General features: G+C 63.7%; 66 protein-coding genes (1 of these 66 cut by a window edge). 34 read left to right on the forward strand and 32 right to left on the reverse strand.

Features of this window, described 5'->3' with window-relative positions:
* Positions 1–272 carry the 3' portion of a thioredoxin family protein gene (locus EN861_RS06910; RefSeq protein WP_127278669.1) on the forward strand. Its footprint begins 466 nt before the window's first position, so only the last 272 of its 738 coding nucleotides appear in the window; the start codon falls outside the window, past its left edge; it ends in the stop codon at positions 270–272.
* Positions 273–409: 137 nt separating this feature from the next.
* Positions 410–1,123 carry an SGNH/GDSL hydrolase family protein gene (locus EN861_RS06915; protein ID WP_127278670.1) on the forward strand — a complete coding sequence of 238 codons (714 nt, stop codon included), beginning with the start codon at positions 410–412 and terminating at the stop codon, positions 1,121–1,123.
* 27 nt (positions 1,124–1,150) lie between these two features.
* Here the strand turns inward: EN861_RS06915 and EN861_RS06920 are convergent, their stop codons facing one another.
* Together EN861_RS06920 and EN861_RS06925 are read right to left on the reverse strand one after the other, a co-directional pair.
* On the reverse strand, positions 1,151–1,312 hold the full coding sequence (locus EN861_RS06920; protein ID WP_015315363.1) for a hypothetical protein: 162 nt from the start codon (positions 1,310–1,312) through the stop codon (positions 1,151–1,153).
* Positions 1,313–1,429: 117 nt separating this feature from the next.
* Complete coding sequence (locus EN861_RS06925) at positions 1,430–2,383, reverse strand: ring-cleaving dioxygenase (protein WP_127278671.1); 954 nt, start codon at positions 2,381–2,383, stop codon at positions 1,430–1,432.
* Positions 2,384–2,646: 263 nt separating this feature from the next.
* Here EN861_RS06925 and EN861_RS06930 point away from each other — a divergent pair, with 263 nt between their 5' ends.
* The 4 genes from EN861_RS06930 (at position 2,647) to EN861_RS06945 (ending at position 4,751) form a co-directional block, all read left to right on the forward strand.
* Entirely contained in the window at positions 2,647–2,814 is a 168-nt protein-coding gene (locus tag EN861_RS06930; RefSeq protein WP_015315361.1) for a hypothetical protein, read from the forward strand.
* 81 nt (positions 2,815–2,895) lie between these two features.
* Positions 2,896–3,486, forward strand: a complete 591-nt coding sequence (locus tag EN861_RS06935) for a DJ-1/PfpI family protein (protein WP_127278672.1) — start codon at positions 2,896–2,898, stop codon at positions 3,484–3,486.
* Between the two features lie 65 nt (positions 3,487–3,551).
* The gene (locus tag EN861_RS06940; protein ID WP_127278673.1) at positions 3,552–3,959 is read left to right on the forward strand and encodes a hypothetical protein; all 408 of its coding nucleotides are present in this window, start codon (positions 3,552–3,554) and stop codon (positions 3,957–3,959) included.
* A 72-nt stretch (positions 3,960–4,031) separates the two neighbouring features.
* On the forward strand, positions 4,032–4,751 hold the full coding sequence (locus tag EN861_RS06945; RefSeq protein ID WP_013529238.1) for a YafY family protein: 720 nt from the start codon (positions 4,032–4,034) through the stop codon (positions 4,749–4,751).
* 64 nt (positions 4,752–4,815) lie between these two features.
* Here the strand turns inward: EN861_RS06945 and EN861_RS06950 are convergent, their stop codons facing one another.
* From EN861_RS06950 to EN861_RS06965, 4 genes are all read right to left on the reverse strand, one after another.
* The gene (locus EN861_RS06950; RefSeq protein ID WP_127278222.1) at positions 4,816–5,511 is read right to left on the reverse strand and encodes a DUF1013 domain-containing protein; all 696 of its coding nucleotides are present in this window, start codon (positions 5,509–5,511) and stop codon (positions 4,816–4,818) included.
* 145 nt (positions 5,512–5,656) lie between these two features.
* On the reverse strand, positions 5,657–6,739 hold the full coding sequence (locus tag EN861_RS06955; protein ID WP_127278221.1) for a helix-turn-helix transcriptional regulator: 1,083 nt from the start codon (positions 6,737–6,739) through the stop codon (positions 5,657–5,659).
* 262 nt (positions 6,740–7,001) lie between these two features.
* Positions 7,002–7,142 (reverse strand): DUF1127 domain-containing protein, encoded by a 141-nt coding sequence (locus tag EN861_RS06960; RefSeq protein ID WP_064987068.1) that lies wholly within the window; start codon positions 7,140–7,142, stop codon positions 7,002–7,004.
* A gap of 180 nt (positions 7,143–7,322) precedes the next feature.
* Positions 7,323–8,333 (reverse strand): NAD(P)H-quinone oxidoreductase, encoded by a 1,011-nt coding sequence (locus EN861_RS06965; RefSeq protein WP_135863127.1) that lies wholly within the window; start codon positions 8,331–8,333, stop codon positions 7,323–7,325.
* A 121-nt stretch (positions 8,334–8,454) separates the two neighbouring features.
* Here EN861_RS06965 and EN861_RS06970 point away from each other — a divergent pair, with 121 nt between their 5' ends.
* From EN861_RS06970 to EN861_RS06980, 3 genes are all read left to right on the forward strand, one after another.
* On the forward strand, positions 8,455–8,649 hold the full coding sequence (locus EN861_RS06970; RefSeq protein ID WP_027141877.1) for a DUF1192 domain-containing protein: 195 nt from the start codon (positions 8,455–8,457) through the stop codon (positions 8,647–8,649).
* 88 nt (positions 8,650–8,737) lie between these two features.
* Complete coding sequence (locus tag EN861_RS06975) at positions 8,738–9,985, forward strand: MFS transporter (protein WP_127278219.1); 1,248 nt, start codon at positions 8,738–8,740, stop codon at positions 9,983–9,985.
* Between the two features lie 31 nt (positions 9,986–10,016).
* Positions 10,017–10,280 carry a metalloregulator ArsR/SmtB family transcription factor gene (locus tag EN861_RS06980; RefSeq protein ID WP_019861642.1) on the forward strand — a complete coding sequence of 88 codons (264 nt, stop codon included), beginning with the start codon at positions 10,017–10,019 and terminating at the stop codon, positions 10,278–10,280.
* A 32-nt stretch (positions 10,281–10,312) separates the two neighbouring features.
* Here the strand turns inward: EN861_RS06980 and EN861_RS06985 are convergent, their stop codons facing one another.
* The 4 genes from EN861_RS06985 to EN861_RS07005 form a co-directional block, all read right to left on the reverse strand.
* Entirely contained in the window at positions 10,313–10,723 is a 411-nt protein-coding gene (locus tag EN861_RS06985) for an SRPBCC family protein (protein ID WP_245464356.1), read from the reverse strand.
* 219 nt (positions 10,724–10,942) lie between these two features.
* A complete protein-coding gene (locus EN861_RS06995; protein WP_127278217.1) occupies positions 10,943–11,266 on the reverse strand; it encodes a metalloregulator ArsR/SmtB family transcription factor in 324 nt (107 codons plus the stop codon).
* A 5-nt stretch (positions 11,267–11,271) separates the two neighbouring features.
* On the reverse strand, positions 11,272–11,928 hold the full coding sequence (locus tag EN861_RS07000; protein WP_127278216.1) for a glutathione S-transferase family protein: 657 nt from the start codon (positions 11,926–11,928) through the stop codon (positions 11,272–11,274).
* 89 nt (positions 11,929–12,017) lie between these two features.
* On the reverse strand, positions 12,018–12,854 hold the full coding sequence (locus EN861_RS07005) for an alpha/beta hydrolase (protein WP_135863131.1): 837 nt from the start codon (positions 12,852–12,854) through the stop codon (positions 12,018–12,020).
* Positions 12,855–12,949: 95 nt separating this feature from the next.
* Between EN861_RS07005 and EN861_RS07010 the strand changes: the two genes are divergently transcribed.
* The 3 genes from EN861_RS07010 to EN861_RS07020 all read left to right on the forward strand — a co-directional run bounded on the left by EN861_RS07010 (position 12,950) and on the right by EN861_RS07020 (position 14,374).
* Positions 12,950–13,471, forward strand: coding sequence for a helix-turn-helix domain-containing protein (locus tag EN861_RS07010; RefSeq protein WP_027141872.1), 522 nt, complete (start codon positions 12,950–12,952; stop codon positions 13,469–13,471).
* A gap of 76 nt (positions 13,472–13,547) precedes the next feature.
* Positions 13,548–13,781 carry a hypothetical protein gene (locus EN861_RS07015; protein WP_135863133.1) on the forward strand — a complete coding sequence of 78 codons (234 nt, stop codon included), beginning with the start codon at positions 13,548–13,550 and terminating at the stop codon, positions 13,779–13,781.
* A gap of 161 nt (positions 13,782–13,942) precedes the next feature.
* Positions 13,943–14,374: a heme-binding protein gene (locus EN861_RS07020; protein ID WP_127278212.1), complete on the forward strand. Its 432-nt coding sequence runs from the start codon at positions 13,943–13,945 to the stop codon at positions 14,372–14,374.
* A 3-nt stretch (positions 14,375–14,377) separates the two neighbouring features.
* On the opposite strand, the gene EN861_RS07025 is transcribed toward EN861_RS07020, so the two are convergent.
* From EN861_RS07025 to EN861_RS07060, 8 genes are all read right to left on the reverse strand, one after another.
* The gene (locus EN861_RS07025; RefSeq protein WP_127278211.1) at positions 14,378–14,779 is read right to left on the reverse strand and encodes a hypothetical protein; all 402 of its coding nucleotides are present in this window, start codon (positions 14,777–14,779) and stop codon (positions 14,378–14,380) included.
* 154 nt (positions 14,780–14,933) lie between these two features.
* Complete coding sequence (locus EN861_RS07030; RefSeq protein WP_135863136.1) at positions 14,934–15,887, reverse strand: agmatinase; 954 nt, start codon at positions 15,885–15,887, stop codon at positions 14,934–14,936.
* 32 nt (positions 15,888–15,919) lie between these two features.
* A complete protein-coding gene (locus EN861_RS07035) occupies positions 15,920–16,594 on the reverse strand; it encodes an amino acid ABC transporter permease (RefSeq protein ID WP_135863138.1) in 675 nt (224 codons plus the stop codon).
* Positions 16,591–17,250 (reverse strand): amino acid ABC transporter permease, encoded by a 660-nt coding sequence (locus EN861_RS07040; protein WP_135863140.1) that lies wholly within the window; start codon positions 17,248–17,250, stop codon positions 16,591–16,593. Before EN861_RS07040 ends, EN861_RS07035 begins: the two co-directional genes overlap by 4 nt.
* Positions 17,251–17,343: 93 nt before the next feature.
* Entirely contained in the window at positions 17,344–18,201 is an 858-nt protein-coding gene (locus tag EN861_RS07045) for a transporter substrate-binding domain-containing protein (protein WP_135863142.1), read from the reverse strand.
* Positions 18,202–18,206: 5 nt separating this feature from the next.
* The gene (locus EN861_RS07050) at positions 18,207–18,698 is read right to left on the reverse strand and encodes an Lrp/AsnC family transcriptional regulator (protein ID WP_189343579.1); all 492 of its coding nucleotides are present in this window, start codon (positions 18,696–18,698) and stop codon (positions 18,207–18,209) included.
* A 367-nt stretch (positions 18,699–19,065) separates the two neighbouring features.
* Positions 19,066–19,248 carry a 50S ribosomal protein L32 gene (rpmF, locus tag EN861_RS07055; protein ID WP_008834724.1) on the reverse strand — a complete coding sequence of 61 codons (183 nt, stop codon included), beginning with the start codon at positions 19,246–19,248 and terminating at the stop codon, positions 19,066–19,068.
* A gap of 141 nt (positions 19,249–19,389) precedes the next feature.
* Complete coding sequence (locus EN861_RS07060; RefSeq protein WP_135863146.1) at positions 19,390–20,151, reverse strand: transglycosylase domain-containing protein; 762 nt, start codon at positions 20,149–20,151, stop codon at positions 19,390–19,392.
* A gap of 222 nt (positions 20,152–20,373) precedes the next feature.
* Here EN861_RS07060 and EN861_RS07065 point away from each other — a divergent pair, with 222 nt between their 5' ends.
* The gene (locus tag EN861_RS07065) at positions 20,374–21,291 is read left to right on the forward strand and encodes a polyprenyl synthetase family protein (protein WP_135863148.1); all 918 of its coding nucleotides are present in this window, start codon (positions 20,374–20,376) and stop codon (positions 21,289–21,291) included.
* A gap of 172 nt (positions 21,292–21,463) precedes the next feature.
* The gene (locus tag EN861_RS07070) at positions 21,464–23,797 is read left to right on the forward strand and encodes a response regulator (protein ID WP_135863150.1); all 2,334 of its coding nucleotides are present in this window, start codon (positions 21,464–21,466) and stop codon (positions 23,795–23,797) included.
* A 14-nt stretch (positions 23,798–23,811) separates the two neighbouring features.
* On the opposite strand, the gene EN861_RS07075 is transcribed toward EN861_RS07070, so the two are convergent.
* The 5 genes from EN861_RS07075 to EN861_RS07095 all read right to left on the reverse strand — a co-directional run bounded on the left by EN861_RS07075 (position 23,812) and on the right by EN861_RS07095 (position 27,415).
* Positions 23,812–24,576 carry a Stf0 family sulfotransferase gene (locus EN861_RS07075; RefSeq protein ID WP_135863152.1) on the reverse strand — a complete coding sequence of 255 codons (765 nt, stop codon included), beginning with the start codon at positions 24,574–24,576 and terminating at the stop codon, positions 23,812–23,814.
* A 37-nt stretch (positions 24,577–24,613) separates the two neighbouring features.
* Entirely contained in the window at positions 24,614–24,715 is a 102-nt protein-coding gene (locus EN861_RS36080; protein ID WP_245491608.1) for a hypothetical protein, read from the reverse strand.
* A gap of 57 nt (positions 24,716–24,772) precedes the next feature.
* A complete protein-coding gene (locus tag EN861_RS07085) occupies positions 24,773–25,627 on the reverse strand; it encodes a lytic transglycosylase domain-containing protein (protein ID WP_127872089.1) in 855 nt (284 codons plus the stop codon).
* Between the two features lie 5 nt (positions 25,628–25,632).
* Complete coding sequence (gene ispG / locus EN861_RS07090; RefSeq protein WP_127872170.1) at positions 25,633–26,886, reverse strand: flavodoxin-dependent (E)-4-hydroxy-3-methylbut-2-enyl-diphosphate synthase; 1,254 nt, start codon at positions 26,884–26,886, stop codon at positions 25,633–25,635.
* 349 nt (positions 26,887–27,235) lie between these two features.
* Entirely contained in the window at positions 27,236–27,415 is a 180-nt protein-coding gene (locus EN861_RS07095) for a YdcH family protein (RefSeq protein WP_127278461.1), read from the reverse strand.
* A 238-nt stretch (positions 27,416–27,653) separates the two neighbouring features.
* Between EN861_RS07095 and EN861_RS07100 the strand changes: the two genes are divergently transcribed.
* Positions 27,654–27,857 carry a YdcH family protein gene (locus EN861_RS07100; RefSeq protein ID WP_127278462.1) on the forward strand — a complete coding sequence of 68 codons (204 nt, stop codon included), beginning with the start codon at positions 27,654–27,656 and terminating at the stop codon, positions 27,855–27,857.
* A 19-nt stretch (positions 27,858–27,876) separates the two neighbouring features.
* Here EN861_RS07100 and EN861_RS07105 read toward each other — a convergent pair whose 3' ends face one another.
* A complete protein-coding gene (locus tag EN861_RS07105) occupies positions 27,877–28,665 on the reverse strand; it encodes an IclR family transcriptional regulator (protein ID WP_127278463.1) in 789 nt (262 codons plus the stop codon).
* Between the two features lie 169 nt (positions 28,666–28,834).
* Between EN861_RS07105 and EN861_RS07110 the strand changes: the two genes are divergently transcribed.
* The 11 genes from EN861_RS07110 to EN861_RS07160 all read left to right on the forward strand — a co-directional run bounded on the left by EN861_RS07110 (position 28,835) and on the right by EN861_RS07160 (position 37,089).
* Positions 28,835–29,665 carry a transporter substrate-binding domain-containing protein gene (locus tag EN861_RS07110; protein ID WP_171892286.1) on the forward strand — a complete coding sequence of 277 codons (831 nt, stop codon included), beginning with the start codon at positions 28,835–28,837 and terminating at the stop codon, positions 29,663–29,665.
* Between the two features lie 73 nt (positions 29,666–29,738).
* Positions 29,739–30,404 (forward strand): amino acid ABC transporter permease, encoded by a 666-nt coding sequence (locus tag EN861_RS07115; protein WP_135863155.1) that lies wholly within the window; start codon positions 29,739–29,741, stop codon positions 30,402–30,404.
* A gap of 1 nt (position 30,405) precedes the next feature.
* The gene (locus EN861_RS07120; RefSeq protein WP_127278465.1) at positions 30,406–31,056 is read left to right on the forward strand and encodes an amino acid ABC transporter permease; all 651 of its coding nucleotides are present in this window, start codon (positions 30,406–30,408) and stop codon (positions 31,054–31,056) included.
* A gap of 4 nt (positions 31,057–31,060) precedes the next feature.
* On the forward strand, positions 31,061–31,855 hold the full coding sequence (locus EN861_RS07125; RefSeq protein WP_127278466.1) for an amino acid ABC transporter ATP-binding protein: 795 nt from the start codon (positions 31,061–31,063) through the stop codon (positions 31,853–31,855).
* 38 nt (positions 31,856–31,893) lie between these two features.
* The gene (locus tag EN861_RS07130; protein WP_127278467.1) at positions 31,894–32,355 is read left to right on the forward strand and encodes a RidA family protein; all 462 of its coding nucleotides are present in this window, start codon (positions 31,894–31,896) and stop codon (positions 32,353–32,355) included.
* A gap of 25 nt (positions 32,356–32,380) precedes the next feature.
* Positions 32,381–33,586, forward strand: coding sequence for an aminotransferase class V-fold PLP-dependent enzyme (locus tag EN861_RS07135; protein ID WP_127278468.1), 1,206 nt, complete (start codon positions 32,381–32,383; stop codon positions 33,584–33,586).
* A 19-nt stretch (positions 33,587–33,605) separates the two neighbouring features.
* Positions 33,606–33,929 (forward strand): hypothetical protein, encoded by a 324-nt coding sequence (locus EN861_RS07140; RefSeq protein ID WP_127278469.1) that lies wholly within the window; start codon positions 33,606–33,608, stop codon positions 33,927–33,929.
* Positions 33,930–33,975: 46 nt separating this feature from the next.
* Positions 33,976–34,515, forward strand: coding sequence for a sigma-70 family RNA polymerase sigma factor (locus tag EN861_RS07145; RefSeq protein WP_127278470.1), 540 nt, complete (start codon positions 33,976–33,978; stop codon positions 34,513–34,515).
* Complete coding sequence (locus EN861_RS07150; RefSeq protein ID WP_127278471.1) at positions 34,512–35,420, forward strand: anti-sigma factor; 909 nt, start codon at positions 34,512–34,514, stop codon at positions 35,418–35,420. Before EN861_RS07145 ends, EN861_RS07150 begins: the two co-directional genes overlap by 4 nt.
* A gap of 98 nt (positions 35,421–35,518) precedes the next feature.
* Positions 35,519–36,016, forward strand: a complete 498-nt coding sequence (gene purE / locus EN861_RS07155) for a 5-(carboxyamino)imidazole ribonucleotide mutase (protein WP_135863157.1) — start codon at positions 35,519–35,521, stop codon at positions 36,014–36,016.
* Positions 36,013–37,089 (forward strand): 5-(carboxyamino)imidazole ribonucleotide synthase, encoded by a 1,077-nt coding sequence (locus EN861_RS07160; protein ID WP_135863159.1) that lies wholly within the window; start codon positions 36,013–36,015, stop codon positions 37,087–37,089. The genes purE and EN861_RS07160 overlap by 4 nt, the downstream gene beginning before the upstream one ends.
* Before the next feature lie 16 nt (positions 37,090–37,105).
* On the opposite strand, the gene EN861_RS07165 is transcribed toward EN861_RS07160, so the two are convergent.
* A complete protein-coding gene (locus EN861_RS07165; protein ID WP_127281106.1) occupies positions 37,106–37,525 on the reverse strand; it encodes a lysozyme inhibitor LprI family protein in 420 nt (139 codons plus the stop codon).
* Between the two features lie 243 nt (positions 37,526–37,768).
* Between EN861_RS07165 and ykgO the strand changes: the two genes are divergently transcribed.
* From ykgO to EN861_RS07185, 4 genes are all read left to right on the forward strand, one after another.
* Complete coding sequence (gene ykgO / locus EN861_RS07170; RefSeq protein WP_006203764.1) at positions 37,769–37,894, forward strand: type B 50S ribosomal protein L36; 126 nt, start codon at positions 37,769–37,771, stop codon at positions 37,892–37,894.
* 109 nt (positions 37,895–38,003) lie between these two features.
* Positions 38,004–38,612: a hypothetical protein gene (locus tag EN861_RS07175; RefSeq protein ID WP_135863162.1), complete on the forward strand. Its 609-nt coding sequence runs from the start codon at positions 38,004–38,006 to the stop codon at positions 38,610–38,612.
* Between the two features lie 83 nt (positions 38,613–38,695).
* Positions 38,696–39,763, forward strand: a complete 1,068-nt coding sequence (locus EN861_RS07180; RefSeq protein WP_135863164.1) for an alpha/beta hydrolase — start codon at positions 38,696–38,698, stop codon at positions 39,761–39,763.
* Positions 39,764–39,805: 42 nt separating this feature from the next.
* Positions 39,806–40,270 carry a hypothetical protein gene (locus tag EN861_RS07185; RefSeq protein WP_127278619.1) on the forward strand — a complete coding sequence of 155 codons (465 nt, stop codon included), beginning with the start codon at positions 39,806–39,808 and terminating at the stop codon, positions 40,268–40,270.
* Positions 40,271–40,303: 33 nt separating this feature from the next.
* On the opposite strand, the gene EN861_RS07190 is transcribed toward EN861_RS07185, so the two are convergent.
* From EN861_RS07190 to EN861_RS07200, 3 genes are all read right to left on the reverse strand, one after another.
* Positions 40,304–40,936, reverse strand: a complete 633-nt coding sequence (locus EN861_RS07190) for a L,D-transpeptidase (RefSeq protein ID WP_335930841.1) — start codon at positions 40,934–40,936, stop codon at positions 40,304–40,306.
* Between the two features lie 320 nt (positions 40,937–41,256).
* A complete protein-coding gene (gene pyk, locus EN861_RS07195) occupies positions 41,257–42,690 on the reverse strand; it encodes a pyruvate kinase (RefSeq protein ID WP_127278621.1) in 1,434 nt (477 codons plus the stop codon).
* Entirely contained in the window at positions 42,687–43,133 is a 447-nt protein-coding gene (locus tag EN861_RS07200) for a DUF1036 domain-containing protein (RefSeq protein WP_245464385.1), read from the reverse strand. Before EN861_RS07200 ends, pyk begins: the two co-directional genes overlap by 4 nt.
* A gap of 287 nt (positions 43,134–43,420) precedes the next feature.
* On the opposite strand from EN861_RS07200, the gene EN861_RS07205 reads away from it, so the two are divergent.
* The 3 genes from EN861_RS07205 (at position 43,421) to EN861_RS07215 (ending at position 45,817) form a co-directional block, all read left to right on the forward strand.
* Positions 43,421–44,218, forward strand: coding sequence for an N-formylglutamate amidohydrolase (locus EN861_RS07205; protein ID WP_127278623.1), 798 nt, complete (start codon positions 43,421–43,423; stop codon positions 44,216–44,218).
* 11 nt (positions 44,219–44,229) lie between these two features.
* On the forward strand, positions 44,230–44,538 hold the full coding sequence (locus tag EN861_RS07210; RefSeq protein WP_127278624.1) for a DUF1244 domain-containing protein: 309 nt from the start codon (positions 44,230–44,232) through the stop codon (positions 44,536–44,538).
* Positions 44,539–44,635: 97 nt separating this feature from the next.
* Positions 44,636–45,817 (forward strand): MFS transporter, encoded by a 1,182-nt coding sequence (locus EN861_RS07215; protein ID WP_127278625.1) that lies wholly within the window; start codon positions 44,636–44,638, stop codon positions 45,815–45,817.
* Here EN861_RS07215 and EN861_RS07220 read toward each other — a convergent pair.
* Complete coding sequence (locus tag EN861_RS07220) at positions 45,775–46,689, reverse strand: LysR family transcriptional regulator (RefSeq protein WP_127278626.1); 915 nt, start codon at positions 46,687–46,689, stop codon at positions 45,775–45,777. The genes EN861_RS07215 and EN861_RS07220 overlap by 43 nt on opposite strands.
* A gap of 95 nt (positions 46,690–46,784) precedes the next feature.
* Here EN861_RS07220 and EN861_RS07225 point away from each other — a divergent pair, with 95 nt between their 5' ends.
* On the forward strand, positions 46,785–47,744 hold the full coding sequence (locus tag EN861_RS07225) for an SDR family oxidoreductase (protein WP_135863166.1): 960 nt from the start codon (positions 46,785–46,787) through the stop codon (positions 47,742–47,744).
* A gap of 50 nt (positions 47,745–47,794) precedes the next feature.
* Here the strand turns inward: EN861_RS07225 and EN861_RS07230 are convergent, their stop codons facing one another.
* The 3 genes from EN861_RS07230 to EN861_RS07240 all read right to left on the reverse strand — a co-directional run bounded on the left by EN861_RS07230 (position 47,795) and on the right by EN861_RS07240 (position 52,494).
* Positions 47,795–47,953: a DUF3309 family protein gene (locus EN861_RS07230; RefSeq protein ID WP_127278628.1), complete on the reverse strand. Its 159-nt coding sequence runs from the start codon at positions 47,951–47,953 to the stop codon at positions 47,795–47,797.
* Positions 47,954–48,072: 119 nt separating this feature from the next.
* Positions 48,073–51,243 (reverse strand): efflux RND transporter permease subunit, encoded by a 3,171-nt coding sequence (locus EN861_RS07235; protein WP_135863168.1) that lies wholly within the window; start codon positions 51,241–51,243, stop codon positions 48,073–48,075.
* Between the two features lie 78 nt (positions 51,244–51,321).
* Positions 51,322–52,494 carry an efflux RND transporter periplasmic adaptor subunit gene (locus tag EN861_RS07240; protein ID WP_127277267.1) on the reverse strand — a complete coding sequence of 391 codons (1,173 nt, stop codon included), beginning with the start codon at positions 52,492–52,494 and terminating at the stop codon, positions 51,322–51,324.
* Positions 52,495–53,254: the final 760 nt, after the last annotated feature.

Genomic DNA, 53,254 nt, shown 5'->3' on the forward strand with positions numbered 1-53,254 from the left:
CCGGCGAAGCCGTCTATAATTTCGAGACACCGGTATCGACGTCGAAGGACCTGCCTGGCACCACTGTCTTCTACAGGGAGGAAGCCGGTGACATCTTCCTGACCTTCATGTCGCGCGCCCGTGGCAGCGAGCAGTTCATCGGCGCCTATCAATATCTCGACATGGCGCCGAAAGGCCGTGGCGAGACCGGCCCCTATGGCACTTCGATGGACTGGGTGCGGTTGCACGACGACTATGGAAACAGGTCGCGGCAGGACGACGCTTGCCCCTAGGGCAATTTCAGAAAAAGCGTGAAACGGTTTCCCGTCCGGAATTGCGCCAAAACAAAGGGCATGGGTCGATGAGGCGGGATCCGTTCACGCCGATCAAAACATGCGCTAAGGCTGCCTCGTCATTTCACGGTATTGCCATGCGTTTCCCGACCATCCTCACCTGGCTCGCCTTCCCGGTCTATGTCTGGCAGGGGTTGGGCGTGCGCCGCCGCACCTCGCGCATGCTGCCGGCGCAAGGCCCGGTCATGCACGAGATCTCGGGCCAGGCCCCGGTGATGTCGCTGCTGGTCCTGGGCGATTCCTCCGCCGCGTCGGTCGGCATCGGCAATTCCGAAAACGGCCTTGCCGCGCAGCTCGCCGTGCTGATTGCGCAGCGCACGGGCAGCGCTGTGCGCTGGCGTGCCGCCGGCTTCAATTCGGCGACATCTGGCCAGATCCGCGACCATGTCCTGCCCAATTTGTCGGCCGATCCGTGGACGCATATCATGCTCGCCATCGGCACCAACGACACCAAGAATTTTCATTCCGTGCCGCGCTTCAAGAAGGAGTTCGGCGGCCTGCTCTACGCGCTGCGCGCCAAATGGCCGGAGGCGCGCGTGGTATGGTCGCCGGTGCTGGAGTTCACGCGCGCGCCGGCCATGCCGTCGCTGCTCGGCAAGATCCTCGAGGTCCGCGCCACCGCGATGAACCGGATGGGCGAACGCCTCTGCCTGGAACGCGGCGCGGTGCCAGCGCCGCGCCTGCCGATCACCAACCCTGAAGCCGGTTTTGCCTCCGACGGGTTCCATGCCTCGGAGGCCGGCTACCGGGCCTGGGCGGAACATCTCGTCGGCCCTGTGCTTGGCGACTGAATATCTATGGCCAGGCGGCGCGACAGCTTAGGTCAAATGCCCGAGCACGGCCGCCAGCGAAATCGCCGCCATGGCAAGAAGCGCCAATTTCCAGAAATCGCCGCGTCGCCTGAGCCCGGGCCAACCGAGCGGCTTGATGAGCTGGATCACCATGAACCCGACGATGACAAGGGCGAGGAGTTTCGTCATGCCGCCTTTGACCAGCAACGCCGTCACCTGTCAAAGCGGTTTCGCTCGGTCTCCGGGAAAGAAAGACGCCGCGATCCAGAACCGGAACGCGGCGCCCGCACCTAACCGCGCAACGATCTACTTCAGCGGCTTGAGGCCAGCCTCGATCGAAGCGCGTTTTGCCTCCAGGAACGGCGGCAGGGCAAGGCTTTCGCCGAGCGTTTCCAGCGGCTCGTCGGCGGTGAACCCCGGCCCGTCGGTGGCGATCTCGAACAGGATGCCGTTCGACTCACGGAAATAGAGCGAGCGGAAGTAGTAACGCTCGACCTCGCCGCTCGACGGCAGACGGAATTCGGCAAGACGCGCCGTCCATTGATGGAGCGTCTCCTGGTCGGGCGCCCTGAAGGCGACGTGGTGAACCGCACCGGCGCCTTGCCTTGCGGGCGCCAGCCCGGGCTGCACGGCGACATGAAGCTCCGCCGCCGGCCCGCCCGCGCCCATTTCGAAGACGCGGACCTGGCCCTCGCCGTCCGGCGAGGCATAGTCGCGTACCTTGCGCATGTTCATCACCCTGGTCAGCACCGCCTCGGTGTTGGTGATATCGGGAACACTGATGACGATTGGCCCGAGCCCGCGGATCTGATGTCCGGCCGGCACCGTGCTTTGCGCCCAGGGATGGCTGCCGCCCTTTCCGTCATCGCTGACGAGCCGCAGGCGCTGGCCTTCGGGGTCTTCGAAATCCAGCGACTTGTAGCCACCGATATCAGCGATCTCTCCTGTCACGATACCTTCGCTGGCAAGGTGCTGCTTCCACCAGGCAAGGCTCTCCTGGCTGCCGACCCTGAGGCTGGTCCGCGCGATGCTGTGCGTGCCACGCCGTTCGCGGCCGACCGGCCAGTCGAAGAAGGTCAGGTCCGTACCCGGTGTTGCCTCGCCGTCGGCATAAAAGAGATGGTAAGCCGAGGTATCGTCCTGGTTCACCGTTTTCTTGACGAGCCGCAGGCCCAGCACCTTTGTGTAAAAGTGCAGATTGCCGGGCGCATTGGCGGTGATGGCGGTCAGATGGTGAATTCCTGTCAGTTGCATGCTCATGGTCGTCTCCCTGTTTTTGGGGAAGAATTTTCTCCTTTCATATCAGAACTCCGGTCGTCCCGCTTAAGGCCGCCTGTCCCGACAGTTTGTCGCCAGGCGATGAACAATACGGCCAGATTGGCTGATCTTGGTGAACGACCCGCACCCGCAGGACCTGCCATGACGAGAACGGAACTGTCGCGATACGACCTGCCATCCTCCTGACAGACTGCTGTCAGGAGGGGTATGCGATACTGCCTCCAGTTAGAGAGAGGAGATTGGTCATGAACGGTTTTACCATTCTGCGTGGCATGCAGCACTATGTCGGCAAGATCCGCACGATGCGCAACGAGATCCGCACGCAGCGGTTCATGAACGCGCTGCCCGCCGACATTCGCAAGGATATCGGCTGGCCCGACATGTATGCCGAGCGTCGCCATCACGGCAATTGAGCAGAATTTTCAAGCCAGCGGTTGGAGGCTGACACGTCAGCACCCAGATATCAGGTCCGGCGCGAGGGATGGAGCGAGCTCATGCCCGAGAACAAGACAATCGGCTTCCTTTTCATCGAGGGCTTTGCCGACTGGGAATATGGGTTGCTGGCGGCCTCGGCGGTCGAGTGGTTCGGCGCTCGCGCCGTGTCGCTGACGCCGGGAGGCAAGCCGGTGACCGGAATCAGCGGTTTTCGCCTGACACCGGACCGTTCGGCGGACGCCGATGACAATATCGATCTCGATGCCGTGGCCGTCATCGGTTCCGACCAGTGGGCGGGCAAGGCGCCGCCGGATGCTTCCGAACTGCTGACGGCCGTCGCGGCGCGCGGCGGTGTCGTTGGCGGCATTTGCGCCGGGACGCTGGCGCTGGCCCGAGCCGGCATGTTCGAGAAGGCCAGGCATACCAGCAATGGCCGTGACTGGATCAACCGCCACGAAGCCGGCTATGCCGGCGACGGCAATTATCAGGACGTGCCGCACGCCGTGGCCGACGGCAGGATCGTCTCCGCGCCGGGCTCGGCGCCCGGCACCTTCGCTCTCGCCTTTCTGCGGACGCTCTATCCCGAAAAAGGCAGCGATCTCGCGCAGATGCGGACGCTGTTCGCCAAGGAGTATGCTGAAGCCTCCTGACAGTATGCTGTCAGGAGGCGCGTGCGATGGTGACTGATGCGCATGGCCGGCCGAGAGGACGATCGATGAAAAGCTGGAACGACAGGCTGAACACGCCTGGCATCAACGGCGTGAAACCAACGCCGCGCACGATGGGAGACGTCGTCGAGGGCCAGCCCATGCTGGTGCCAACCGCGCGCCAGGTCCATGATTTCATCCGCTCGATTCCTGAAGGTGTCGAGATGGACGTTCGCGCGTTGCGCACCGCGCTCGCCATTGAGCACGGCGCCGAAGTGACATGCCCGGTCACCATAGGCTATCATCTGCGCACGGTCGCCGAGGCAGCTAAGGAGGATTTCGAGCGCGGCATGACGCTCCGCGACATCGCTCCCTTCTGGCGCGTGCTTGATTCGAGGACGCCGACAACGAGGAAACTGTCCTTCGGCGCGGAATTCGTTGCCGCGCAGCGTAAGCGCGAAGGGCTGAAACCGTAATGCATGTCATGTGGAAGTGGACCCGGTCCGGGAGCCACGGCATGCATGGGAAAGACACTGGGGAAGCAAACGATGCGCCGCGCCGACAGGCTCTTTCAGATCGTGCAGCATCTGCGTGGCGGCCGCCTGGTCACCGCACAGAAGCTCGGCACATGGCTCGAGGTTTCCGAGCGAACCATCTATCGCGACATAGCCGACCTGCAGTCGACTGGGGTGCCGATCGACGGCGAGGCTGGCGTTGGCTACATGATGAGGGAGGGTTTCGACCTTCCGCCGCTGATGTTCACGCGTGACGAGATCGTGGCGCTGGTTGCCGGCGCCCGCATGGTGCGCGCCTTTGGCGGCGCTGCCATGGCGCGCGCCGCCGACGAGGCGCTGGTCAAGATCGGTGCCGTACTGCCCGATGCCGAAAAGGATCGCATCGCCCGCACCGAGATCCACACGCCGATGTGGGTGGTCAGCGACGCCGCCCGCGAGGCGATCGACCTGATCGAGCGCGCGGTCGAAAAACGCCAGGTGCTGACCATCGACTACTCGGACGAAGCCGGTCGCGGTACCGCGCGCGATATCAGGCCGCTCGGCCTATGGTTCTGGGGCAAGGTTTGGACGCTGGTCGCCTGGTGCGAGATGCGTGATGATTTTCGCGCTTTCCGCATCGACCGCATCGCCTCGGTGGTCATCGCCGGCCGCATCTTCAAGCCGGAACGCGGCAAGCAGCTCGCCGATTTCTACCGGGCGGTGGAGCGCAGCGAGGACTATGGCATGGCGCCCGACCGCGCGGCGCGAAGCTGAGATTTGCCCGACCGCACAAAAAAGCCCGCTCGAAGCGGGCTTTTTTGTCGAATTGGCGAAAAGCCTATTCCTCGTCGTCCTTATCGGTGTCCTTCGACTTCAGCGCTGACAGCTTGGCGAAGACGGCGTTGGCGTCGAGCTCCGCGTCCTCGTCCTTCGGCTTCTCCGGCGCCGGCACCAGCCGCTCGGTCAATGCCGCCGGCAACAGCGTGTCGCCGACCGGCTGCGCCTGTTCGCGGCCACGCGAGGCGCGGTTGACCTCCATGTCGAGGTCGATCTGCGAGGCGAGACCCAGCGTCACCGGGTCCATTGGCTGCAGATTGGCCGAGTTCCAGTGCTTGCGTTCGCGGATCTGCTCGATCGTCGACTTGGTGGTGCCGACAAGGCGCGAAATCTGCGCGTCCTTGAGTTCGGGATGGTTGCGCACCAGCCACAGAATGGCGTTCGGCCGATCCTGGCGCTTCGACAGCGGCGTGTAGCGCGGACCCTTGCGCTTGGATTCCGGCACCCGCACCTTGGGGTCGGAAAGTTTCAGGCGCTGGTTCGGGTCCTTCTCGGCGCGCGCGATCTCGTCGCGGGTCAGCTGGCCGGTCATGATCGGATCCATGCCCTTGATGCCTTGCGCCGATTCGCCGTCGGCGATCGCCTTGACCTCGAGCGGATGCAGCCCGCAGAACTGCGCGATCTGCTCGAAGGAAAGCGCGGTGTTGTCGACCAGCCAGACGGCGGTCGCCTTGGGCATCAGCAGCGTATTGGCCATCGCAAAAATCCTTCTCGTTCGCCCGCGTTCCCGCGCGGGCGGTGGTTTAGAGCCACCAAAATGGGAAATTCGGGGCCTGTATAGCCGTTCCCTGCCCGCTTCGCAATGTTTTTGGAAAAGCCCGCAGAAAACCGCGAACCGGCGGTTACCGGAACGGCTCCGTGCCCTTGAGCAGAGCGACAAGCTGGCTCTGTTGGCGTGTTCCTGTCTTGGCGAATATCCGTTCGAGGTAGGTTCGCCCGGTCTTCACGGTGATGTTGGCACTTGCCGCCGCCTCCGCCAGTGTTCGCCCTTGCGAAAGTGCCGAGGCCAGGCGCGCCTCGGCTGGCGTCAGGTCGAACAGTCCGGCAAGCAGCGTTGGCGATGGCACCATGGAACTGGCGTTCACCGCCGTCGCCGCGACCAGGATGTCGGCGCCCGAGAATATCTCGTGGGCGGAACGGCGCAGCGGCAGGACATGAAGGATCAGTGGCGACCTGTCGGCGGCGGCCGAAACCGGGATGGACCGGACCGAGGGTTCGGCGGCCCCGCGTGCGGCGACGACGGCCTGCTGAAACAGGCGATTGGCATCCGCATCGACGATTGCCATGCCGCCAAAGGCGACCGGCAGGAAGATCGAGCCCATGCTCTCGAACAGCAGATTGGCGGCGAGCACATGCCCCCTCGATGAGAGGATGGCCGCCGGCAGCCCCATGGCCGTCATGGCGGCAACGGTTCCCTTGGCCCGCTCCAGGCCAAGCCGCGCGGCGATCAAGCTGGCGCGCGCCATGGCCGGCCGCAAACCGTCGAGAATGTCGAAGCTGCCGGCGTCGTAGCGGCCCTCGCCAAGCCTTCGCTGGAAGACGAAGATGGCCAGTTCGCCGCTCGGCATCGGGATGGCGGTGCAGGTATGCGCGCCAATCCCAAGCGCGCGCAGGCGGACCCGGATGGGATCGTTCTCGATTTCCTCGGCTGTCAGGAAACTCTCGACATCGACGAAACTGGCCGGCTGCACCGCGCACATGCGCGAGACCGCCGTGGAGAACTGCAGCGTATCGCCCAGGAGGAATTCATTCAGCAAGTCCTGCAGCAGCGGGACCGTCCTTCCGCGCACCGGCTGCTCATCGGCAAACAGGAACACGGCGCCGCCCACTGAGGCGGAGGCTCTATTTATGCCATCCAGCACCTCCGGCCACAGGTCCGGAACGAAAGCAGCCTCGTAGATCTTGTCGGTAAGATCATCCAACATGGGCGTGGAAGCCTTCGTCGATGCCTGCCCTGCCAGCCACGCGCTCACGCGGCAACCGGTCCCCATCCGTCAAGATGCCATGCTGAAAACAGAGGTCAAGCCGCCTGGTGCTTGACACGGGTGACGGCGGCTCACGCCGACTGGCACCCCAAAAGACAAAACCCGCCGGACAGGGTCCAGCGGGTTCGGAACCGGCGACGAACAAGGCGTCTGCGTCGGCTCTACATTGCGACCCTGCCTTCCGGCGAGGTCGCGCTTGCAATCAGATCGCCTGACGGGCGATCCTTTCGATGTCGGCGCGGTTGATGCCGAGGTCGCTGAGCTGACGTGCGTTGAGGCGGTTCAATTCGCGAACGGTCTCGTTGTACATGCGCCAGTTACGGAAAGCGCGGATCGGGTTCATGGTAGTCCTCCTGAATTGGGTTCGTTTCGATGATGCTCAAATAGTGATCATCGATGAGGACTTGAACGGCTGATTTTGCATAGCAATGATGCAAATGCTGCATTGCACCATTAAGATTCTGTTCATCTTGCAGGCAAGGCGGGCGCCCGGGGACGGTGTCGAGATTTAGGGGATACGGGCCTAGCCTACGTCGAGCACGATCTTGCCGATATGATCCCCTTCCTCCATCCGCTCATGCGCGCGCCAGGCATCGGTGAGCGGGTAGATCATGTCCATGACCGGCGCCACCTTGCGCGTGCCCAGCAGCGGCCACACCTGCGCCTCCAACGCGGCCGCGATCGCTGCCTTGAATTCCACGGTGCGGGGCCTCAGCGTCGAACCCGTATGGGTCAGCCGCTTGACCATGATCTTGGAAAAGTCGGCGCTCGCCACAGCACCTGCCTGGACGGCGATCTGCACGATGCGGCCCTCGATCGCGGCGGCCTCGTAGTTGCGCTGGACATAGTCGCCGCCGACCATGTCGAGGATGACGTTGGCGCCTCGGCCTTCGGTCGCCTCCTTGACCGCGGCGACGAAATCCTGCTCGCGGTAATTGATCGCGCGGTCGGCGCCAATCTTCAGGCACGCGTCGCATTTCTCCTTCGATCCAGCGGTGGTGATGACATAGGCGCCGAAGGCCGAGGCGAGTTGGATCGCCGTGGTGCCGATGCCGGACGAGCCGCCATGGACGAGCAGCGTCTCACCCTTCTTCAGTCCGCCGCGCTCGAAGACATTGTGCCAGACGGTGAAGTAGTTCTCCGGCACCGCCGCCGCTTCGGTATGGGTGAAGCCCGCCGGCAGCGGCAAAACGCTGCCTGCGTGAACCCTTACATATTCGGCGTAGGCGCCGCCGGGCGTGAGTGCGCAGACCCGGTCGCCGATGCGCCAGCGCGATATCTCGTCGCCAAGGGCCGCCACCTCACCCGATGCTTCGAGGCCGGGGAGGTCCGATGCGCCGGGGGGTGGCGGATAGGCACCCTTGCGTTGCTGGACGTCGGGCCGGTTGACGCCTGCGGCATGGACCTTGATCAGGATTTCTTCGGGGCCGGGCAGCGGCACGTCGCGCGTTTCCGGCTTCAGCACCCGGGGACCGCCCGGCTCCGAAATCGCGATCGCCGTCATCCGTGCCGGAATTTTCTGTCCGCTCGCCATGAAGTTTCCCGTCTTTCCTAGCCGGCTTTTACCGGCTGTTTGCATCGATGCCCCTGCCCTATGTATGCTGATTGCCAAATCAGGCAAATGGCCAATCTGGTCTGGCGTAGGAGGAGCGACGATGGCGATCTTCGACGACGAACCCAAGAAGAAGGCACGCCCGCACGAGATCGGGCAAGACCTGTCGCTGCTTTCCGTCGGTGAACTGTCCGAGCGCATCGGCATCCTGCGCGACGAGATCGCCCGGCTGGAGGCCGAACTCAAGACCAAGGACAACACCAAGTCGGCGGCCGAGGCGCTGTTCCGCCGCGGATAATTCGCTGAGGTAACCGTTCGCCGCCGAAAAGCCCGAATGCGACTGTCTTCAAACCTGCGCCCCTCCCAGCCCTCAGCCGGATCAAAAAATGCTCGCAGCCTACAGACCGATCCTTTCCCTGCTCCGCGGCACCGCCTTCCTTCTGGCGGCATCGGGACTGCACGGGCTGCTGTTGCCCCTGCGCGGCCAGTTGGAAGGGTTCTCGACCGCTTCGCTCGGCCTGATGGGCACGGCCTGGGCCGGCGGCTTCGTCACCGGCTGCTTCTTTGCGCCGCGCATCGTGCGCCGTGCCGGGCATGTGCGCGCCTTCGGCGCCTTTGCCGCGTCCGGCGCCATCGTGGCGCTGCTGACGGGCCTGGTCATCGACGAATATGTCTGGATCCTGCTGCGTGCCTTCACCGGTTTCACCATGGCCGGCGCCTTCATGGTCATCGAGAGCTGGCTGAACGAGAAGGCGACCAACGAGAACCGTGGCACCGTCTTCGGCCTCTATATGATGGTCACCTATGCCTCGATCATGGGCGGACAGATGATCGTCGCCGGCGGCGACGTGAAATCGGCGTCGCTGTTCATGATCACCGGCATCCTGTTCTGCTTGTCGCTTCTGCCGACAGCGGTTTCGAGCGCTTCCCTCCCGAAGCCGCTGCAGGACGTCAAGCTCGACGTCAGGGGGCTCTACGCCAACTCGCCGGTGTCGGCGATCGCCTGCCTCTTGATCGGCATCGCCAACGGCGCCTGGGGCACGCTCGGCGCGGTCTACGGTGCCCGCGTCGGCATCTCCACCGCCGAGATCGCCTTGATGATGAGCCTGGTGGTCGTCGCCGGTGCCGCCATGCAGCTTCCGGCCGGGCGTCTCTCCGACAAGACCGACCGCCGTTTCGTGCTGGCCGGTGCTGCCTTCGGCGCGGCGCTGTTTGCGCTTCTCATCTTCCTGTTCGAGCCGCGCTCAGCAGTCTTCGTCCTCGTCTTCACCGCCGCCTACGGCGCTTTCGCCTACACGCTCTATTCGATTGCCGTGGCGCATGCCAACGACCACGCCCGCTCCGAGGATTTCGTCAAGGTATCGGGTGGCCTGCTGCTGCTTTACGGCTTCGGCACCATGATCGGGCCGTTGCTGGCCGCCGCCCTGATGGGCTGGATGCGCCCGGAGGGCCTGTTCCTGGCGACCGCATTGGCGCATCTGTCCCTGGCGGGTTACACGCTGCTGCGCATCAGCCGCCGCGCTCCGGTGCCGATCGAGGATCGCGACGCCTTCAAGACGCAGCCGGCTGACCGTTCGGTGACCCCCGAAGCATTGCGGCTCGATCCGAGAAGAAAAGCAGAAGCAAACAGTTGAGATTTGAAAAACTTTGCCTCACAAATGAGGCATGATGTTTTCCGACGCCTTCATGGCGATCGCCGACCCCAATCGGCGCCATCTTCTGGAAGAACTTCGACGCGGTCCGAAGACCGTCAACGAATTGGCGTCCGGACTGCCAGTCTCCCGCCCGGCCGTATCACAGCATCTGAAAGTGTTGCTCGACGCCGGGCTGGTCAACGCCAAGGCTGAAGGCACGCGGCGTGTCTATACGGTGAGCAATGCCGGCTTCCTGAGACTCAACATCTGGCTCGATCAATTCTGGGAAGCCTGATCGTTTCTGCCTGCGGCACTTGAGCTACCCGGTCAGGATTGCGAACTCACGAAGGCGCCGAGCGCGTCGAGCAGTTCGCCCGTTCCATGCTCGCGCGTGGCTGAGGTGTCGTGGCCGTCGAAGAATGCGCCCTGCTCCGTCATCACAAGCCGCGTGCCGCCGCTTTCCGCCACAAATTCGATCGTCGCCAGCGACACCGAAACGCGGGTTTCGCCGAACAGCAGCTCATAGCTGTAAACGATGCGCTCGTCCGGCACGATGTCCTGATAGACCGCGTTGAAGAAATGCATTTGCCCGTCGTTCGGGCAGCCGGCATTGACCTCCTTGCCGCCGACGCGGAAGTCCATTTCGTGCCGGGTGGGCACCGGGTCATGGGGATCGACGAACCAGCGCCGCTTGGCATCCGGGCTGCTGAATGCGGAGAAGACTTTCGCCGGTGCCACCGGATAGCTCCGCTCGACGACAAAGGTGGAATGGACAACGGATCGCTCAGTCATGAAACCTTCCTTGGTGGATTGAATTGCCCGGAACGTGACCCTGAAAACCGGAGGCCGGTCTTCGGGAGCATGCTTGAACCCATCACGGCGCGGTCTCCGGCCTGAAAGGCGGCGAAATAGCCGCGCACCAGTTCGGATTTGGTCTTCGACATGACATTTTCCTCTCTAGCTTTCGGCCAGGAAATCGCCGAGCCGATCCAGCCGGCGCTCCCACGAGAGGCGCCGCTCATTGATCCAGTGCTCGGCCGCTCGCAACGCCCTTGGATCGATCTGGCAAGTGCGCACCCGCCCGACCTTCTGCGTGCGCACGAGGCCGCTCGCTTCCAGCAGATTGAGGTGCTGGACGACCGCCGACAGCGACATCGCCAACGGCTCGGCCAGCTGGCTCACCGAGGCGGGGCCGCGTGACAGCCGGTCGACCATCTGCCGCCGCGCCGGATCGGCGAGCGCCTGGAACATCAGGTCGAGTTGGGCGGGATCGTGCAGCATCGCGATCAGCCGTTGTTGTAGGGGAAGAACTTGAAGTAGGGCTGCGCCTCCTCGATCACCCTGATGAAGGCGGCGCGTTGCAGCAAGCGGTCGTGATAGCGCTGCACGGCGGGATATTTGTCGCCGAACGGCTCGACCTTGTTGGCGTAGAAGAGCGCCGGAGACGCCGCGCAATCGGCCATGGTGAAGGCATCGCCTACAGCCCATTCCCTGGACTGCATTTCCTGTTCGATGATGGCATAGGAATTGCGCAACTGGCCGCGCGCCTGTTCGACACCGAATGGATCGGTCTTGTCGAGCGGCCGCAACCTGTCGCCGACGATCTTCTGCATCGGCTCCTGCACATAGAAATCATAGAAGCGGTCGGCCTGACGGACCGCCAGCGCCAGGTCGATGTCGGCGGGAACGAGTTCGACCGGTCCCGGATAGTGCGCGGCCAGATATTCCACGACAATGGTCGATTCCAGCACAGTGCGGTCTCGCGCGTCGTCGCGCAGCGCCGGCATCTTGCCGGTCGGCGAAATCTTCAGGAAGGCCGCGCGTGATTGCTCGTCGCCGAGATCGACAATGACCGGCGCAAAAGGCGTGGCGTTCTCGTAAAGCGCGATCAGCGGCTTCCAGCAGAAGGAAGCCAGCGGATGGAAATGCAGCGTCAGGGACATTCTTGTGCTCGTCTGTTTCTGTGGCAACACTGAAGCATTTGCTTAACTATTGCGGTGAACCTCGCTCGTCAAGGCCCACCCGCGAAGTCTCAGCTGGATCGGACGTGCGCGACGATGGCGGCCTCTATGTCAGGCCAGTCATCCGGATGCAGTTCGTGACCGCCGCCTTCGATGCGAAGCAGTTTCGCGCCGGCAACAGCTTGGGCCAGGGCCTCGCCATGCTCGACCGGAAAGATCGGATCCGACGTGCCGTGGATGACCAGAAGCGGCGCCGCTATTTCGGGCAGGCGGCCCTTCCACTGGTTACCGCCCTTGAGCATGAAATGATTGGTGGCGCTCAGGAAGCCGCCGGACCTGCTGTAATCCCGTTCGATGAACGCTCTCATCCCCGCCTCGTCGAACGGATGGGCGGTGCTGGCGATCGCCCGCGCATCCCTGACCATGAAGTCGATGACCTGGCGGCGATCCGTCCAGTCGACTTTGGCTCCATCGGCCGAATGCTCCAGATAGGCGTCGGTCGTTTTCGGCAGATGCGAAGTGTCGGTCCCCACGGGCGAACTGCTGATCACGGTCAGCGAAGCGACGCGCAAGGGGTGCCTGAGCGCCACGAACTGGGCAATCATGCCGCCCATCGACATTCCCACGACATGCGCCTTGCCGATGCCGCGGCTGTCGAGAGCGGCAATCGCGTCGTCGGCCATGTCGTCGAAAGTGTAGGGCGGCTGTCCCACCGGGTATTTGGTCGACCGGCCGGTGTCGCGATTGTCGTAGCGGATCACGTAGAGGCCGGCATCCGCGAGTTTCCGGCAAAACGCCTCGGGCCACCAAAGCATCGAGGCCATAGCGCCCATGATCAACAGCAGCGCGGGGTCCGCCGGATCGCCAAAGGTTTCGGATATGATCTCGGGACGGTCCTTGGTTGTCATTTGCTGGCCCTCCTCATCTGATTGCATTTTGCAATCGGTTGCACGATAATAAAACCGATACGATAATGCAACTGGTTTTGCGTGGAGAACATCGAATGACCCTCGATCGCCGGTCAGGCTGCCCGATCAACCTCTCGCTCGAGGTGTTCGGCGACCGCTGGAGCCTGATCATCCTGCGCGACATGATTTTTGGCGGCAGGCGGCATTTTCGTGAGTTGCTCAACGGGTCGATGGAAGGCATTGCTTCCAACATCCTCGCCGACCGGCTGAAGCGGCTGATGGAACTCGGCATGTTGACCAAGGCGGACGACCCCAGTCACAAGCAGAAGGCGATCTACAGCCTGACCGAGATGGCCATCACACTGGTGCCCATCCTTGCCCATCTCGGCGCCTGGGGCCGCGTCTGGCTGCCGACCAGCGAGGAGCTGTCGATCCGCGCCGAACTCCTTGAAAAGGGCGGGCCGCCAATGTGGGAGAAATTCATGGCCGAGTTGCGCCATGAGCATCTCGGCACCCCTCTCGATACAGCGCCCGGCCCCTCTGTCCGTGCAACGCTGCGGGCCGCCTATGAAGCGGTGGTTGCCGAAAAGGCCCTCAACGCCAGCCCGGCCGGCTGACCAACTATTTTCCCCGTTGAAAGGCCGGCTCTGCTACAAGGGACGAAAATCACACGTGATGGGATTGGATAGACTCTTGGTTGAGAACTCTAGGGACACTGCCCGCGCGCGTGCCGATCTGCGCTTCAAGAAGCAGGAAGAGGCGGCGACGGTCCGGCAGAAAGCCATGGCCGAGTATGTCGCCGAGAGCGATGCCCGCAAGGCCAAGACCGACAAGCTGCGGGCGCTGCGGCTCGCCAAGGAAGCCGAAGATCTGGCCAACACGCCTGCCGCACCTGCCAAGAAGCCGGCCCGCGCCAAGAAAAAGTAACGTCTCCCCCTCCGCCAATTCCTCGCCCTGAATCGAGCTGTGGTGACGCCACCGGTCAGGCGCCTTCATCCCGCTGCTTCACAGGAAGCAATTTCAACCGAAACCGGGATTGCCTCGCCCGGCTGACCGCCGATGATCGGGCTGTTCAACAGGAGATTGCCATGACCGCGCTGCCGCTCGAAAAAGCCGTCGAGATCATCGATGCCGCCTTCGCCAGGGGCACCGATCTCAAGCTCAAGCCGCTCGGCGTCTCGGTGCTCGACGCCGGCGGGCATCTGGTCGCCTTCCAGCGCCAGGACGGCGCTTCGTTCCTGCGCCCGCAAATGTCGGCCGGCAAGGCCTATGGCGCGCTGGCCATCGGCATGGGCTCGCGCAAGGTCGAGGCCTTCGCCAAGGAACGTCCGCATCTGGTTGCCGGCATTTCCGACGTGTCGGGAGGACGCGTGCTGCCGGTCGCCGGCGGCGTGCTGATCCGCGACAAGGCAGGGAGCATCATCGGCGCCGTCGGTATTTCCGGCGATACATCCGACAATGACGAGGCAGCCGCGATTGCCGGCATCGAAGCCGCCGGCTTCACCGCCGATCCGGGCTGAGCCTCAATTCAAATTGATGTCGCGGCTGGCCGACCGCATCGACACCGCGAACCCGGCCAGCACGTCGAACAGCGCGATGATCATCAGCGTGAAGAAGATGGAGTGCGCGGCACCCTTCACCAGCAGGAACTCGACCAGGAAAGCGACGAAGACCAGCATCGACAGAAGATGGTCCATGATCGAGGCCGTGGTCGTGCGCGCCGACTTCACCATTTCGAGGAACAGGAAGATCAGCCCGATCAGCACAATCAGGTCGCCGAGCGTCATCGAGAACACCCCGCCCGACATCATGCGGAACGAGAAGATCTCACTCGCCCACGGATCGTCGCCGCCGCCGAATATTCCGAGCAGGCCGAGATTGTAGAGCACGAAAGGCACGATCAAAAGCGGGACGGCACCGAACATCTGGCGTCTCCATATGGGGGCACCTTCTGTAGAATGCTCCACAGGCACGGCGTCAAGATTTTTCGTGCGCGGCCGCAAACACGGTCGAAGACCGGATGCAACAACCATGTCAGCCGATTGCCCGGCCGACATGGAACAAACGGGAACTGCAAGCTCAGCGCTTGAAGTAGCCCGCGCGCACGGCGGCGCCGATGACGTTGAGGATGATGTGGCCCGCCGTCATCGAGGTGATCTCGTTGACGTCGCGCGCCGGCGCGATCTCGACGATGTCCATGCCGATGAGGCGCCCCTTGCCGACCAGCCCCTGGATCAGCTCGATCGTCTGGCGGTAGCTGACACCGCCCGGCTGCGGCCCTTCCACCGCCGGCATGACGGCTGGATCCAGCCCGTCGGCGTCGATCGTGAGGTAATAGCGGCCGCCATCCGGAATGCGCTTGAGCAAGGCGGCGGTGCCCATATCCTGCCACTCGTTGGTGGTGATGATGTTGGCGCCATAGGCGCGCGCCGCCTCCACCTCCTCGGTGCGCGCGCTGCCCTGGCCACGGACGCCGACCTGGAAGATATCCTTGATATGCGCCATCTCCGAGGCCCGGCGGATGGTGCTTGAATAGCCTTCCTTGACGCCGTTGACATTGTCGCGCCAGTCGAGATGCGCGTCGAGCTGCACCAGGGTGATCGGGCCTTCACCATCAAGCGCCCTGAAGATCGGGATCGGAATGCCATGGTCGCCGCCGATTGTGATCGGCAGGGCGCCGGCGGCGCGGATCTTGCGGATCGCCGCTTCGGCCCTGCCGTAATGCCCGACATGGTCGGCGGCATTGCCGGGCACGTCACCGACATCGACCACCTTGATATCCTGGCCGGCGAAGACCGGCCCGCCAATGTCGAAATCATAACGGTCGAGCGCCTGGCTGATGCGCTTGGATGCCCGCCGCACCGCCGTCGGCGCATTGGTCTGGTCGTTGATCAGCTCGTCGATCGTATAGGGATCGCCATAGGGCATGCCGATGATGGCCACATCGGCCTTGAGCGTATCGAGATCCTCGACCAGCGGGAAGTTCATGAATGTCTGGAAGACATCGCGCGGCGCGGTGGTGAGCTTGGACATGGGGTCTCCTCTGTGTTGAAGGCTTTTTGGGATCAGGCGCCACGGCGGGCCGCGAGATGGGGCTGCAGCCTGTGCTCCAGGCTGCGCGAGATCGCCGCGACAAGGGCGGTCAGGCCCCAGTACAGCAATGCGATGGCGGTGAAGATCTCCACCGGCGAGAAGGTTCGGCCGATGACGTTCTGAGCCATGTAGGTGAGTTCGGGGACGGTGATCGCCGACAGGATCGCCGATTCCTTGATCAGCGTGATGGTGAGGTTGGTGGCGGCCGGCAAGATATAGCCGAGCACTTGCGGCACCAGGATCTTGCGGAAGATGGTGAGGTAGCGCAGCCCCAGCGCGTAGCCGGCCTCGACCTGGCCCCGCGATATGGACTGGATCGCGCCCCTGATGATTTCGGCGGAATAGGCGCTGGCATAGGCCGACAGCGCGCCGACCGAGACCACGACCGGCGAAAGCCTGATGCCGAACATCGGCAAGGCGTAGAACAACAGGAATATCTGGATCAGGAACGGGATGTTGCGGAACAGCTCGACATAGGCCGAGACGATCGCCGCCGGCAGCCGCCCGCCGCGCAGCCTGACCAGCGCCAGCAAGATGCCGAGAGCGAAGCCCAGCGGCAGGGAGACGGCGCACATCAGCACGGTGTTGCCGAAGCCCTTGGCGAGAATCTGCCAATTGTCGGCGATGACGGAGACGTCGAAGCTCATGCCCGCGCCCCGTCCGCCTTGCGCTCCAGGTGCCTGGTCAGCAGGCTGCAGGAGAACAACACGATGAAGTACAGCACCGCCGCCACGCAGAACGCCTCGACCGGCCGGTAGGTGACGTTCATGATGTTCTGCGCCGTGCGCGTGAGTTCCACCACCGCTATCACCGACAGGATGGACGACGCCTTCACCAGCATGGTGAACTCGTTGACCATCGGCGGAATGACGGCGCGCAAGAGTTGCGGCAGGATGATCTTGAACCAGGTCACGACAGGCTTCAGGCCAAGCGCCTTGGCCGCCTCATACTGGCCTGCGGGAATGCGCGTCAGCCCGGCGCGCAGGATCTCGGCGACGAAGGCCGCGCTGTTGAAGCTGAGCGCCAGCACACCCGCCAGAAGCGGCGGCAGGTCGATGCCGACCAGGCCGGGCAGCACGTAATAGACCACGAAGATCTGCACGATCAGCGGCGTGCCGCGGATGAAGCTGGTGTAGAGCGCGCCTATCCAGCGGACCACGCGCCACCGCGACCGGCCGCAGGCAAGCAGGCCGAAGCCGATCAGCGTGCCGACCAGGAACCCCAGCGCCGAGACCCCGAGCGTGATGGCGGCACCGGTCAGGAATTGCGGCAGAAAGGTCAGCGTCTTTGAAAAATGGAACATTTTTCAGCTCGAACGGAAAAGCATCGTCTGGCGTCGGCGCGGGCGCTATCAGCGGCAGCGCATCGTCCGCGCCGCGCCAGACATGTTCGGGGCTCAGAGTGCGCCGGGCGGCAGATAGCCCTGGTCCGGCGTCTTCATCTCGAAGCCGAACCATTTCAACTGCAGCTCCTTGAGCTTGCCGCTGTCCTTCAGCTCGCCGATCTTGGCGTTGATGAATTCGCGCAGATCCTTGTCCTCAGGCCGCACCACCCAGGAGAGATAGGAGAATTCACCGATCGAGCCGACGACCTTGTAGGTGTCTGGGACGTTCTTCATCAGCACGGCCGCCGAAGGCGAGGCGATGACGATGGCGTCGACCTGGCCCGAGGCGAGCGCGACGTGGGTCTCGGGGAAGGACGTGAAGAGCTTCAGCTCGCCGACCCCCTTGCCGCCCTTGTCCTTGAGCTCCTTGTCATAGGCCTCGATGATGGGCTGCACTGAAGAGGCAAGCTGCGTCGCCACGACCATGCCGTTGATGTCCTCCGGCTTCTTGATGCGTTCCTCGTCCGCGCGCACGACGATGACGTTCTCGAACGAGCCCGTCGGACGCGTATAGGCATATTTCGCCGCCCGCTCGGGATTGATGCCGGTCGAGGTGGCCATGAGATCGAACTTCTTGGCGAGCAGTCCCGGCAGCAGCCCCTGGAACGGCAGGTTGAGCTGGTCGAGCTTCACGCCGAGCTGGCTGACTGCATAGTCCAGAATGTCCTTGTTGTAGCCGACGATCTGGCCGTCGCGCACGAACTCGAACGGTTCGAACGCGGCCTCCGTGCCGACGACGATGGTGCCGCGCTGCTTGATCTGGTCGACTAGACCATCGGCATGGGAGGCGGACGCGAATGACAGGACGAGCGGCGCGGCGGCAAACAGGGACAGGACGCGGCGGCGCGATGCGAAAAAGAACTCACCCATTGTTGTTACCCTCTTTTTTCTTCTGTTTTACTGCGCTGGTAGGCCCGGCCTGAGTGCTTGAACACGCGGCCGATCATGTAGCTCTCGGAATCCTTGATCCCGGGAACGTTCGCCAGTTCGCTGACCAGGAAGTCGTGCAGGCTGGTCGTCGACGGCAATGTAAGCTGGATGATGATGTCGAACGGCCCGGTCATGGCGTAGACGCTGTCGACGAACGAGTATTCCGACAGTTTGCGGGCAACGCTGATGATGTGCTCGCGGTCGACGTCGAGCCCGACGATGGCCGCGATGCCGACATCGCTGCGCAAAGGCCGGACGACCGCCTGGATCGAGATATCCGGATCCTCGAGCACGCGGGCCATCTTGCGCCGCACGGTCGCTTCAGTGACGCCGATGCGCTTGGCGATATCGACACTCGACATCCGCCCGTCGACCTTGAGCTGGGAAAGCACCGCCTGTTCGGTGTCGTCGAGGTCACTCGTGCTGACGAAATCCACATTCATTTCCCCATTTGTGTCGATTTCCGACTATTATTCAGAAAATTGCATAAGAAACCGTACAGAGCAATCCCATATCGATCGAAAAACATCGAGCAGCAGGGGGGCGGTGGCCACCTGCCTCGGCTGCCTCGGCGAGCGTTTGTTCGATTTTGGGAACTTGGCAGTGGCCGGTACTGGGCCACGGTGCGTTCACGCAGGGGCCGACCATCCCCTGAGGATGCACGCCGAAGTCACGTGGAAAGGGAGCAGGCAACGAGATGAACTGCGCCGCTCGAGGCTCGGCGGTCGGAGCATGGGCCGCCAAACGCAAAAAGACCGGCCAGAGGCCGGTCCTTTGTTACTCAAACCCAGGGAAAAGCTGGGCTCAGCTTTCCTTGGGAGTCAGCACCTGGCGACCGCGATACATGCCGGTCTTCAGGTCGATGTGGTGCGGGCGGCGCATTTCGCCGGAATTCTTGTCCTCGACATAGGTCGGGGCCTTGAGGGCGTCGGCCGAGCGGCGCATGCCGCGCTTGGACGGAGAGGTTTTGCGTTTCGGAACGGCCATGGATATGCTCCACTACATGGTCAAAAGCCCCGCCCGCCCTCGTGAAAGGGCCATGTCGGGGCCTAAATCTGAGAAAGTCGGGTGCCTATACACGCCTGACACCGTTTTGGCCAGCGCTGCGGTGAATCTTTTTTGTGCCGGCTAGTCCAGGCAGCCGACATAGGCGCCCGAGCGGCCGGCGCGCCGCTCGATCAGGTTGGCCAGCCGCCTGAGGCCCGGCCCGGGCTTTGCGGGATTGCGGGCGATCGGATTGGGCAGCGTGACGGCGAGAAGGGCCGCCTGCCGTCTGGACAATTGTTTTGCCGGAATGCCGAAATGGTGCTGCGCCGCCGCCTCGATGCCATAGATGCCCGGCCCCCATTCGGCAATGTTGAGATAGATTTCCATGATGCGTCGTTTCGACATCACCGCGTCGAAATAGACGGCCAGCGGCAGCTCTACGACCTTGCGCACCGAGCCCAGCGGCCGCGACCAGAGGAAGAGGTTCTTCACCGTCTGCATGGTGATGGTCGATGCACCGCGCGTCGCCTCGCCGGCCAGCGCATCGTCGACGACGCCCCTGAGCTCGCCGAGATCGACGCCGCGGTGGAAACAGAACTGCCCATCTTCCGACATGATGACCGAATGGGCGAGCACGGGCGCCACGTCATCGATGGACACCCAGCGCCGGTCGTAGCCGGAGAAGGTCGCCAGGTCCTTCAGCATCAGTGTCGACACCGGATGCACGAAGGACGGCAGGTAGAGAAAGGTCAGCACCACCGGGACAAGCGCCAGCACCGCGGCCACGACGATGCCGCGCCGGACCCAGCGCCTGAGATTGCGGCGGTTCACGCCTCGCGATCTCGTCGCCATGTCCAGCTTTTCGGTCTCATGATCGACGATCGGTTCCGCCAAGCCGCCCAACCCGTGCCACGAAGCTCGTCTCGAAACGCGCTCCCGAGGGTCATAAGACGGTGTTTTCGAGCACCGGAGCGGAGCGTACATTCGAGTACGTGAGCACCGGAAGCGCGGAAAATGCCTTCAGATGACCGCAGGAGGTGAGTTTCCAAACGGGCTCTTACCGCTCCGGCATAATGGCGCTTGCCTTCTTGCGCAACGTCTGAGTGTCGGCTACCGGTCCCGGCCATGACGAATGACGACGAAATAGCGTTCGAAATGGCGCTCATCAGACGCGCGGCCGCCGTCGAGGTGATGCTGCGTCGGTTGCTCGACGACCGCCCGCTTTCGGGCGAGATCGCGAGGCCCGATCGCCTGATGGCGGCGATGCGCCATGGCGTGCTGAACGGCGGCAAACGCCTGCGCCCCTTCCTGGTCATGGAAAGTGCTGCCTTGTTTTCCGCCGATGGCGAAGCGGCGCTGCGCGTCGCGGCCGCACTTGAATGCGTGCATTGCTATTCGCTGATCCATGATGACTTGCCGGCGATGGACGACGACGACCTGCGCCGCGGCCAGCCGACCGTGCACAAGGCCTTCGACGAGGCAACCGCGATACTTGCCGGCGACGCACTGCTGACGCTCGCCTTCGACATCCTCGCCGGCGAGGCGACCGCGCTGCCGGCCGAGCGGCGCGCAGCCCTTGTGCTGGCGCTCGCCCGCGCCGCCGGGGCCGGCGGGATGGTCGGCGGCCAGAAGCTCGATCTCGAAGCCGAGCAGGTGCGACCGGACGAGGCCGGCATCATCCGGCTGCAGGCGATGAAGACCGGTGCACTGATCCGTTTCGCCTGCGAGGCGGGTGCGATCTTGGCCGGTGCACGATCGGATGACATGGAAAGGCTGGCCGAGTTCGGTTCGGCGATCGGCCTTGCCTTCCAGCTCGCCGACGACCTGCTGGATTTGACGGCCGACGCCAGGCAGATGGGCAAGGCGACCGGCAAGGATGCCGCCGCGGGCAAGGGTACGCTGGTGGCCTTGCACGGCGCGGATTGGGCTCGCAAGCAGCTCGACGGTCTCGTCGGCCAGGCGCACGCGTTGCTCGAACCCTATGGCGAAAAGGCGGCCCTGCTCAAGGCCGCCGCGACTTTCGTGGCAACCCGCAACAGCTGACGGCAGGCCCCATATCGGGTTGCGCATGGTCGACGGCTCGGCGTCACCGCATCGATCCGATCCGCCGCGTCCCCGCAGCGCATGCATTGACCTGCGGTGCGCCAACGAAATCTTAATGTAAATGAAGCGTAATCCCGACCATTAAAATAATGCGTATGTGTTGGGGTTGCGCATGCCGGAATATTCTTCCTTCATCCGGTCCGTCCGGATACGTTATCTTTCGGGACTGTTGGTTTTCGCGCTGGCTTCGGCCGCCATCATGGTTGCGCTCAATCGCGTCAATTCCTTGCGCCATGAAATCGATGCGCTGAGCAGCAATCTCGTCGTTTTCACCCGCGACCTGCGCAACGCCACCAGCTTCGCCGAGACAACCAGTTCCGCCTGGCGGATCGAGACGCGCGATGCGCTGACGGCTTCGGCGCGCGACCATTCCGAGCGACTGACCGGCGAGATCGAGACGCTGAGCGCCCAGCTCGCCGCGATCCGCCCGCGCCTGTCGGTCAAGACCGTCAACGAGCTGGCGGCCGCTTCCGTCAATGGCGATCTGTTCTGGTCGCCGCGTGACATGGTTCGCAACTTCAACCTGATGTCGGTGGCGCAAAAGACCGATGAATGGAGTTCTCGCGAAATCCGCAACCAGAACGACCTGTTCGTTCAGCCCATGCTGGTGCGTGTCCGCACCGCGATGGACGACGAACGCCATCTGGCGGACGCCTCCGGCGACCGGCTGCTTTTGTGGGCGAGCGGCCTGTTGTTTGCCGTGCTCGCCATCGTTGCCTTCTGGATCTTCCGGCCGATGGAACAGGCGATCCGCCGCGCCTTTGCCCAGTCGGCCGAATCCTTGTTCAAGGCCGAGGCGGCCGACCGTGCCAAGTCGGAATTCCTCGCCAATATGAGCCACGAGATCCGCACCCCGATGAACGGCGTGCTCGGCATGGCCGAATTGCTGGCCAAGACCGAACTGAACCCGCGTCAGAAGACCTTCACCGACGTCATCGTCAAATCGGGCAACGCGCTTCTCACCATCATCAACGACATCCTCGATTTCTCGAAGATCAATGCCGGGCAGCTGACGCTCGATCCTGCCCCCTTCCGTCTCTCGGAAGCGGTGGAGGATGTGGCGACACTGGTCTCGGCACGCGTTGCCGAGAAGAACCTGGAACTCATCGTGCGTGTCGATCCTCGGCTGCCGGCCTATGTCGTCGGCGACGCCGGTCGCTTTCGGCAGATCGTCACCAACCTGGTCGGCAATGCGGTGAAATTCACCGAGAAGGGCCATGTGCTGATCGATGTCGGCGGCGAAACCATCAACGACGTCGTCCAGCTGAAGCTGCGCGTCGAGGACACCGGCATCGGCATCCCGGCCGAGAAATTGCAAAACGTGTTCGAGAAGTTCGCCCAGGTCGACGGGTCTTCGACCCGCCGTCATGAAGGCACCGGCCTCGGGCTTGCCATCGCCGCCCGTCTCGTCGACCTGATGGCCGGCAAGATCGGCGTCGAGAGCGAGATCGGCCGCGGTTCCGTCTTCTGGTTCGCCGTGCCGCTGCCGGTCCACCGTGCCGAGGCGCGCGACGCTGTCGTCCCGGTGGACGTCACCGGCGCGCGCGTGCTGGTCATCGACGACAATCCGGTCAACCGCGAGATCCTGCTCGAACAGCTCAGAAGCTGGAGCTTCGACTGCGCCGCCGCCGAAAGCGGCGCAATGGGCCTCGCCTTCCTCGATCGCGCCTGCCAACTCGGTGCCAGCGTCGACTGCATCATCCTCGACTATCAGATGCCCGGCATGAACGGCGCCGATGTCGCCCGGGCTATCGCCGCCGACAGCCGGCTGTCCGCCATCCCGGTCGTGATCCTGACCTCCGTCGACCAGGTCGATTTCGGCAAGATGATCATCGACTTCGGCATATCGGCGCACCTGACCAAGCCGGCGCGGTCGGCGGTCCTGCTCGGCACCGTCATCTCGGTCATCCAGAAGGCGCGCTCGCAGGTCGGCAAGGCGCAGTTCATTCGCGAACCGGTCCAACCGATGCAGGCGACTCCGGCCTTCACGGTTATCCGTGGCCCCGCGGTACCGGTCGCGACAGTGCCGGAATCGAATGCCGCGCCGAACAGCCCGATCGACATCCTCATCGCCGAGGACAATGACGTGAACCAGATGGTGTTCGGCCAGATCCTCAATGGACTCGGCCTGAGCTACCGCATCGCCGGCAATGGCCGCACCGCGGTCGAGATGTACCGGTCGCTGCATCCGAGGCTGGTTCTGATGGACGTCTCGATGCCGGAAATGAACGGCTACGAGGCAACACGCGCCATCCGGGCGATCGAAGCGGCGTCGGGCGGCCACATCCCGATCATCGGCGTCACCGCGCATGCGCTGAAGGGCGACCGCGACAAGTGCATCGAGGCCGGCATGGACGACTATCTGCCCAAGCCCGTTTCGCCCGATCGCCTCGGCGCCAAGATCGGCACCTGGCTCAGCGAGACGGTGGTGGCCAAGACCGCCTGACCACCACCAACGCCTCAGACGGCCGCGTCCAGATGAAACCGGCGCATCCAGTCCAGGCTTGTCTCGTCGGCGAGCTTCGCGACGCCGGGCCTGACATGCCCGGCATCCGGCGCCGGGACGCCCAGGGCTTCGCAGATGCGCAGCAATGCCACGGCCGGCTCGGCGGCAAGGTGCTCATAGCCGATCCGCAATGGTGCTATGCCCTGTTGTGCGAACCAGATGTTCCAGGCCGTATCATAGGCTTCCAGTTCTTCGACCTCGCCCTTGATGCGCTCGAAATCATAGTGAGGTTCCCTGGCAGGTCCCACCCTTTCGATTTCGGTTCCGTCGGGGGCGATATGCCAAAGACCGGTTTGCCGGGCTTTGACCAGGGAGACGGCCTGCGCGAGTTTGTTTTCGCGCGACAGGTGTATGTAGAGGACTCGGCCAAAGGCTCGTTCGAAACGCGCTGTGTCTGACTCAAGCCCAGGATAGACCTGATCGAGGATCGCCGACAGCTCATCCAGGTTCTCCCGCATCAGGCGCAAGCCGAAAATTTCAGTATCGCCCTTGCCGGCACCGATCGCCGCATTGAGATAGGCAAGCTGGAATTCACGCTCGCCCATCGTGTCGCGATCGGGCAATCCCCAATCCTGCGCCCACTCCGACACATCCTGCCGCCGGTAGAATGAGTGGGGATCACCGGTCGTTCCGGTGGCCGCCAACAGCTTGCACAGCAAGGTGCTGCCGGTTCTGGGCGTGCCGCAGATGATGTATCCGTCGAACATGGGCGCTCGCATGACAGGGCTGCTGCCCAAGGAGAGATGGTGGCCTCCGCTATAGCTGAAACCGTTGCTCGATGCGACGGGCACATTGCAGCGGCGTTTGGGCGTTCGTCTCGACTTCGAGATCGTAGCGTATCCGGTTGTGGACGCTCATATTGCCAGCGCGCCAGCCCCGCCAACCTGTCGGCGCAGCGCTTCGCGCCCTCGGCCCTTACCGGTTGCGCACCACCACGCAGGCGCCGCCGACGCTTTGCAGCTTCTGGCAGATGACATTGGCGGCGGCGCGGTCGTCGATCCCGATCCTGACGGCGTAGATGCCGCGCCGGCCGATCGGCGTGCGCACCCGGCTCACCACAGGATCATGCCCGGCAAGCAGGGCCGGAAAGCGGCCCCGCACCCTGAGCCACTGGCCGATCGCCGCGCTGCGGCGAAAATTGCCCGCCACCTGGATGCCCCATGGCTTGATGTTGATCGAGGCCATTGCGACCGTCCGCGACATGATCACCGGCAGCTTGCGGCAGGCGACGGCGAAATCCAGCTTGGCATCGAGCGGCTCGACTTTGCCGGCATAGGCCGGGTCCGTGAACTTGTCGACCGGCTCGCCCATGACGTCGAACACATAGCTTTCCGTCTCCATCGGCAGGAAGCCGCCGGAATTCAGCCAGCGCGACACCCGGCTCTCGCCGGCATTGTAGGCGGCCGCCGCTAGGCCAAGATTGCCATAACTGGTCTTCATTTCGGCGAGATATCTAGCCGACGCCGGGATCGCCTGGTTGATGTCGAAGGAATCGGCAAGCCCCCGCATCTTGGCGGTGCCCGGCATGAACTGGGCAATGCCCTCGGCGCCGACGGGGCTCACGGCATTGGGATCGAAACGGCTTTCCTTCCAGATAAGGCGGGCGAAGAAGTCCCGGGGCAGAGCGTTCTGGTCGGCATGCGCCTGGATCAGGTTGCAGACCTTGTCGATCAGCCGCTGCTTGGCCGATTGCGGCGGATCGGCCTGGGCAAGCGTCGACCAGGCCATGCCGCACAGGAAAATCAGCGTCGCCCACAGGAAACGCCGCATTTGACCTACTCTGCCGCGGCCTTGCCGCCCTGACCGAACCTCTGTTCGATATAGTCGGCGACCATCTTCTCGAAATCCGCCGCGATCGACGGCCCGCGCAGGGTCGCTGCTTTCTTGCCGTCGACGAAGACGGGCGCTGTCGGCGTCTCGCCAGTGCCGGGCAGCGAAATGCCGATATCGGCGTGCTTGGACTCACCCGGGCCGTTGACGATGCAACCCATCACCGCGACCTTGAGGTTCTCGACGCCTGGGTATTTCTCACGCCACACCGGCATGTTCTTGCGCAGGTCCGCCTGGATGTTCTGCGCCAGTTCCTGAAACACGGTGGAGGTGGTGCGGCCGCAGCCGGGGCAGGCCGCGACGATCGGCACGAACTGCCGGAAACCCATGGTCTGCAGCAGTTCCTGCGACACCTGCACCTCGCGGGTGCGGTCGCCATTCGGCTCCGGCGTCAGCGAGATTCGGATGGTGTCGCCGATGCCTTGCTGCAAGAGGATGCCCATGGCGGCGGAAGAAGCAACGATGCCTTTCGACCCCATGCCGGCTTCAGTGAGGCCGAGATGCAGCGCGTGGTTGGAACGGGTGGCGAGTTCGGTGTAGACGGCGATCAGATCCTGCACGCCGCTGACCTTGGCCGACAGGATGATTTTTTCGCGGCCAAGACCGATCTCTTCGGCCATCTCGGCCGACAGGATCGCCGACTGCACGATCGCCTCGCGCGTGACTTCCTGCGCGGTCAGGGGAAAGCCCTTGTCCTGGTTGTCGTCCATCAGCCGCGTCAACAGCTCCTGGTCGAGCGAGCCCCAGTTGACGCCGATGCGCACCGGCTTGTCGTGCTTGATCGCCATCTCGACGATATCGGTGAACTGCCGGTCCTTCTTGTCCTTGAAGCCGACATTGCCGGGATTGATGCGGTACTTGGCAAGCGCCTCGGCGCAGTCCGGGTGATCGGCCAGCAGCTTGTGGCCGATATAGTGGAAATCGCCGACCAGCGGCACGTTGATGCCGAGCCGCAACAGTCGCTCGTGGATGCGCGGCACGGCGGCGGCACTCTCGTCGCGGTCAACGGTGATGCGCACGATCTCGGAGCCGGCGCGGTGCAGCGCCGCGACTTGCGCGACCGTCTGATCGACATCGGCGGTATCGGTATTGGTCATCGATTGCACGACCACGGGCGCGCCGCCGCCGACGACCACGCCGCCGACATCGACGCCGACCGAGGTGCGGCGGGGGAAGGGAAAGGAAAAATACCCGGTCATGCCGGCAGCCTTTTGTCTCTGGAGCGCCATGCGTCTCTCTGGAGCGCTATGCGTCTCTCTGAAGCCCGTGCGTCCGCTTAGACGCACAAGCCGGGTCCGATGCGCTGAAGTCCGGGCATGAGGTGGAGGAGCAAAGATGGCTTGTCAATGGCGACAGGTCGCCACTGGCAGCAATTGGTGCCGGCCAGGACCCTGAAACAGCGCACGACCTTACGGCGGCCCGGCATAAACGGCCCTGACGAATATTAGCTTCGGCTTGTGGAATCGCTGAAATTAAAACCACTGCACCGGCGGCTGGCGCCGCCGGCAAGGAAAACCGCCAGTGGTGAGCGGCTATATCACGTGAGGATCAATGCGTGGTTGGTTGCGCCCTCAATTTCTCAATCGCATCCTTGAGTGCCAGCTTGCGTCGCTTGAGATTCACGATTTCGAGGTCGTCCACCGACGGGTGGTTCATCGCGTCATCGATTTCGCGTTCAATGTCGCCGTGTTTCCGCTGCAACTCATCAAGATGGGATGCAAGAGACATGATTGGTTCTCCCTTTCATGGTTTCCTCGATTGCAGCCGCCAAGGCACGTCCACCGCAGGTCGTATCTGTGACGGCACAATGACAGTGTGCCACCATCAGACGGCGATGTCGAATGCTGCGTGGTAGCATTCCACGACAACATGAAATGTGATATGGGCTGCGCGCCGGTGGCAGAAATTGCCGCCCCCGCCCAACCAGGCCCAGTTTTGGGCGCCGCAGACGTGCAGACGGTAGAGAATGTCCGATCAGGAACAGGCCGATACTCGCCTCGAATTTTCCCGGCTGAAGCAGGAACACGCCGATTTCGATGCCGCAATCAACGCGATGATCGCCATGAATTGCGACCCGCTGCAGATCCAGCGCATGAAGAAGAAGAAGCTTGTCCTCAAGGACCGGCTGATGAAGCTGGAAGACAAGATCATTCCAGACATCATCGCCTGAGACGCGAACGCTTTTCCGCCTATCCGCCGATCGAGAGCCCGGCGGCGCGGCCGCGCAGCAGGCCGATGAGATCCGCGGTCCGCTCCTCCGACGTGTCGATCGGAACCACCAGGCACATCGTCGCCTCGACCTTGCCTGGCGCTGAAAAGACCGGCACGGCGAGGCATTTCGTATAGGCGTCGACCAGGCCCGAAGTGACGCAGTAACCGGTCACCCCGGCCTTTGCGATGTCGGCGATGAAATCGTCGAGCCGCAGCTTGCGGCCATCGGGCAGCACGAGGTCGTCGTCGGACACCATGGCCTCGATCGCGGCTCTATCCAGCCCCGCAAGAAGCAGCCGTCCCGAGGCAGTCCAGGGCAGCGGTATCTGCAGGCCTGTGGCGGAGCTGATGCGGAACGGCCTGGTGCCAGGGCTGGAATGGACGATCGTGTAGCGGCCGCTCTGCAGCATGCACAGTTCCGAGGTCTCGCCGGTCTCGCGCGACAGATGATCGACCTCCTGGCGCCCGCGCCGCAACAAATCGTTGCCCCGCACATAGTCCATTCCGTAGAGATAGAGTTTCTTGCCGAAATAGACGCGGTTGCCGTCGCCGGCCATTTCCAGCAGGCCGGCATCGACCAGCGACCGCACCAGCGTGTAGGTGGTCGAACGCGGCGCGTTCACCCCTTTGGCAAGATCGCCAATGCCGATCGCCCGCTGCGTGGTGTGAAGAAACTCCAGGATCTCCAAGACCCGGTTGAGGCCTTTCTCGCGGGAGGCGGTCGTCTTCTCGTCCGCCGAAATTGCTGGGGCATTGCCATCTTGCATTGTCGATTCCCGGTGTTAGTATCTGTCTTGTACAGGATACATGCGTCTCTTGTAAGAGACAATTTTGATAATCGCCATCGCGTGTATGACCTGTGCATAGGGGAACACAACACGAAAGGAGGTCGCCGTGAACGACACATCCGGAAGACGTGATTTTCTGAAATTGGGAATGGCGGGACTGGCCACCGCCGGGGTGCTGGCAACCGTCGATGCCCAGAAGGCCGCCGCGCAAGCCGCATCCGACAGTCTTCTGCGCACCGTGCTCGACAGAGGCAAGCTGATTGTCGGCACCGGCAGCACCAACGCGCCCTGGCACTTCGAGAACGATGCCGGCGAACTGGTGGGCATGGACATCACCATGGGCCGCATCCTCGCCAAGGGCCTTTTCGACGACCCGACCAAGGTCGAGTTCGTCATGCAGGACCCGGCGCAGCGCATTCCCAACGTGACCACCAACAAGGTCGACATCACGATCCAGTTCATGACGATGACGGCGCAACGCTCGCAGCTGATCAATTTCTCCCGGCCTTACTATGTCGAAGGCGTTGCCTTGCTGACGCTGCCGACCGCCGAGAACAAGACCTTCGACAAACTGCTCGCCGGTGGTTCGGCAACCCGCATTTCGATCCTGCAGAATGTCGACGCCGAAAGCTCGGTCCACTACGCTTTGCCGCAGGCCCAGGTGCTGCAGATCGATACCCAGGCCAACGTGCTGCAGGCGCTGGAATCGAAACGCGCCGACGCCGCCGCGGTCGATCTGTCCACCGTGCGCTGGCTCGCCTCGCGCAATCCCGACAAATATTTCGATGCCGGCAAGAGCTGGTATTCGATGCTTTATGGCGCGGCACTTCGGCAGGGCGATCTCGACTGGCTGACCTTCGTCGACCAGACCTTCACCATCGCCATGTTCGGCCATGAATCGGCGCTCTACGACGCTGCCTTCAAGGACTATTTCGGCCAGGAACCGCCGGCGCGTCATCCCGGCTTCCCGGTCATCTGATCCCGGATTACGGAAGGGCGGCATTCCAGCCCTTCCGTAATCGACTCGACGCCCTTCACACCGAGGCGGACGCATGGGCTATGCCCTCAATTTCAATCTGATCTGGCGGCATTTCGACAAGCTGTGGGGCGGCCTGCTGCTCAGCCTGGAGCTTGCCGTGATCTCGATCGCCATCGGCGTCGTCATCGGGCTGGTGCTCGCGGTCTGGTACGTCTCCGCAGGACGCGCGGTGCGGGCGGTGATCGCCGCCTATGTCGAATTCATCCGCAACGTGCCATTGATCCTGCTCGTCTATCTCGTCTTCTACGGCCTGCCGACCGTGGTCGACCTGGCCTACAGCGCACCGACCTCGTTTGTCCTGACCCTGTCGGTCTATAGCGGCGCCTATCTGGTCGAAGTGTTTCGCTCAGGCCTCGAGGCTGTCCCGCGCGGCCAGCTCGACGCCGGCAAGGCGATCGGCCTCACGCCCTGGCAAAGGCTGCTCCACGTGCGCCTGCCGACCATGCTGCGCATCACGCTGCCGGCGCTGTCCAACACCTTCATCTCGCTGTTCAAGGACACCTCGATCGCCTCCGTCATCTCGGTGCCCGAACTCACCTTCGGCGCCCAGTGGATCAACTTCAACACCTTCCGCATCGTCGAGGTCTACCTGGTCACCACAGCGATGTATCTGGTGACCGGCTACATCATGCTTTTTGGGCTGCGGCTCGTCGAGCGCCGGTTCAGGGCGGCACGCTGACATGCTTGGCCAGATCCTCTACGCGCTGCCGTTCCTCGCCCAAGGGTTCGCCGTGACCTTGTGGGTATCGCTGCTGGTCGTGGTGCTGTCGCTCATCGCCGGCGTCCTGCTGGGCGTCGGCCTGGTCTATGGACCGGCGCCGCTGCGCTGGGCGGTGCGCATCTTCTCGGACACCATTCGCGGCATTCCGATCCTGGTGCTGATGTTCTTCGTCTATTACGGCCTGCCGGCGATCGGGCTGCATCTGCCGTCGTTCTGGGCCGCGGTGTCGGCGCTGACCCTGTTCAAGACGGCACAGGTCATCGAGTATCTCAGGGGCGCGGTCGGCTCCATCCCGAAGGGACAGTCCGAAGCCGCGATGGCGATCGGGCTGACCTTTCGCCAACGGCTCACCTACGTCATCTTTCCGCAGGCCTTCAGGCGCTTCCTGCCGCCCTGGATCAATGGCGTCACCGACGCGGTCAAGGGCAGCGCGCTGGTGTCGCTGCTTGGCATCACCGATTTGATGCAGGCCATCAACCAGGTCATCGGCCGCACCTATGAGGCGATGCCGCTCTATATACTGGGCGCGCTCATCTATTTCGCGGTCAACTACGCGCTCTCGCTCGCCAGCCGGCGGCTGGAGCGGCGTTTCTCCTTCATCCGGGAATAGCACGATGTCCGAAGCCTCGAACGCCAATCCCGCATTGCTCGACGTACGCGATGTCTCCAAGGCCTTCGGCGCCGTCGAGGTGTTGCGCTCCGTCAGCCTTCAGGTGAAGCGCGGCGAGGTGGTGACCGTCATCGGCCCTTCCGGCAGCGGCAAGACCACGCTGCTGCGCTGCGTCAACTTCCTGGAGAGCTACGACAGCGGCTCGATCCGCATCGACGGCAAGGAGGTCGGCTATCGCGAGGCCGGAACGCGCCAGCGCCGCAGCGAACGCGATTTGGCCAGCATGCGCGCCGAGACCGGCATGGTGTTCCAGAGCTTCAACCTGTTCCCGCACCTGACGGCAGCCGGCAACATCATGCTGGGCTTGACCAAGGTGCGGGGTAAGAACGAGGCCGAGGCACGCTCGATCGCCGAGCACTGGCTCGGCCGCGTCGGCCTTGCCCACAAGGCCGACAGCCTGCCCGCCGAGCTCTCCGGCGGCCAGCAGCAGCGCGTCGGCATCGCCCGCGCCGTGGCCATGGAGCCGAAGATCCTGCTGCTCGACGAGATCACCTCCGCCCTCGATCCCGAACTGGTCGGCGAGGTGCTGGCCGTCGTGCGCAGCCTTGCCGAGGACGGCATGACCATGCTGATGGTCACCCACGAAATGGCCTTTGCCCGTGACGCTTCGAGCCGCATCGTCTTCATGGCCGATGGCGGCGTCAGCGCCGTCGGGCCGCCGAAGGAGATCCTCGCGGCGGAGACCACCAACGAACGCCTCCGCACCTTCCTGGCGCGCTTCCGCGCCTCGCATTTCTGACATCAGGCGGCCAAAGCTGCCCCAAGGAGCCTTCATCAATGACGCCTTATACCAGGCTCGCCCAACTCGGCCTGACGCTGCCCGAGCCGCCGACGCCCATCGCCAACTTCGTCACCCATGCCGAGAGCGGGCGATTGATCTTCCTCTCCGGCCAGGGGCCGCTGCGCGCCGACGGCACGCTTTGCACCGGCAAGGTGGGGGAGGATGTGACGGTCGAACAGGCCTATGAGCATGCGCGCCTGACCGGGCTCAATCTGCTTGCCGTCATGCATGCGGCAGCCGGCGATCTCGGCCGCATCGTGCGCGTCGTCAAGCTGCTCGGCTTCGTCAACGCGACGCCGACCTTCAGCGACCACCCACGGGTGGTCAATGGCTGTTCGGACCTGTTCGCCGATGTCTTCGACAAAATCGGCGGCCATGCCCGTTCGGCGATCGGCGTCGGCTCGCTGCCTGGAAATATCACCGTCGAAATCGAAGCGGTCGTCGAGATCGCCGCCTGACCTGCCACCAACGGGATTTGCTCACATGAAAACCTATTCCGACACCGGCTCCAACACCACCATTCGCGAACGGCTGGGCTTGCGGCCGATCATCAACGTCTCCGGCACCATGACCGCGCTCGGCGCCTCGATCATCGTTCCCGAGGCGATCAGCGCCATGGCCGAAATGGCCTCGCAATGGGTGGAGATGGACGATCTGCAGCGCGCCGCGAGCACCATTGTCGCGCGCCTCACCGGCGGCGAGGCCGGCTTCATCACCGCCTGCTGCGCCAGCGGCATCACCATGGCGATCGCCGGTGCGATGACGGGGACCAACCTGCTCGCCATCGAGCGCCTGCCCGATGATACCGAAGGGCTGAAGTCGGAAGTCGTCATCCAGCTCGGCCATATCGTCAATTACGGCGCGCCGATCGACCAGTCGGTCCGCGTCGCCGGCGCCAAGGTGGTGCCCGCCGGCACGGTCAGCGTCACCCAAGACTATCATGTGCGCGAAGCGATCAACGAACGCACGGCGGCGGGCCTCTATGTCGTCGCCCACCACACGGTGCAGTACGGCATGCTGTCGCTGGAAGAGTTCTCGGAGATCTGCCACGCCAAGGGCGTACCGGTGATTGTCGATGCCGCGTCCGAATACGATCTGCGCGGTTTTCTGGCGCGCGGCGCCGACGTCGTCATCTACAGCGGCCACAAATTTCTGAGCGGACCGACCAGCGGAATCGTCACCGGCCGCAAGGATCTGATACGGGCCGCCTATCTTCAGAATCGCGGCGTCGCGCGCGCCATGAAGGTCGGCAAGGAAAGCATCGCCGGCACCATGGCCGCGCTCGAAGCCTGGGAGAAGCGTGACCATGCCGGCATCCGCCGGCGCGAGGAGGCAGCCCTGAACCTGTGGAAGGATGCGTTGCAGGGACTGCCCGGCATCGCCGCCATCATCATTCCCGATCCCACCGCCAATCCGCTCGACCGGCTGCAGATATTCGTCTCGCCCGAGAGCCGCTTCACCGCCGCCGGTCTCGCCTCGGCACTTGCCGCGGGCGCGCCGCCGATCATCGTGCGCAACCACGAGGTCGAGCGCGGCCATTTCTTCCTCGACCCCTGCAACCTTCACCCCGGCGAAGCGGAGATCGTCGCCGAGCGCCTGCGCGCCGTACTGACCGCGAAGGAGCGCCCGGCCGACGCGATGAAGGTCGCCCGCAAGGATTCGTTAGGCGTCTCGCGCTGGCCGGATTGATCGCCAAACCGAACCAACAATGCCGAAAGCACCGGCTGATCACATGACTGTGAACAGCCGGATTTGCCCACGCGGGAATAAATCGTCTCCTCGACAAGTCTTCTCGACATACGCCACTTCCGGCGTTGAGGAGATCGGCATGCCGCATCATTGCCAGGCCAGCGACCATGGTTGCGGCGTCGGCCGTCGCCGTGCGCTGGCAAGCATGATGGTCGTCAGGCTCTCCCTTGTGGCGCTTGACACCGGTGATGCAGATGAATTCACTTTCAGCACGGCAGGCGACTTTGTCCGTTTCCGGCGGCTTTCCTCCCGCAAGCAAGGCAAAATCGCTGTCGCATCTTGAGGCGGCGCGCCCAGTCCGTCCCGGAGTATCGGATCATGGTGCTGCTTTGAGCGAGAGGGCCTTGGCAGAGCGCTTCAATCAGGTGGTGCTGCCGCATCTCGGCGATGCGCTGGCGCTGGCCCGTTGGCTGACCGGCAATGCCGCCGACGCCGAGGATGTCGTGCAGGACGCCTGCATCAAGGCGCATGCCGGCATATCAGGCTATGCCGGCGGCAATGCCCGTGCCTGGCTGCTGACCATCGTGCGCAACACCTCCTACACCTGGATGGCGCGCAACCGGCCGCGCGGCATGATGGCTGTCGGCGATCTCTGCGATCTCGACGACATGGCGGCGGCCCATGGCACCAGCCTGCCCGACGAGGACGGGCCGGAGGCGAGCCTGATCGCCAGGGCCGATACGGCGGCACTAGAGGCTGCGATCGCTGCCCTGCCGCAGCCGTTTCGCGAGACGCTGGTGCTGCGCGACATAAACGGCCTCAGCTATCGTGAAATAGCGGCCATGCTCGACGTGCCGATGGGCACGGTGATGTCCAGGCTTGCCCGCGCCCGCGGCCTGCTGACGTCTGATTTGGGGAGAGCGTCATGACGCACGACGACGGACTGCCCGATGATCCCGAAGGTATCAGACTGATGATCCACGCCCTTGTAGATGGCGAACTCGATGCCGCGGCCGCCCTTGCCGTGGAGCGCCGCATCGCCGCCGACCCCCGGCTTGCCGCCGAACATGCCCGCATTGTCGCCTTGCGAGGCGCGGTCAGCCGCCTGCCCCGCCCCGAAGTCAGCGACGCGTTTCTGGCCCGCATCGCGGCAATCGGCATGGCGGATACCGAACGGCAAGGCGACGCAGAGGCGACCGAGCCGCAGCGCGGCACGCCGTCGGCGCTGCCGGGATTGATCACGGGCGCCGGCGCAGGCCAGAGACGGGAAGCCGGGACGCGTCCTTCGCAGGCGCGCACATCGCCAAGGGCACGCCGCTTCGGCTCGTTCGACTGGCGCGCCATGGCGGCGTCGATCATGATCAGCGCGGTGCTGGCCAGCGGCGCGACGCAATGGGTGATGTTCAACGGCGCGGAGGACGGCTTTGCCGCCGCTGTCGCCAGCGGCCATCGCCGCAGCCTGCTCGCCGCGAGTCCGATCGACATCGTTTCCTCCGACCGCCATACGGTCAAGCCGTGGCTCGACGCCCGCATCGGTGTCTCGCCGCCGGCGCCCGACCTTGCCCAGGACGGCTTCGCGCTGATCGGCGGCCGGGTCGAGGTGATATCAGGCCGGCCGGTACCGGCACTGGTCTACCGCCATCGCGAGCACCTGATCACGCTGGTCGCCGAACCGCAGCAGGGCGGCAAGGCCACCCAGCCGGACGATCTTTCCTCGGGCGGCTTCTCGATGGTGCACTGGAGCGACGGCGCCTTCTCCTACTGGGCGATCTCCGACATGGAACGCCCCGAGCTCGACGACTTCGTCGCCCGCTTCCGCAAGGCCGCGGTATGAGCCGGATGTGGCCGTCGGCATCTCGCCGATGGCCGCATATCCTTGCGGCCCCGCGCGAATTCCGCTAAGGCGCGCCTTTGTCGCCGGGGAGCAGAAGCTTGAACCATCAACGCGCCGACGTCGCCATCATCATGGGCAGCCAATCCGACTGGGCGACGATGCGCCAGGCGGCCGAAACGCTGGAGGCGCTTGGCGTTCCCCATAAAAGGCTGATCATTTCGGCGCACCGCACGCCCGACCGGCTCTATGAATTCGCCAAGGGCGCCAAGGCGGCCGGCTACAAGGTGATCATCGCCGGAGCCGGGGGTGCGGCGCATCTGCCCGGCATGACGGCGGCAATGACGCCATTGCCGGTGTTCGGCGTGCCGGTGGAATCGAAAGCGCTGTCGGGCCAGGATTCTCTGCTCTCCATCGTCCAGATGCCGGCCGGCATTCCGGTCGGGACACTGGCGATCGGCAAGGCAGGCGCGGCCAACGCCGCCCTCCTGGCCGCCGCCGTATTGGCGCTGAACGACGACAAGCTTGCCCAGCGGCTCGACGCCTGGCGCGCCTCGCAGACCGCCAAGGTCGCGGCCGAACCGACGGACACGCCGTGAGCCTGCCCGCGGGATCGACGATCGGCATCATTGGCGGCGGCCAGCTCGGCCGCATGCTTGCAATGGCCGCTGCCCGCCTCGGCTACCGCACCGCCGTGCTGGAGCCGCAACCGGATTGCCCGGCCGCCCAGGTCGCCAACAAGCAGATTACGGCCCCCTATGACGACCCGGCCGCGCTTGCCGAACTGGCGGCGGCCAGCGCCGTCGTCACCTACGAGTTCGAGAACGTGCCGGTGGCCGCTGCAACCGCGCTTGCCGCCAAGGTGGCGGTCTATCCGCCAGCGCGTGCGCTTGACGTGGCGCAGGACCGGGTGAGCGAAAAGACATTCCTCAACAGCATCGGCATCGCCACCGCCGATTTCCGTCCGGTCGACACGGACGACGAGTTGACGGCGGCGCTGAAGGCATTCGGCGGCAGCGGCATCCTGAAGACGCGGCGCATGGGCTATGACGGCAAGGGCCAGCGCGTCTTCCGCAACATGGAGACGGGTGGCTTTGCCGGCACCTGCGAGGCGATGGGCAATGTGCCGCTTATCCTGGAGAGCTTCGTGCCCTTCGAGCGGGAGGTTTCCGTCATCGCCGCGCGCGGGATCGATGGGGCGGTCGCCGCCTATGATCCGGCCGAAAACGTGCACCGCGACGGCATTCTGCACACATCGACCTTGCCGGCCGGCATCAAACCCGAAACGGCGGTAGCCGCGCAGGTCGCCGCGTCGAAGATATTGTCCGCGCTCGACTATGTCGGCGTCATCGGTGTCGAGTTCTTCGTGCTGGCCGATGGTTCGCTGCTGGCCAACGAGATCGCGCCCCGCGTCCACAATTCAGGCCATTGGACCGAAGCCGCCTGCATCGTTTCGCAGTTCGAGCAACACATCCGCGCCATTGCCGGCCTGCCGCTGGGCAGCCCCAATCGCCACTCCGATTGCGTGATGGAGAACCTGATCGGCGACGACGTGCTGCGCGTTCCAGCCCTGCTCGCCGAGCCCGACCTGATGCTGCACCTCTACGGCAAGGCGGAGGCGCGGCCTGGCCGCAAGATGGGCCACTTCACCCGCATCAGTTCACGTACTTAGTTCGCGGGACACGAGCCTATTGCACCTCGCCGCTGTCCTCGCCGGGGCCGGCGCAGCTTGCATCGCCTTCCTCGCAATTGGCGGAGGCGGCGAGTTGCTTGATGCGATCATTGGTCAGCCTGGTCAGGCACTGCGAAACTTCCATCGCGTGGATGGAGCCACCCGCGCTGGCCGCGGTGTTATGCGCGCATTCGGCATCCCGGAAGCTGATCCAGGCGCGCTGCGCCACCTGAAGCAATCGCTTGCCACCCGCATCATCAGAGCCGATCAGCGCCTGATAGGCTGCGTTGAGTCTGGCGTCGGCGGCCTGATAATCCTCGCCGGCGCAGATGTTCATCATTTGCTGGCTGTCGTCGGAACGGTCGCATTCCTGAGCGCGGGCGACCGCGCCTGCCGCCAGGACGGCGAGGCAGGCGAACAGGAAAATTCGACGCATCTTTGTCCCCAAATCACTTGCTTGTCGCGGCATCATCCCAGCCGACTCGTGGTCGCGCAATGCCACGGGTGCCGACATGGCGGATATTTGATGATATCAGGACGCGGAGCACGCTTGCCGTTGACTTACGGTTGACATGGGCAAGGCTCCTCGTTTATGAGCCACCCACCGTTCAAAAGGCGCGTCTTCTGGCGCGCCTTATAATTTCGACCCGGAACCGGGTCCACACCGACAGGCAAGACCATGAAGATCAAGAATTCGCTCAAGGCGCTGAAGGCGCGTCACCGCGACAACCAGTTGGTTCGCCGCAAGGGCCGCATCTACATCATCAACAAGACCGCCCCGCGCTATAAGGCGCGCCAGGGTTGAGTTTTCGGCCGGAGGCTTTTTGCCTCCGCCCATTGATGCTTGTCGGCGAGCCGACCTTCCCACGTTGAATTCACTTTGATGTTCCGCCGCCCGGGACTAGAGTCGGGCGATGCGGATTCTTTTTGCATTTTTGATCGCTTTCCCTCTTTCCGGTGCCGTTAGCATAGCGGCCAGGGCAGCGAACGATCAGGCGGCCCAGCCGGCGGCCCCGGACACTCCGGCCCCGCCGATGACGAAACAGGCCCGGCTCGACAGGCTGTTCTCCGACCTGAAGCGCGAGCGCAACGAAAAGGCCGCCGAGCGCATTGCCGGCAACATCTGGAACGAATGGTTCCAGTCCGGCAGCGCCTCGATCGACCTGATGATGCAGTGGTCGCAAAATGCGATGAACGATCAGAAGTTCGACGTCGCGCTCGATTTCCTGGACCAGGTGGTGACCTTGCAGCCGAGCTATGCCGAAGGCTGGAACCGCCGCGCCACCGTGCATTTCATGATGAAGAACTACGGCAAGTCGATGGCCGATATCGACCGCACGCTGCAGCTCGAGCCACGCCATTTCGGCGCGCTGTCGGGCCTGGCCCAGATCATGGCGGAGACCGGTCACAAGCAATCGGCGCTCGAGGCCTGGCAGAAGGTGCTGGCCATCTATCCCATGATGCGCAGCGCCCAGAACCAGGTCGCGACCCTGTCGGAAGAGCTTGCCGGCGAGGGAATTTGATAGACTAGGCAATAGGCATTAGGCGCTTGAGCTTCCCTACTGCCGCCCTACAACTTATCAACCTCCCTTCCCGTATATCCCCCATGAACCTGATCTACGCCGCGCTCGCCTTCCTTTTCGCACTCGTCCTTGCCCTTGTCGGCGTCACTCGCGTCGGCTCATGGCTGATCGAGCGCCGCGGTCCGCCGGTCGGCGCGTTCGTCGACATTGGCGGTGCCCGTATCCACTATGTCCACGTTCCCGCGTCAGTTGGTGCGGATCTGCCACCGATCGTCTTCATTCACGGCGCCAGCGCCAATTTGAAAGACCAGATGCTGCCGCTCAGGCCGCTGCTCGATGGCCGTGCCGAAATGCTGTTTTTCGACCGGCCGGGAGCCGGCTGGTCGGGACGCGGCCCCGGCAACAATGAAAATCCGTCGGCACAGGCCAACACCATCGCCGCGCTGATGGACCGTCTCGGCATCAAGCGGGCCATCATTGTCGGCCATTCCTTCGGCGGCGTGGTGACGGCGGCCTTCGGCCGCGAGCATGCCGACAAGACGCTCGGCCTTGTCTTCCTGGCGCCGGCGAGCCATCCCTGGCCGGGCGGCGCGACGTCCTGGTACTACGACCTGACCATCATTCCGGTGATCGGCCGGCTGTTCTCCGAGACCCTGAGCTATCCTGCGGGAACGCTGCAGATGGCGGACGCCACGACCTGCGTCTTCTCGCCCAACAAAGTGCCGGAAAATTACCTCGCCTCAGCCGCGATCCCGCTGGTGCTGCGGCCGTCGGCCTTCCGCGCCAATGCCACCGACGTCGCCGGGCTCTATCGGTATGCGCTTGGCGCGGCACCGCATTACAAAGTGATAACGGCGCCGACCGTGGTCATCTCCGGCGATCGCGACAAGGTGGTCTATGCCCGCATTCACTCCGTCGGCCTAGTGCGCGACATATCAGGCGCCGAGCTGGTCTGGGTGCAAAATCTTGGCCACAAGCCGGACTGGATCGCCTCCGACCTCGTCGTCGGCGCCATCGAGAAGGTTGCCGGCAAGGCTATCGACCTGGAAGCAATCGCCACGACGGTGGAAGCCCGGATTGCCGACGATGCCTATGGCGTGGGCAAATGCGCCGACATCAAGGAGCCACGGGCCGAGCTCGCCCCGACCTGACAATCCGAAGCTATCGCAAGACGCTATTGGGAACAGAGCGGCATGTATGTCCTGAAACACGGCATAAAGAAAAATCCCGAAAAGCGATGGGCACTGCCGGATCGCATCTTCTTCGGTCACGGCGCGTGCGCCATTCTCGCCGGCACCTTTCTCAAGCATCCGCCTCTGGAGGGATTTTACGGCGAACGTATCATTCCCGGCGAAGGCTTTTCCGGAAACCATATCTACGTGACGAACGGCGTGATCGCTTTCGACTACCACGGCTATTGCGCTCGAGAGCGGTTGCTCGAACACCATGCGAGAGGCTGGGCTTCGCGCCACACCGGATGGCATTGCACCATCGCGCGGGTCGATTTCGATCTGCTCGATACGACCGAACTCAACCGGCGAAAGATACTGGGCCCGGATCAGTATCTGTACGATCCTATTCCTCGCGCGCGCCGGTTTCTCCAGGCAAGAAATCACGCGGAAGCCGCGGCAAGGGCGCTCGGAGCCGCGACGGTATGAGGCCATCAGGTGTTAGGCAGGCGTCGCCAGCCGCTAGATAACAAGCAGCGGCGTCTTGCCGGGAACCCGATCGTAGAGGTCCATGACGTCCTGATTGAACATGCGCACGCAGCCGGATGACGCGGATTTGCCGATCGATTTCCAATCCGGCGATCCATGGATCCGGTAGAGCGTATCGACGCCGTCCTTGAAGATGTAGAGCGCACGCGACCCGAGCGGGTTGCTGATGCCGGGCTGCATGCCCTGGCGCCATTTTTCCAGCTTCGGATCCCTGCGGATCATCGCCGAAGGCGGCGTCCAGGTCGGCCATTTTCGTTTCCGCTGGACGATCGCGCGGCCCTTCCAGGAATAGCCCTGGCGCCCCAGTCCGACGCCGTAGCGCATGGCCTTGCCGTCCTCGAGCACCCAGTAAAGGTGCTTGTCGGTCGTATTGACCACGATCGTGCCGGGTTTTTCGCCTGTCGGATCGTCGACGCTCTGCCTCAGGAACCGCCCGTCGACCTTGGCGAACGGGATTGCCGGCAGCGCATGGCCGCCGTCTTCGACCGCGCTGTACATGCCCGCATAGTCGGGCGACGCCGGGCTTACGGTTTCAGGCGCGGCAGCTTCGATGGGCGCCTTTTCCGGTGCCGGTTCGAGCGGAACCGGGGTAGGCGTGCTCGCCAAGCTGATCGATTGCCTGGGCAGTTGGGCACAGGCGGAGACGGTCGAAACGCCAATAAGCGAAAGCCCGGTCAGAAGGGACCGGCGTGAAACGGCAAATGACATTCAATATACTTTCAAGCGAAGGGAAATTCAGGCGGTTGCGAAGCGGCTGTTAACGCCGCCTCACCGCGTCTTGTAGAGTGGATCGCGGCGGCCCTGTGTCGAGACAAGGGCGGCGATGATTGTCCAGACTTTTGTAGCACTGCGGCCGCAGTGGGCTCTGCGCCAATGCATGTCGCCCAAAAGTGACCTCGGTTCGCGCGGTGTTCCCTCGAGAAGGCTTACCGTCCGGCTGTTTCCGATCCGACATAGGCGATGCGCAGCATGTTGGTCGATCCCGGCGTCCTGAGCGGCACCCCAGCGGTGATGATGACGCGGTCGCCCGGCTTGCCGAATTCCTCTTCCAGTGCAATGCGGCAGGCGCGGTTGACCATGTCGTCGAGATCGGTGGCGTCTGGCGAGACCACGCAATGCGTGCCCCATAAAAGTGACAGGCGCCGCGCCGTATTGAGGATCGGCGACAGCGCGATGATCGGCACTTGCGGGCGCTCGCGCGCGGCGCGCAGGCCGGTGGTGCCTGATGCCGTGTAGGTGACGATCGCCGACAGTTTCAGCGTTTCGGCGATTTCGCGGGCGGCCAGCGAAATGGCGTCGGCGCCGGTCGCTTCCGGCTCGGAGCGCTGCGCGTTGATGATGCCGGCATAGGTCGGGTCGGTTTCGACCTTGGCGGCGATGCGGTTCATCATGGCAACCGCCTCGACTGGATAAACGCCCGCCGCCGATTCCGCCGACAGCATGATGGCGTCGGCGCCTTCGAAGACGGCGATCGAAACGTCGGAGACCTCGGCGCGGGTCGGCACCGGGGCGGTGATCATCGATTCCAGCATCTGCGTGGCGATCACCACCGGCTTGCCGGCACGGCGCGCGGCGCGCGTGATCTGCTTCTGGATGCCGGGCACCGCTTCCAACGGCATTTCGACACCGAGATCGCCGCGGGCAACCATCAGCGCATCCGACAGTTCGATGATCTCGGCCAGTCGGGCGACAGCCTGCGGCTTTTCGATCTTGGCCATGATCAGCGCCCGGCCGCGCGCGATCTTGCGCGCTTCGGCCAGATCCTCCGGCCGCTGCACGAAGGACAGCGCGACCCAGTCGACGCCGGTCGCCAGCACCGCGTCGAGGTCCTTGCGGTCCTTCTCGGTCAGCGCGCCCACCGGCAGATCGGTGTCGGGCAGGCTGACGCCCTTCTTGTCGGAAATCGTGGTGCCGGCAATGACGGTGCACACGATCGACTTGCCGTCGCTCTTCACCGCTTTCAGCTCGAGCTTGCCGTCGTCGATTAGGAGTCGATGGCCAGCCTCGACCGAACTCAGGATTTCGGGATGCGGCAGGTAAACCCTGGTCGAGGTACCGGGCTCGGGATTGTCGTCGAGCGTGAAGGTCTGGCCCAGCGTCAGCACTTCCTTGCCGTTGGCGAACTTGCCGACGCGCAGCTTCGGACCTTGCAGGTCGGCCAGGATACCGATCGGCCGGCCGACTTTTTCCTCGACGGACCGGATACGTGCGACCAGCGTGCGCATCAGCTCATGATCGGTATGGCTCATATTGATGCGGAAAACATCCGCACCGGCTTCGAACAGCTTCTGCAGCATCTCCTCGGACGAGGAGGCCGGACCGATTGTGGCTAGGATCTTGACCTTGCGGCTACGTCTCATTGACTGTTCGTTCCCGGGGCGGCTGGGGCGCCTCCCGTTGCGGGCTCATCGGTGAGCTGGACCATCCAGCTTGCCTGCTCGCCCGTGTCATATTCCTGGAATCCAGCGCGCTGGAAGCCTCGGGCGACGCAGTCGCTTACGCCCGCGATCTTGAACTCTTTTTCAGCCACGCACATGTTGATCGGGCCGTCCCAGCGTCCACCGCGCTCGGCGTCTTCTGCATAAAGATAATAAAACCTTGATGACAGCGGCCCTTCGATCAACGTCTTGCAGCTCGATCCTTCGATGTGCCACCAGCCCTCGGTGATCCAGCCGGCCTTGGCACGATAGCCGATGCCGACACCGACCAGGTTCTGCGTGGCGTTGCAGACGCGGAAATCGGCGTGCGCCGGCGAGGCCATGACCATTGCCGACACGCCACCGGTCAGGATCAGGAGCGGCATCGCAAAGCCGGAGCGCATGCGCTGCCTGCCGGCGGAACCCATTCCAAAACCCCTCAAGAACCACATCAGCATCTCTCTGCGCCCCTTTTCGGAAAAGTCCGGGCGCATGTCAACGCGCCGTTTTGTCCAATTCCAATCGATTTAGGAAGGCTCCCGGCGCACGATCCGTCGCCCCTTGCCAGATTTCCCGGGAAACCTTGGCCAAACAACGGCATTGCGCACGCGTCGTCTTCGTGGAATGACGATAGCATCCTCCCCAAAAGCCAGCGAACGACCATTTTCCGCCAATGACCCGATCCACAGTTTTCGCGCCCTTCGACATCGTCGAGGGCGACCGCAAGCGAAGCATCGTGCTGCTGGCTGATCATGCCCGCCGCGACCTGCCCGAGGAGTATGGCAGCCTGGGGCTGCCGTCGGCCGAATTCGACCGCCATATCGCTTATGACATCGGCGTCGAAGCGGTGACGCGCGAACTGGCCGCCTTGCTTGGCGTGCCGGCACTTATCGCCAATTTCTCGCGGCTCTTGATCGATCCCAATCGCGGTGAGGACGACCCGACGCTCATTCGCCAGCTTTACGACGGCACGATCGTGCCGGGAAACTATCCGATGGCGCCGGAAGAACGCGAGAGGCGTCTCGACCGCTTCTACCGGCCCTACCACGACGCGGTCGGCGCCATGATCGCTTCGGTCGTTCAGGCTTCGGGGCAGGCGCCCTTCATCTTTTCGGTGCATTCCTTCACACCGGTCATGCAGGGCATCAAACGCCCCTGGCATGTCGGCATCCTGTGGGACAAAGACGACCGGGTGGCGCGGCCGCTGATCGACATGCTGGCCGAGGACAAAAACCTCATCGTTGGCGACAACGAACCGTATGACGGCGCTCTGCGCGGCGACACCATGTTCAAGCATGCCATCGTCAATGGATATGCCCACGCGCTGCTCGAAATCCGCCAGGACCTGATAGCGGACCAGCAGGGCGCCCTCGCCTGGGCCCAACGGCTGGCGCCGATCGTTGACGCCATCGACCACCGTCCCGATATACATGCGGTAAAGATGTTCGGCTCGCGCACCGGGCCGCTATGACGGAGGTTTCGATGACCGAACTCAGCGACGAGCAGAAGCGCGACTTCGAGGCCGCCGCCTTTCGCCGGCTGGTGAGGCATTTGCGCGAACGCAGCGACGTGCAAAACATCGACCTGATGAACCTCGCCGGCTTCTGCCGCAACTGCCTGTCGAATTGGTATCGCGAGGCAGCGGAAGCCAAGGGCGTCAACCTCGGCAAGGATCAGTCGCGCGAGATCGTCTACGGCATGCCCTATGCCGAGTGGCAAGCGCTCAACCAGACAGAGGCTTCGGACGCCAAGAAGGCCGAATTCGAAGCCCGGCGTCCCAAGGATCACTGAGGCCGTTTGGCCCAAATGCTTTCTCGAAAGTGCGCTTGACTGAAAATTGAATCGATCTAATTTGCCGCGCAAAGCCATTTTTGACCGGAATCGTCCTATGAACGCGCCTAACGCCATGCAGACTGCCATTCGCGGCCGCTGGGCCGTGGCGGCCATTTTCCTCGCCAATGGCTTCCTGACCGGCAGCTGGGCGCCGCAGATTCCGGTGTTCCTGACGCGGCTGGATATCTCGAAATTCACGCTCGGCCTGCTGATCCTTTTGTTCGGCGCCGGCGCGGTCACCGCCATGACATGGTGCGGCCACCTGATCTCCAAACATGGCTCGCGCACCGTGCTGCGCTGGTTCGGTCTCTGCGGCAGCCTCGGCCTTCTGATCGTGGCACTGGCGCCCGACGTGCCGCTGGCGGCCGTCGCCATGTTCATCTTCGGCGGCTCGATCGGCGGCATGGACGTGGCCATGAATGCCAATGCTGTGGTGGTGGAACGGCGGCTGGGGCGCGCCATCATGTCCTCCTCGCACGGCTTCTGGAGCCTCGGCGGTTTCGCCGGCGGCGCCCTTGGCGGCTTTGCCATCCAGACTTATGGCCACCTCGCCCATGCTTCGGTGGTGACCGCGCTTGCCTTCGCGGCAATCGCGGCGGCGGTGCCCCATATCGTGGCCGAAAACAGACCGCAGGCGACCGAGCATCATAAATTCGCTTTGCCGGCAAACCCATTGGTCTACCTGATCGGCCTGATGGCCCTACTGACGATGATTTCCGAGGGCGCGGTGCTCGACTGGGCGGCGCTGTATCTGCGGCAGGAACTCGGCGCCGACCTCGCCGTCGCCGGCCTTGCCTACGCCGCCTTCTCCGGCGTCATGGCGATCATGCGCTTTTTCGGCGATGGCGTCCGCAACCGCTTCGGCGCGGTGATGACACTGCGCGGCTCGGCCATCGTCGCGGCCGCCGGCATGCTGATCGCCGGCCTGTCACCCTCGCCCTGGCTCGCCATATCAGCTTTCGCGCTGTGCGGCTTCGGCATCGCCAACATGGTGCCGATCATCTTTTCGGCCGGCGGCAACCAGGAGGGCATGTCGTCGGGCACCGGCATGAGCGTCGTCACCACCATGGGGTATTCCGGCATTCTGGTGGCGCCGTCGGCGATCGGCTTCGTCGCCGAACATTCCAGCTTCGGCCCGATCTTCATCGCCATGTCGGCTCTGCTGATCGTCGTTCTTCTGATGGCCGGATTGGCTCACCGCGCCGAATTCGCTCCGGATGCCGCGCCCGCCGAATAGCGTTTCAGTTCCTCGTGGAGAAAATCCGCCACGCGGCGGATACGCACGCTGCCGCGCACGTCGCGATGCATGGCCAGCCATACCGGCAGGGCAGGCAATGGCAGGCCTGGCAACAGCTTTTCCACCAGCGGATCGCGGTCTGCCAACGGCTCCTGGCCAAGGCCAATGCCGTTTCCCGCCCGCACGGCTTCCCAGAGCACGACCTGATTGTCCGCCCTGAAACGAAAACTGTTTCGGGTGACCGGGGCGCCATACTGGGAAAAGGCTCGGATCATCTCGTCGCTGCGATCGAAGCCGATCAGCGCGTGATCGACGAGATCGGCAGGCTCCAGCGGGCGCCCGTGCCTCTCCAGATAGCAGATGGCCGCGCAGGCGCAGAGCGCGATATCGCAGACCTTGCGTGCCATCAGTTCGTTCTGCGCCGGCTTGACCATGCGAATGGCGATGTCGGCATCCCGGCGCAGCAGGTTCTCGACCTGGTTCGAGGCAACGATCTCGACCTCGATGCCGGGTTCCTCGATGCCGAGCCGTGTCATCATGCCGGGCAGCACATAGGCGGCCACCACTTCGCTGGCGGCAATCCGCACCGTGCCTTCGATCGCTTCGACCGAACCCAGCGCCAGTAATGAGAAGGCGCTTGCCTGTTCGCTTACGGCCTTGCCACGTTCGAACAGGGTGCTGCCGGCTTCCGTCAGTTCATAGCCGCGTCGTCCGCGCCGGAACAAGGTGACGCCCAGCGCCTGCTCGAGTTCGCCGATATGACGGCCAAGCGTCGGCTGGCTGGCCGAGAGCTTGCGCGCCGCAGCCGACAGGCTGCCGGTTTCCGCCACGGTGACGAAACTCTTGATCAGGTTCCAATCGATATCATCCATTCATTTATGAATATCAAAACTCCATTCCTAGTCAATTTTCATTCGCAGATGAGGCAATCATATTCGAGCTGCAAACACCAACACGGAGACCTGAAATGACCAAGATCGCAATCCTCGGTGCCAATGGCCGGCTCGGCCGCGTCGTTGCCAAAGCCTTCATCGACGCCGGCTTCGACGTCCGCACCGTCACTCGCACCGGCAAGGTGCCGGCAGAGCTCGCAGGCGCCACCGCGGTTGCTGGCGATGCGCTGGACCGTCAATCGCTGATCCGGTCCACCGAGGACGTCGACATCATCTTCAACGGGCTGAACCCGATCTACACCGACTGGGGCAAGTGCCTGCCGATGGCCGAAAATGTCATGGCCGCCTGCCATGCGAATGGCACGGTGCATCTCTTCCCCGGCACGGTCTACAATTACGGCTCGCCCATGCCGGCGGTGATCACGGAAGACACCCCCTTCCACCCGACCACTGAAAAAGGCCGCATTCGCTGCGCCATGGAGGATTTGTTCCGTCGTGAGGCCGAGGCGGGCCGCGTGCGCACCATCCTTCTGCGCGCCGGCGATTTTTTCGGCGGTACCGGCAGCGGCTCCTGGTTCGACCTGGTCGTTGCCGCCAAGATCAACAAGGGCATCTACACAGCGCCCGGTCCGGCCGACCTTGTGCATGAATGGGCCTATCTGCCGGACTTCGCGGTCGGCTTCGTCGCGCTGGCCAGCAATCTCGACAAGCTCGGCTTCTATGAGGCGCTGAATTTTCCAGGCCACGCCATCACCGATCTCGAGATCAAAGCCGCCGCCGAGAAAGCCATTGGCCGCCAGTTGAAGATGACGGCGATGCCCTGGTGGGTGCTGCGCGCCGGCAGTCCGTTCGTGGCGATGTGGCGTGAGATCGTCTCGATGTCCTATCTGCGCTTCGAACCCCACCAATTGGTCTCGACGCGGCTGGAAAGCATCATCGGCGAGGTCCCGCATACACCGCTCGATCAAGCGGTCGCCGAGGCCCTTGAGGATATCGGGATCGCTACGGTGAATAGCGCCGCGGAAGCTGCCTGAGGCTCGTCGCGGCCAAGCCGCCAGCGGCTGTCGATGGACGAAGCGGCCGCTCAGATCCGCCCCACCAACAGCAACACAAGGACGACCACAAGCACCACGCCGAGAACGCCCGACGGGCCATATCCCCAGGAGCGCGAGTGGGGCCAGGCCGGAACCGCACCGATCAGGACAAGGATCAGGACGATGATGAGGATGGTGCTGATCGGCATGGCAAATTCCCCGCTCTGCGTTGTGCTTCCAAGACAATGCTTGGCATTGACCCTTGGGGAAAATGCAAAAGGCCGCCCGGTTGTTCCAGGCGGCCTTTGCCGTTCATTGGGAAGTCTGCCTACTCCGCAGCTTTCGGGAAGGCGATCGCCGGCACGTCGTCTGCTGCCGGCGTGTCCGACGAGATCTCGCCCTTGCCACGCCGGAACAGGCGGCCGAACCAACCGCGCCGCTCGCCGGGCTTGATCTTGGCACGCGTGAACACCATCAGCATCGACGGCGTCACCACCAGGGTCAGGATGGTGGCGAAGGACAGGCCGAAGACGATCGCCGAGGACAGCGAAATCCACCATTGCGTCGACGGCGCGTTGATCGTCGTCTCGTGATGGAAGATTTCGAGCCCGAGCCCGAAGGCGATCGGCAGCACGCCGAGAATGGCCGACACCGCCGTCAGCACCACCGGGCGGGCACGCTCGCGGCAGGTCTGCAGCACCGCGTCCATCTTGTCCCAGCCTTCCTCGCGCAGCCGGTCATAGGTGTCGATCAGCACGATGTTGTTGTTCACCACCACGCCGGCCAGCGCGATGACGCCGATGCCCGACATGACGATGCCGAACGTCTCGCCTGTTATCAGCAGTCCGAGGAACACGCCGATCGTCGCCATGACCACGCAGGACAGCACCAGCCAGACGCTGGTGAACTTGTTGAACTGCGCCAGCAGCACCAGGAAGATCAGGAAGATCGCGGCACCGAAGGCCTTGCTGAGGAAGGCGCTGGCCTCCGCGCTGTCCTCGTTGGAGCCGGCCAGCTTCCAGCGTATGCCGCTGCCAAGATTCATGTCGGTGACGGCCTGGGTGACCTCCTGCTGCACGGCGGCGACCTGAGCGCCGGCGGCAACGTTGGCTTGCACCACCACGGTGCGGGCGCCGTCGATGCGGTTGAGGATGCCGACGCTCGGCTTTGCCTTGCGGACGACGAAGTTCGAGATCGGCACCGACCCTTGAGAGGTTTGCACCCTGAGCTCGTCGAGCGTCGACAGCGTGCGCCGGTCCTCCGGCAAGCGCAGGCGGATGTCGACAGCCTTGTCGGCGCCGGCGGGCCGGTATTCCGAAAGCTTCAGGCCGTTGGTGACGAGCTGCACCACCGTCCCGACCGAGGTCGGGCTGATGCCATACTGGGCTGCCTTGGCCCGGTCGACATCGAGTGCCCAGTCGACGCCAGGCGGCGGCAAGCCATCGGAAATGTCGATGACACCGCGCACCTTGGCGATGCGCGCGGCGACAGCGCGCGCCTTCTCGTCGAGCCCCTTGGGATCGATGGCCGAGAGCCTGATCTGGATCGGCTTGCCGGTCGGCGGGCCTGCTTCCGGCACCCGAACCTCGACATCGACGCCGGGAATGCCGGCCATGACGCCACGCAGGTCGTTCAGAATATCGTTGGCCGATTTGCGCTCGCGCCAATCGATGAATTCGTACTGGATGACGCCGACGACGTCTTCGGGCACGTCCTGGCCACCGCCGTCGGATTTGCCGACGCGTGTATAGACCGACTTCACGCCCGGCCAGCCGAGCAGCCGGTTTTCGGCAATCTTGGTCGCGGTATCCATTTCGGCCAGCGAAAGGTTGCCGCGGGCATGCACATAGAGCAGGCCGTAATCGGGTTCGACGCTCGGGAAGAACTCGACGCCGGCACCGTACTTCGAATAACCGACGAAGATGCCGGCCAGCAAGACGACGGTGAGCACCATCACGGTGATGGGGAAGCGCACCGCCTGCTTGACGACAGCCATGTACCAGCCATCGCGATTGCCATCCTCGTGATGCTGCGGCGCCTTGGCGAAGATCGCACCCAGCGTCGGCGCGAAGACCAGTGCATAGAGCATCGATGCCGACAGCGTGACGATCAGCGTGATCGGCATGTACTTCATGAAATCGCCAATGATCCCCGGCCAGAACAGCAGCGGCGAGAAGGCGGCGATGCGGGTCATCGTTGCCGCGATGACCGGACCGGCCATGCGCTTGGCGGCGAGCGCGAAGGCTTCCTGCTTCGGCATGCCCTCGCTCATCCGTCGCTCGGCGAACTCGGTGACGATGATGGCATCATCGACCAGCATGCCGACCGCCAGGATCAGGCTGAACAGCACGATCATGTTGATCGTGTAGCCCATCATGGCGAGCAGCAGGATGCCGATCAGGAACGATGACGGGATGGCGAGGCCAATGAGCAGCGAGGCTCGACCGGACAGCGCGTAGAGGATGACGATGAACACCAGGATCACCGCGATCATCACGTGGTTCTGCAGATCGCCGAGCAACTGGTTGACGAAGACCGACTTGTCCTGCGTGTAGGTGACGTGCATGCCTTCGGGCATGGTCTTGACGAAGGTGTCGGACACCTCCCTGACCTTGGTCAGCGTGTCGATCAGATTGGCGCCGATGCGCTTCTTGACCTCGATGGCGATGGCCGGCTTGCCGTTGAGGCGCGTGATCGTCGTGGCATCGGCGAAGGTCGAGCGGATGGTCGCGATGTCCTTGGCCTGAACCACGGCATTGGGACCGGCGACCACGGGAAGTGCCGCCACATCCTCGGGCGTCTCGATCAGCGACGGCACCTTGACGGCGTATTTACCCTGCGAGCCCTCGATGTTGCCGGCGGCGACCAGGCTGTTGGACGCGCCGACAGCGCCGATCAATTGTTCGAGTTGCAAGCCGTAGGAAGACAGCTTCATCGGATCGATGACGACTTCGACCAGATCGTCGCGGGAGCCTTGCAGCGAGCCTTCGAGGACGCCGGGCACTTCCTCGATACGGTCGCGCAGTTCGCGCGCCGCGGCCGCCAGCACGCGTTCGGGCAATTCGCCAGACAGCGTTACGACGAGCACAGGGAATTCGGAAATGTTGACCTCGGTGACGACGGGCTCCTCGGCCGCCTGCGGCAGGTCGGCCTTGCCGTCCTGAACCTTGGAGCGCGTATCCTGCAGCGCCGTCGCCAGGTTGGTCTGCGGCTGGAACTCGACCAGCACATAGCCGCCGCCCTGGAAAGCGGCCGAGCGCATCTCCTTGAGGCCTTTCAGGCTCTTCAGCTTGCTTTCCATCGGCCGCAGCAGAAGGCGCTCGGAATCTTCAGGCGAAATGCCTTGATAGATCAGGCTGACATACATCATCGGAATCGGAACGTCGGGCTCCGCTTCCTTCGGCGTCGACTGATAGGCGACCCAGCCTGCAATCAGCAGGAAGACCAGGACCGAGATGGTCAGGCGGGCATTGTTGATTGCGAGTCTGACGATATCCATGACTTATGCCTGCTGTTGGCTTCGGGAGTGGCGAACGGACACGCTGTCGCCGGGCAAGGCCCGGCGCCGGCGCCGGCGCTACTGCGTCCCGGCGGTGGCATCGCCGATCAGCTTGTTGATAGTCGCCTGGTCGGCCTCGACGGGCTTAACCTCATCGCCTTCCTTCACCAGTTCCTGGCCGGCGACGATGATGCGCGCATCCGCCAGGATGCCGCCAAGCACGAGACCGGTCGGCGTGTCGTCGACCAGGTCGATCGGGAAGAACGCCACCTTGTTGTCCTTGCCCACGGCGCGGATGCCGAGGTCGCCCTTGTCGCCCAGCGTCACCACCGAGCGCGGCAAAAGCACGGCGTCGGTCGGCAACGCGCTGAGCTGGATTTCCGCCGTCATGCCGGCCGGCACCGAGCCATCGGCATTGGGGATGGCGATCTCGACGCGGAAGGTGCGGGTCGCCGACGAGGCGTCGCGGCTGATATAGCGCACGGTGCCTTCGACGGTCTGGCCGCTGACCAGCCGAACGCTGGCCTTGTCACCGATCTTGAGATAGCCGAGGTCGCGCTCGCTGATCTCGCCGCGCGCGATCACCGGATCGAGCTTGAGGATGGTGGCCACCTCGCCGCCCTGCATGACGGAGCTGCCCAGTTCCACCGGCACCCGGTCGATGACGCCGTCAAACGGAGCCTTCACTTCGTTGCGGTCGAGCTCGGCCTGCGCGGTGTCCAGCTGGGATTGCGCCTGGGTCAAATTGGAGCGGGCGGTGTCGAGCTGCAGCTTCGGCAAATTACCTGTCTTGGCCAGCCGCTCGGCCGCATCGAGCTCGGCCCTGCGCTGCGCCACGAGCTGCTTGGCATTGTCGACCATCGAGATCTTTTCCTCGGCGGCGAGCATCAGCACAAGGTCGCCGGTCTTGACGTGATCGCCTTGCTTGACAGGCAGCTTGTCGATGACGCCGGCAACGCGGGTTGCCAGTACCGCGCGCTTGTCGGCCTCGGTCAGCCCGGAAATGCGGATGGCGCGCGCATAGGTCTTGCGCGGCGGTGTCACCACCGCGACGGTGCGCAGCGTGGCCTTGGGTTCGGCTTCCGCCGTCTTCGGCTTGCTCGCGTCCGGCGCCTTGCCCTCGACCTCGGCTGCCTTGGCCTTGTTGGCCGCTACGCTGCCAACCGATGAGAACTCGCCTGTCGCCATCCACGCCGCGAAACCGATGAGCACAACAATGGCTGCAAGCTTGTGAAACCTGATTTTAGGCATCGTCATTTTTCCACTGCGGGTTCGGCCAGCACCGCGTCTTATGATGCGGGCGCGTCGCCGATATGGGTGCGCGCCTGACCGGGTTCAAATTGCCGTGATCGGCGAGCGCGCTTCTACATCAAAGTTGCACCGCAATATAGTCCGAAAGTTGCAGCAGCATTGCGTAGCCGCACAAGCTGTGGCCGCCATGAAACGGTTCTTCGTGACTTGCCAGTCTACTTGACGAAGCGGCCCGCCGGCTCACGATCCGGCCTGAAACGCAGGCGACGGGCGACCAGCCCTGATCGCCATGGCCGTCTCCGGCATAGAGCCGCGATCCGCTTCGCTTCGCTGATTGAAGTGCAGGCACGAACCGACAATCCGCGTCGCCGCTATCGGCGAGGGACTAGGGGCTGCGGCACCACAACGCCTGGCCAAGATCTTGGAATCGCTCGGGAAAAGGCGCGGCAGCTGCTTCGGATCAGGCGTGCCGATCCCGATGCGCCGAGGTCGAACCAGATGCTGAAAACACCAATGCGCTGACAGTATTACGTCCCGCCCATCGTGTCCTGATACGCGCGACGACGGGGTCGGCGCGAGACTGGCGCGAGAACGCCGGGTGTGTTTCGTCCCATTCGCAATTCTGGATCGAGCGTTGCGCCCGATGCCTCAGAACGCCCCCGGGGCCGGCGCCATCCGATCGTCAGTGGCAACAGACGTCAGCATGATGACGGCTCTCCCGCACGCCAAGGTTGCTGTCACACCAACGCTGAACCAGGCG

Source organism: Mesorhizobium sp. M8A.F.Ca.ET.218.01.1.1 (assembly GCF_004791165.1).
In the GTDB taxonomy this organism is placed as follows: Bacteria; Pseudomonadota; Alphaproteobacteria; order Rhizobiales; family Rhizobiaceae; genus Mesorhizobium.

What these genes read in the sequence shown, in the direction of transcription:
- EN861_RS07135 (WP_127278468.1), top strand. Translation starts at nt 32,381, where the DNA reads ATGAAAACCTATTCCGACACCGGCTCCAACACCACCATTCGCGAACGG.
- EN861_RS07200 (WP_245464385.1), bottom strand. Translation starts at nt 43,133, where the DNA reads ATGCCGCTCCTGATCCTGACCGGTGGCGTGTCGGCAATGGTCATGGCC.
- EN861_RS07075 (WP_135863152.1), bottom strand. Translation starts at nt 24,576, where the DNA reads ATGCGAGCGCCCATGTTCGACGGATACATCATCTGCGGCACGCCCAGA.
- EN861_RS07095 (WP_127278461.1), bottom strand. Translation starts at nt 27,415, where the DNA reads ATGTCTCTTGCATCCCATCTTGATGAGTTGCAGCGGAAACACGGCGAC.
- EN861_RS07040 (WP_135863140.1), bottom strand. Translation starts at nt 17,250, where the DNA reads ATGTTCCATTTTTCAAAGACGCTGACCTTTCTGCCGCAATTCCTGACC.
- EN861_RS07125 (WP_127278466.1), top strand. Translation starts at nt 31,061, where the DNA reads ATGTCCGAAGCCTCGAACGCCAATCCCGCATTGCTCGACGTACGCGAT.
- EN861_RS06980 (WP_019861642.1), top strand. Translation starts at nt 10,017, where the DNA reads ATGATGTTTTCCGACGCCTTCATGGCGATCGCCGACCCCAATCGGCGC.
- EN861_RS06920 (WP_015315363.1), bottom strand. Translation starts at nt 1,312, where the DNA reads ATGACGAAACTCCTCGCCCTTGTCATCGTCGGGTTCATGGTGATCCAG.
- ykgO (WP_006203764.1), top strand. Translation starts at nt 37,769, where the DNA reads ATGAAGATCAAGAATTCGCTCAAGGCGCTGAAGGCGCGTCACCGCGAC.
- pyk (WP_127278621.1), bottom strand. Translation starts at nt 42,690, where the DNA reads ATGAGACGTAGCCGCAAGGTCAAGATCCTAGCCACAATCGGTCCGGCC.
- EN861_RS07035 (WP_135863138.1), bottom strand. Translation starts at nt 16,594, where the DNA reads ATGAGCTTCGACGTCTCCGTCATCGCCGACAATTGGCAGATTCTCGCC.
- EN861_RS07100 (WP_127278462.1), top strand. Translation starts at nt 27,654, where the DNA reads ATGTCCGATCAGGAACAGGCCGATACTCGCCTCGAATTTTCCCGGCTG.
- EN861_RS07235 (WP_135863168.1), bottom strand. Translation starts at nt 51,243, where the DNA reads ATGGATATCGTCAGACTCGCAATCAACAATGCCCGCCTGACCATCTCG.
- EN861_RS06970 (WP_027141877.1), top strand. Translation starts at nt 8,455, where the DNA reads ATGGCGATCTTCGACGACGAACCCAAGAAGAAGGCACGCCCGCACGAG.
- EN861_RS07220 (WP_127278626.1), bottom strand. Translation starts at nt 46,689, where the DNA reads ATGGATGATATCGATTGGAACCTGATCAAGAGTTTCGTCACCGTGGCG.
- EN861_RS07215 (WP_127278625.1), top strand. Translation starts at nt 44,636, where the DNA reads ATGAACGCGCCTAACGCCATGCAGACTGCCATTCGCGGCCGCTGGGCC.
- EN861_RS06915 (WP_127278670.1), top strand. Translation starts at nt 410, where the DNA reads ATGCGTTTCCCGACCATCCTCACCTGGCTCGCCTTCCCGGTCTATGTC.
- EN861_RS07130 (WP_127278467.1), top strand. Translation starts at nt 31,894, where the DNA reads ATGACGCCTTATACCAGGCTCGCCCAACTCGGCCTGACGCTGCCCGAG.
- EN861_RS36080 (WP_245491608.1), bottom strand. Translation starts at nt 24,715, where the DNA reads ATGAGCGTCCACAACCGGATACGCTACGATCTCGAAGTCGAGACGAAC.
- EN861_RS06935 (WP_127278672.1), top strand. Translation starts at nt 2,896, where the DNA reads ATGCCCGAGAACAAGACAATCGGCTTCCTTTTCATCGAGGGCTTTGCC.
- EN861_RS07070 (WP_135863150.1), top strand. Translation starts at nt 21,464, where the DNA reads ATGCCGGAATATTCTTCCTTCATCCGGTCCGTCCGGATACGTTATCTT.
- EN861_RS07150 (WP_127278471.1), top strand. Translation starts at nt 34,512, where the DNA reads ATGACGCACGACGACGGACTGCCCGATGATCCCGAAGGTATCAGACTG.
- EN861_RS07175 (WP_135863162.1), top strand. Translation starts at nt 38,004, where the DNA reads ATGCGGATTCTTTTTGCATTTTTGATCGCTTTCCCTCTTTCCGGTGCC.
- EN861_RS07025 (WP_127278211.1), bottom strand. Translation starts at nt 14,779, where the DNA reads ATGTTCGGTGCCGTCCCGCTTTTGATCGTGCCTTTCGTGCTCTACAAT.
- EN861_RS07140 (WP_127278469.1), top strand. Translation starts at nt 33,606, where the DNA reads ATGCCGAAAGCACCGGCTGATCACATGACTGTGAACAGCCGGATTTGC.
- EN861_RS06925 (WP_127278671.1), bottom strand. Translation starts at nt 2,383, where the DNA reads ATGAGCATGCAACTGACAGGAATTCACCATCTGACCGCCATCACCGCC.
- EN861_RS07225 (WP_135863166.1), top strand. Translation starts at nt 46,785, where the DNA reads ATGACCAAGATCGCAATCCTCGGTGCCAATGGCCGGCTCGGCCGCGTC.
- EN861_RS07045 (WP_135863142.1), bottom strand. Translation starts at nt 18,201, where the DNA reads ATGGGTGAGTTCTTTTTCGCATCGCGCCGCCGCGTCCTGTCCCTGTTT.
- EN861_RS06945 (WP_013529238.1), top strand. Translation starts at nt 4,032, where the DNA reads ATGCGCCGCGCCGACAGGCTCTTTCAGATCGTGCAGCATCTGCGTGGC.
- ispG (WP_127872170.1), bottom strand. Translation starts at nt 26,886, where the DNA reads ATGACCGGGTATTTTTCCTTTCCCTTCCCCCGCCGCACCTCGGTCGGC.
- EN861_RS07085 (WP_127872089.1), bottom strand. Translation starts at nt 25,627, where the DNA reads ATGCGGCGTTTCCTGTGGGCGACGCTGATTTTCCTGTGCGGCATGGCC.
- EN861_RS06960 (WP_064987068.1), bottom strand. Translation starts at nt 7,142, where the DNA reads ATGAACCCGATCCGCGCTTTCCGTAACTGGCGCATGTACAACGAGACC.
- EN861_RS07105 (WP_127278463.1), bottom strand. Translation starts at nt 28,665, where the DNA reads ATGCAAGATGGCAATGCCCCAGCAATTTCGGCGGACGAGAAGACGACC.
- EN861_RS06995 (WP_127278217.1), bottom strand. Translation starts at nt 11,266, where the DNA reads ATGCTGCACGATCCCGCCCAACTCGACCTGATGTTCCAGGCGCTCGCC.
- EN861_RS06930 (WP_015315361.1), top strand. Translation starts at nt 2,647, where the DNA reads ATGAACGGTTTTACCATTCTGCGTGGCATGCAGCACTATGTCGGCAAG.
- rpmF (WP_008834724.1), bottom strand. Translation starts at nt 19,248, where the DNA reads ATGGCCGTTCCGAAACGCAAAACCTCTCCGTCCAAGCGCGGCATGCGC.
- EN861_RS06975 (WP_127278219.1), top strand. Translation starts at nt 8,738, where the DNA reads ATGCTCGCAGCCTACAGACCGATCCTTTCCCTGCTCCGCGGCACCGCC.
- EN861_RS06950 (WP_127278222.1), bottom strand. Translation starts at nt 5,511, where the DNA reads ATGGCCAATACGCTGCTGATGCCCAAGGCGACCGCCGTCTGGCTGGTC.
- EN861_RS07210 (WP_127278624.1), top strand. Translation starts at nt 44,230, where the DNA reads ATGACCGAACTCAGCGACGAGCAGAAGCGCGACTTCGAGGCCGCCGCC.
- EN861_RS07110 (WP_171892286.1), top strand. Translation starts at nt 28,835, where the DNA reads ATGGCGGGACTGGCCACCGCCGGGGTGCTGGCAACCGTCGATGCCCAG.
- EN861_RS07180 (WP_135863164.1), top strand. Translation starts at nt 38,696, where the DNA reads ATGAACCTGATCTACGCCGCGCTCGCCTTCCTTTTCGCACTCGTCCTT.
- EN861_RS07240 (WP_127277267.1), bottom strand. Translation starts at nt 52,494, where the DNA reads ATGCCTAAAATCAGGTTTCACAAGCTTGCAGCCATTGTTGTGCTCATC.
- EN861_RS06940 (WP_127278673.1), top strand. Translation starts at nt 3,552, where the DNA reads ATGAAAAGCTGGAACGACAGGCTGAACACGCCTGGCATCAACGGCGTG.
- EN861_RS07010 (WP_027141872.1), top strand. Translation starts at nt 12,950, where the DNA reads ATGACCCTCGATCGCCGGTCAGGCTGCCCGATCAACCTCTCGCTCGAG.
- EN861_RS07120 (WP_127278465.1), top strand. Translation starts at nt 30,406, where the DNA reads ATGCTTGGCCAGATCCTCTACGCGCTGCCGTTCCTCGCCCAAGGGTTC.
- EN861_RS07205 (WP_127278623.1), top strand. Translation starts at nt 43,421, where the DNA reads ATGACCCGATCCACAGTTTTCGCGCCCTTCGACATCGTCGAGGGCGAC.
- EN861_RS07065 (WP_135863148.1), top strand. Translation starts at nt 20,374, where the DNA reads ATGACGAATGACGACGAAATAGCGTTCGAAATGGCGCTCATCAGACGC.
- EN861_RS06965 (WP_135863127.1), bottom strand. Translation starts at nt 8,333, where the DNA reads ATGGCGAGCGGACAGAAAATTCCGGCACGGATGACGGCGATCGCGATT.
- EN861_RS07020 (WP_127278212.1), top strand. Translation starts at nt 13,943, where the DNA reads ATGACCGCGCTGCCGCTCGAAAAAGCCGTCGAGATCATCGATGCCGCC.
- EN861_RS07185 (WP_127278619.1), top strand. Translation starts at nt 39,806, where the DNA reads ATGTATGTCCTGAAACACGGCATAAAGAAAAATCCCGAAAAGCGATGG.
- EN861_RS07005 (WP_135863131.1), bottom strand. Translation starts at nt 12,854, where the DNA reads ATGACAACCAAGGACCGTCCCGAGATCATATCCGAAACCTTTGGCGAT.
- EN861_RS07230 (WP_127278628.1), bottom strand. Translation starts at nt 47,953, where the DNA reads ATGCCGATCAGCACCATCCTCATCATCGTCCTGATCCTTGTCCTGATC.
- EN861_RS07165 (WP_127281106.1), bottom strand. Translation starts at nt 37,525, where the DNA reads ATGCGTCGAATTTTCCTGTTCGCCTGCCTCGCCGTCCTGGCGGCAGGC.
- EN861_RS07030 (WP_135863136.1), bottom strand. Translation starts at nt 15,887, where the DNA reads ATGTCCAAGCTCACCACCGCGCCGCGCGATGTCTTCCAGACATTCATG.
- EN861_RS07000 (WP_127278216.1), bottom strand. Translation starts at nt 11,928, where the DNA reads ATGTCCCTGACGCTGCATTTCCATCCGCTGGCTTCCTTCTGCTGGAAG.
- EN861_RS07115 (WP_135863155.1), top strand. Translation starts at nt 29,739, where the DNA reads ATGGGCTATGCCCTCAATTTCAATCTGATCTGGCGGCATTTCGACAAG.
- EN861_RS06955 (WP_127278221.1), bottom strand. Translation starts at nt 6,739, where the DNA reads ATGTTGGATGATCTTACCGACAAGATCTACGAGGCTGCTTTCGTTCCG.